Raw genomic sequence first — 57671 nt, forward strand, 5'->3', positions numbered from 1 at the left:
TCCTTGAAGGCATTGCCTTAAAGCCCGCCCTACCAACAGCCCACTGGGTGCGCCGGTCTTTAGCCGGCTTGGACAGTCGTGCGCACCACCCTACAGCTGCCCCCCCTGCGTCTTTCCCTCCGCGGCGCAGCCGCCTTGGAGTGCGTGCAGCCCTGCTGCCGCTTTAGAGCAGGCAGCCTTGCTGCCGTGAAGGACCAAGCGGTCCGCGGATTCATCTGCGTGTGCGGCGCCGTGAAACGCTGAGCCTCGTTTCTCGGCACGCGTGTGGTTGAAAGGAGCCTTGGGATCGCTGCACCCTATCACGGTAGGTGAAGAGGTAATCTCTCGGTGCTTCACGGCAACAGGGTTGCCCGCCGGAAAGCGGCAGCAGGGCTGCACGCACTCCAAGGCGGCTGCGCCCCCGCCGAATCAAAATCTCCCCATCGCCCATTCTTTCCGTAACACTTCCGGGGAAACCGCTAAGGGCACCCTGTGACCAACTCCACTTCCAGCTCCTGCCCCGAGTGCGGCAAGCCCCTGCCTGAGGGGAAATCCCTCTGCCCCGCCTGCCTGCTGGCCCAAGCGATCGCCTCCCGCACGATCAGCGACCAAGCCCCGGCCAACTCTCCCTCCACGCCGCTCACCCCGGAGGAAATCGCCGACAAGTTCCCGGCCTTCGAGATCCTCGAGTGCCTCGGACGCGGCGGCATGGGAGCGGTCTACAAGGCCCGCCAGAAATCCCTCAACCGCCTGGTCGCGATCAAGATCCTCGCGCCGGAACGCGAAAGGGATGCCCGCTTTGCCAGCCGCTTCGCCCGCGAGGCCGAGCTGCTCGCGAAACTGAGCCACCCGCACATCGTCACCATCCACGATTTCGGCGAGACCGGCGGCCTCTACTACCTGGTCATGGAGTTCATCAATGGGGTGAACCTCCGCGACCTCCTGCGCGAGGGCAAGATGCCGCCGGAGCAAGCGCTCGCCATCGTCCCGCCCGTCTGCGAGGCGCTGCAATACGCCCACGAGCAGGGCATCGTCCACCGCGACATCAAGCCGGAGAATATCCTCCTGGATCGCGATGGCCGCGTGAAGATCGCCGACTTCGGCATCGCCAGCCTCGCCGGGGATGCCGGCGATCCCTCCGGCACGCCTGCCTACATGGCCCCGGAGCAGCAGAGCGTCGTCCGCATCGTCGATCACCGCGCGGACATCTATGCCCTTGGCGTCGTCCTATACGAAATGCTCACCGGCGAACGACCTACGGCACTTCCCGTAGCTCCTTCGCGCCGCATCCAGATCGATGTCCGCCTGGATGAAGTGGTGCTCCGCGCCTTGGCCCAGCAGCCCGAGCTGCGCTTCCAGACCGCCGGCGAATTCCGCACCGTGGTCGAGACCCTCGCGCATTCTCAGCAAGCGCCCGCGGAGTTCTCCTGGCAGCAGATGCGCCTCCATGGCGTGGACTACCGCTCGCGCCGCAAGTTCCTCGGCCTGCCGCTGGTCCACATCTGCTCCGGCATCGATCCCGGAACAGGCAAGCGCCGCATCGCCCGCGGCTGGATCGCGGTCGGCGATACCGCGATCGGCGGCTTCGCCATGGGTGGCCTGGCCTTCGGCGGCATTGCGATCGGTGGCGTGGCCGGCGGTGTCCTCAGCTTTGGCGGACTCGCGCTTGGCATCCTGGCCTTCGGCGGGCTTTCACTCGGCCTTCTTATGGCCGTCGGCGGGCTGGCCGTGGGCGGCATCGCCATCGGCGGCATGGCCATCGGCTACTATGCGAATGGCGGCGGCGCGATGGGTGTCCACACCATGTCCGCCGCTGCCCGGGATCCCCAGGCCTACCGCTTCTTCCATCCCTGGGCCCTGAACTTGTTCAAGGGCATGGGCCTCTGGATGGCCACCGGGATGATCCTCATCTCCTCGATCAACTTCTTCGCCTTCTGGTGGGCCGGCCAGCAGATGCAGAAGCTCCAGCAGAAGCGCAATGACAAGGACGACGATCCGCCGTCCGGCCCATCCGGCGGGGCAGGGGATAGCGGGCGCTTTCCCTTCCACCGCACGCTGCTGCACATGCTGCCGGTGCTCATCCTCTCGATCGTCTGGCTGACATCCGGCCTGGAGAAGGGCGCGGTGCTGATCCTCGGCGTCGTCCTCACGGCCTCCACCATCCTGCAGATGCTCGGCCCGCGGAAGGTCCGCATGAAGCGGCTCATCCCCTTGCTGATCGCTCTCACCTTGCTTGGCCTGGCCCCGCTCCTCTTCATCAAGCGCGACAAGTCAGGCTCCATCAACCGTCCCGCAGCTGACCGCGACGAAGCGATCAACCATGGCAGGCGGGCCGCCGCCGCCTTGATGGAATTCGACAGCACCTACGGCAAGTTCCCCGACGCCAGCACCGCCGCCGCCGTCAAGGAAGCTACCGGCACGAATCTCAAGCTCGGCAGCGGCAGTTCGAATCAGCTCTTCCGCCAACTTCTCGTCCACGGTGCCAGTGAGGAAACTTTCTGGGCCAAGGGTTCACATTCCCCGAAGCGGCCTGACAATATCTGCTCCAGCGACGACACCGCGCTTGCTGCCGGCGAGTGCGGCTTCGTCTACATTGCCGGCCTCGATTCCAGGTGTGAACCAGGCACCCCTGTCCTCATCGCCCCGTGCGCCAAGGGCAAGCACGCCTTCGATCCCAAGGCCTACGGTGGCAAGGCCGTCGTAATCCTCTTCGGCGGCAGTAACCAAGTCTCAGAAATCGACGAGAATGGCCACATCAAGGCCAACGGCATGGATATCTTCGATCCCAAGCAACCTTTCTGGGGAGGTAAAGCGCCGGACGTGAAGTGGCCGGAGTAGATCTCCGCCTTCGCCGTTCCGGCGGGGCGATACATGTCCTTCCTGTTACCCACCAGTCAGCGAAATCTGCTCTTAGCGCCGGGAGGCGCGTCGCAAATCGGTCGCAATCGGAGGGGCCTATGGAGTGCGGTGGCACGACACCGCTTTGGCTGCGGGGGAACTTGGTCTCTTTCAGGTCGTGGCCGTTTCCCGTAGCGTCAACGAAGCGCTCATCGGAAAGCTAGCTTTTCCACCGGTAGATAGCTGCACTCGCTCCTCCCATCTGGCCAGAGCTTCAGGATCGCATAACCCATCGGAGTCCGCTTGTAGCCGCAGTCCTTTCGGTCGCCCGGTTCCCACCAGTAGCCGCTGAGCGAGCCATTGCAGTGAAAGCGGATATTCCACAGCTCCTCGCTGCTGCGCAGGTGGATGTGACCGCTCAGCGCCACCACCGGAGCCTCCCGCGCCGCCAGCTTGTCGATCACCGCCTTCGCCCCGCTCATGTTCCCGCCGTCATAATCACCGGCCAGCGAGAACAATGGCAAGTGACCCGCGACTAACAGCGGCGCCTTCGCCGGCAGCGCATCGAGCTGTTGGAAGAGCCAGTCCTGCTGCCCCTTGCCCAGCGAGCCGCTGGAGTTCTCCAGCGTGAGGATCTCCCAGCCGCCCTGGCTCGTGCGTGTATAGGGCTCCGCGATGCCCAGGCGTTTGCAGACGTAAGGGACGCCGCGCATCGGATCGCCCTCCGGCCCCGCCCACCACGTGTCGTGATTGCCCACCGTGTGCAGCATCGGCAGGCCCTTGAGCTCGGGCATCACCACCTCATCCCAGAGCTTCCACTGCTCCTCCACGCGCTCGCGGGTGATGTTCTTGTAGTCCGCCGCGTAGATGCTGTCGCCGGTATTGATCACCAGCCCGATGTCGCGGTGCCTCTGGCGGATCGCGCGGAGAATCTTCCCGCAGCGCGCCGGTGCATCGTATTCCGGGCGCAGGTGAATGTCCGTGATGTGCAGCACGGTTAGAAGCTTGGCACTGCTGGTGGCAGCCGGTGCTGCCAGCGCGCCCATCGGCAAGGCGGCGGCGCTCGCGGCACCCAGGCCCAGGAAGTTGCGGCGCTTGAGCGGAGAAGGGTTTGGAGCTGTCATCGACATCGCGATTGGATTGCAGATGAAACCGCGGATCGCGGGGGAATATTGCTGTCAAAATCGCCGGGGATGGTGGCGATTTGGCAAGGCGGATGCTGCAGGGGCAGGGGTGGGGTTTGATGGTTTGCCGCGGTGACGAGGCGTCCGTGGGAAGCACCTTGTTAGGGGAGGCTCTCCCGAGGAAGCCGATATCAATGTTCCTAAACCTCATTTTGTCGGCCCTAAAGAATCTCCTGTTCCCCTCGTGATTAATATGCTCAGCTGAAAATTCCTCCAAAGCGTAGCGTCCGAATGCCACCCACCCGCCGCCAAGTCCTTCACACCCTTGCCGCCACTTCCGTCTTCCCGCTGCCCTTGGGCGCGGCGGCGGAGGGCAATGCGCAGGCCTCGTCTAACAAACTCCGCATCGGCCTGATCACGGACATCCACAAGGATATCATCCACGATGCGGATGCGCGGCTCACCGCCTTCATCGACGCGATGCTGGCGGAGAAGGAGAAGGTGGATGCCATCATGCAGTTGGGCGACTTCTGCATCCCCAAGCCCGTGAACCGCGACTTCCTCGCGATCTTCAACCGCTTCCCCGGGCCGAAGTATCACGTGCTCGGCAATCACGACATGGATGGCGGCTTCAAGCGCGAGCAGGCCGTCGCCTTCCTCGGCATGCCCGCGCGCTACTACTCCTTCGATCTCGGCGGCTGCCACTTCATCGTGCTCGATGGCAACGACATGCCACCGGATTGGAAGGGCGGCTATCCCGCCTACCTCGCGGCGGACCAAGTGGCCTGGCTGGAGAAGGACCTCGCCGCCACGCAGCTCAATACCTTCATCATCTCCCACCAGAGCCTCGAGCATCCCTCCTGCATCGCGAACCAGGCCGAGGTCCGCAAACTCATCGCCGCGGCGCGCACCGCGGAGGGCAAGCCGAAGGTCGCCGCCTGCTTCAATGGCCACTGGCACATTGATCATGCCCGGCGCATCGATGGCATCCCCTATGTGCATCTCAACTCCGCTTCCTACTTCTGGATGGGCAGCGAGTATCGCAGCGAGCGCCTGGAGCCGGAGCTGGCGAAGAAATTCCCGCACGTCTCCTCCACCGCGCCCTATGCCAAGCCGCTCTTCACCGTGCTGGAGATCGATCCCGCTGCCGGGAAGTTCTCCCTCCGCGCCGCACCCGGCGAATGGCTCAAGCCCGACCCTGCCGAACTGCACTATAGCAATCCGGTCATCGAGCCGGACTGGATCCGCCCCGAGATCCGCGCGGTGGATTCGGCGAGGGTGTAAGGCTTGGCTCCCAGCCTCCCACGCATCCCCACTCGCACTTTTTTAACCCCTCACTAAACTTTCCGGGACCAGCGGCAGTTACTGCCGGTCCGCAATGACCCTCGGCCGCGACAATATCGATGAATTTGTGCAGGAACTGACTCACCACCAGGTGGATCTGTTCTACTTCATCCGTGCGCTCGTGGGCGATGCCCATGCCGCCTACGATATCCGCCAGCTGGTCAATATGGTCCTCTGGAAGAAGCGGGAGAGGTTCACCCCGGGTACCAGCTTCAAGAACTGGGCCTTCCAGATCGCCCAGCTGGAGGTGAAAAGCTACCTCCGCAAGCAGCGCCGCTCGCGGGTGGTCTCCTTCGACCACAAGCTCCTGGACATGTTCGCCACCGAGTTCTCGGAGTTCTCCGATGAGCTGGCGGAACGCCGCCGCGCGCTGGCGAATTGCCTGCGCAAGGTCACCGCCAAGGACGAGGAGCTGCTCCGCCACCGCTACTGGACCGGCGGCTCGCTGGAGTCCTTTGCCGTCGCCACCGAGCGCAGCGTCGGCACCCTCAAAGCCCGCCTTCACCAGCTCCGCGCCTCCCTGCGCCGCTGCATCGAGAGCCAGCTCCAACCTGAACCGGAGCCCGATAGCCCATGAACGCTTTCCCGCCCTCCCCGGAATCCGCTGACGAAAAGGACACCAACAAGCTGCTCCACGAGCTGCTGGATGGCACCATCGCCAAGGACGAGTTCGATCGCCTGGAGCAGACGCTTTTGGATGACCCGCAGGTGCGCCGCGATTACTTCGCGCTGATGAGCACCGACCAGATGCTCGCGGACAACTACGAGATCCCGGACCACCTGGCCATGCACGCCCAGCTCATCGCCGGGGCGGATGCGGATGCCGGCGAGCGCCGCCGCCGCAATTGGTGGATCTGGGGCAGCTCGGCCGCTGCCGCTCTGGTCCTTCTGAGCGCCACCTGGTTCACCTTCTTCCGCGGTCCTGCGGATCCCGCCCGCGTGGCCGGTTCGGCAGACAGCTATTTCCTGATCGATGGCGCGGCTGTCGATGAAGGCTCATGGGGTCACGGCCAGCGCCTGGAAGTCAGCGATGGCGTGGTCGTCGCCCGCTTGAACAAGTTCACCGAGGCCTGCATCGATGGCCCCGCGCTGGTTTACATGGGCGAGAATGGCCGCGATCTCGATCTGCGCCGCGGTCGGGTTTACTTCCGCGTCGCTCCCGGCGCGCCGAAGTTCAAGATCTCCGCGGCCGGTGCCAGCATCCGCCACATCGGCACCGAGTTCGGCGTGCGCGTGATGGAAGGCGGCTCCTGCGAGGTCCACGTGGTGAATGGCGCGGTCGAGATCGATCGCGGCATCCAGAAGGGCAAGTGGACCCTCAAGGCCGGCGACTCCGCCTCATGGCTGAACCGCGGCAATACCAGCCTCGATCCCGTGGCCGCCACCGATTTCCGCAAGGCCCTGCCCGGCGAGGTGGTCGTCTTCCAGGATGACTTCAGCGAGCCCGGCGGCACCACCCTGAAGGGCAAGCAGCCGGATGTCGGCCAGCCATGGGATGTCCTGCTGGAGCGCAATCTCACCACCACCGGCGGCGGCCTGCTGGATACCTCCGGCAGCGCGCGCAATCTGCGCGGCCGCTTCACCCAGGAGACCCAGCCGAATCACCGCCAGGTGGTGCTCATGTCCTTCAGCACCCGCCAGCCGAGCGCGATCCTGGACAAGCAGACACGCATGGGCGGCATCGAGAAGATCGTGCTGCAGGCCGCCGATGGCACCGTGATCTGCTCCGTGCAGGCCCGGGCGAAGGACGGCCACCGCTGGCGCCTGCGCGATGAGGCCTCCAGCGAGGGCGGCACGGAGAGCGAGCTCACGAATATCTCCGCGCTCCAGGAGAATGAACTCACGCTGCGTTACGATGCGTTGGCCGGGAAAATCACCCTGCACAGCGGCACCTCCACCCAGGCCAAGCTGATCGCGGAGATCCCCGCCAGCAGCCGCGCCATCCCCACCTCCGTGACCATCTGGAATGACGATGGCGGCGACCTCGCCCTCAAGCGCCTCTCCGTGAAGGTGGTGGACTACCCCTGATCCGGCGCGATCCGGCACGCTTCCTTTCCCAAACCCGAACCCGCTCCCACTCCCGCTTCCTTTTCCTTCCCTTCCCGTTGACCGCAACCGCCCGGCGCAGGACTGAGCTCCCGCGTTCCTGGTCGGCCGGTTGACCTGCCTCCCCGCGCCACTGCGGGGATCCGCTCCGCCGGAGACCGCTCTCCGGAAGCCTCCTTCGCAGGCCCGCAAGGCCTGTATCACGGGAGGACTACGTACCCGCATTCCGACCTCGAAATCCGTATTCCCAAGCTGAATTACTACGCTTGCCGTAGTTGATCCATTGATTCCCCGGCCGCCGCTCCCGTTTGCGGTGGCAAAGCCCGCCGGATTCTTGCGTCCGGCATCCCTCCTTCGCAGGTCCGTCAAGCCTGCGGCACGCAAGAACTACGTACACGAACCAGACCCGAACGACCTCACGACGATGCAAACCCGTATCACGCACCCATCCGCCACTTCCCGCCGCTCGGCCTTGCTGCTGGCAGCCCTCGCTTCCGTCTGCTGCTGCGGCACCGCCGCCGCGGTGGATGCCACCTACCAGTACTACCGCTTCACGCCGATCAAGCTGCGCAATGACGGCACCGCGAATAGCATCCAGCTTGCCGAGTTCGCCTTTCTGAAGAGCGGCGCGGCAGTGCCCTTCACCGGTGCGACCGTCACGAATCCCGGCGGCAATCGCACCGCCGCGGAGATCCCGGCCAACCTGATCGATGGCCTTACCACCACCAAGTGGCTCGACTTCTACCGTAACCCCATCGTCTTCGCCTTCACCGCGCCGGTCACCATCGATGGCTACCGCTTCTCCACCGCGAATGACGCCAGCGAGCGCGATCCCGTGCGCTGGATCCTGGAAGGCAGCGCCGATCAAACGACATGGGTGCTGCTCGATCACACCGCGGCGGACTTCGCCACCCCCACCGCGCGCCAGACTACTTCCGGCGATATCCTGCTCGGTGCGACTCCCGTCGCCTATGCCAAGACCTGGAATGGCGGCGATCCCGCGAACTGGGACAGCACCACTCAGAATTGGGACAAGGGCGGTCCGGTCGCTTGGGACAATGCCAGCACGGATGTCGCGAGCTTCTCCGCCGGCACGCCTGCCAGCGTGAGCCTCGCCGCGCCGATCTCCGCGCGCATGCTCGACTTCACCGCGCCCGTCACCCTGCTGCAGAGGAATACGCTGACCCTCACCAATGTCACCCGCATCAGTCCGGGTGCGGACATGGAGATCTCCTCGGTGCTCGCCGGCAGCGTCGGCGTGATCAAGACCGGGTCTAACAAACTCACGCTCTCCGGCGCGAATACCTACACCGGTCCCTTGCAGATCCGCGCTGGCAGCGCCGTGGTCAGCGGCACGAATGCCGCCACCGCCGCGACCCAGGTCTCTGGCGGCGCCACCCTGACCTTCACCGGTGCCGCCGCCAAGGGCACCGGCGTGCTGGAAGTCGGCAATGCCGCGGGCAATGGCACCGTGATCTTCGAGCAGACCGGCACGCTCACCTTCAATGCCACACCGGTGGTCGGCACCGGCGCCATCGCCAGTGCAGGCGCCATCCGCCAGACCGCGGGCACCGTCACCTTCGCGCAGGACGGGCAATACATCACCCTCGGCAATACCACCGGCAGCTACGGCAGCTTCGAGCTCAGCGGCGGCACCGCCACCACCCCGACCGGCGCTGGCGTCCGCGTCGGCTTCAATGGCACCGGCGTGCTGACCCAGACCGGCGGCACGCTCACCTCGAATCGTTGGTTCGCCATCGCCAATGCCAATGGCCGCGGCGTCTATACCATCACCGGCGGCACCGCGGGGATCAATAGCGCCTCCTACCGCCTGATCGGTGGCGACTCCACCAATGGCATCGCGACGATCAATATCGGCACCGCGCTCGGCGGCACCGGCAGCTTCAGCGCGATCCGCAATGCCGCCACCGCCAATGACGGCGCGGTCGTGCTCGGCGCGGCCGCTGGCACCTCCGGCACGCTCAACCTGAACAGCGGCGTGCTGAAGATCTCCAGCCGCATCTTCCGCCAGAGCACGGTGACCAGCACCGGCATCGTGAACTTCAATGGCGGCACCCTCACCGCCGGCGCGAACAACATCGAACTGGCGACCAATTCGCTCACCGCAGTGCGGATGCTGCGCGGTGGCGCGACCATCAATACCGATGGCAATGCCTCGACCTTTGCGGCGCCGATCGTCGGCATGGGCGGCAATGGTCTCGCCTTCACCGGCCTGCCCGCGACTGTGGGCACCGGTGGCAGTGGCTACCTCGGCGCACCGGCCGTGACTGTGACCACCAGCGGCACCGGCACCGGCGTCACGGCGATCGCGAATGTCAGCAATGGCGCGGTCACCGGCATCACCATTACCAGCCCGGGCGATGGCTACGCGGTGGGTGATACCGTGACCTTCGACTTCGTGGCCGTGCCCGGAGCCACCGCCGCCACTGCGATCGCGCACACGCTGCTCGCGGAGGATCTCGCGCCGAACAACACCGGCACGCTCACCAAGAGCGGGGGAGGGGCCCTCACCCTGACCCAGCCCGCCACCTTCGTCGGCAATACGGCCGTGAGCGGCGGCAGCCTGGTGGTGAATACCTCCTTGAGCTCGGCCCAGGTGAATGTCGCCGCAGGCACGACCCTGACCGGCAGCATGAATCTGAGCGGCACCGCGAATGTCGATGGCATCCTCGCTCCCGGCGTGGCCGTGGGCACTGCCACCGGCGCAGGCGCGCTGAACCTCAACGGCGGCTCAACCCTCGCCCTGCAGCTCACGGATTGGACCGGCGTCGCGGGCACCGGCTTCGATACCGTGGACTTCGGCAGCATCGCCACCACCGCCACCGCGCTGAACAAGCTGACCATTCAGGTGGATACCACCGGCCTGGTGAACTTCGCTGAAGGCACGCACAGCTTCGTCATCGGCACCGCGGATGCACCGCCCACCGGCTTCACCGCGGACAACTGGCAGGTGGCGGTCGCCGGCGGCTTCACCGGCACCAGCCCCTGGTCGCTCGGCGTGGCCGGCAACAACCTGGTGCTCACCTACGCGCCCGTGACTTCCGGCTATGCTTCCTGGATCGGCAGCTTCCCCGGCCTCTCCGACACCAGCAGCGATGGTGACCCGGATGGCGATGGCGTGCCGAACGTGTTGGAATACGTGCTGAACTCGAACCCCGGCACCGGCTCCGGCAGCGGCCTGCAACTCCCGGTCGCCGCGGCCACCGAGACGGATGTCACCTTCACCTTCGTCCGCCGCGCCGAGTCGAAGTCTGACACCACCCAGACCTTCCTCTACGGCCCGGCCTTCCCCGGCACCGAGGTCCCGGTTCCGGCCAGCAGCTCCGGCATCTTCACCATCACCCCGGACAGCCCGGCCGTCGGTCTGGAGACCGTCGTCGTCACCGTCCCGCGCACCGATCCCCAGATCTTCGGCCGCCTGAAGGCGACCAAGCCCTGATCCGGCCTGAAGTACGAGATCCACCGTAGTGGAGTGGATCGCAGGAAAAAATTTCCGTGCAGACCGGGGTCTGGCTGCACGGGGGTTCACGGGAGCAGCCCGCATGGCGTTAGGAGCGTCGTGCGGGCTGCGATGTTTTCCGCCAGTCACAAATGCCTCTCCCCGCGGCGCAGCCGCCTTGGACTGCGCGCAGCCTGCTGCCGCTTTCCGGCAGGCAACCCTGTTGCCGTGCAGCACCGCCAAGCTCACCCTATGACCCTCCGTGAGCGGCCACGAAGTCACCGCCAAACTCTCATCCCAACCGTCAGCCCCCCGGCACACACCAAACCCATCCGCCATCACCTCGGATCGGAGCCCTACCACCCATCAAAATCACCGCCGGTTCTTCACCACCGCCCAGCATCCCACTCCAACAATCCCCACTGCCCCCACAACCCAAATCCAATACGCAGACCCCGAAGCAACCGACCCCGCCCCCCGCTCACCGGACGCCTCTAACACCTCCGCCTTCCCTCCACCTCCATCCGAGGCTCCACCACGCGTCGGCCTGGGCTTTCTCCCCGCGCTGTCCGGAAGCGATGTCGCCACGATCTCCCGGGTGATCCCACTGAAAAGGTTCACCGCGATCTCGGGCGAGGCGTCCTCTGCCTGCTCCGGCCCGAATCTCTGATAGTAGTCCTCACCGCCTTTGATCGGCATCAGTTCCGTGCCTTCATCCAGTCCCGCCATCACCGCCACTTGGATCTCCAGTTGGGGATCGGCAAGGCGGACCACCGAGATGAGAGCTGTCCTGTTCCCCGGTTCCGTCATCACCTTCAGGGTGGACGGTCTTTTCATCTCCTGAAGGTAGATTCCGCCTGCACTCGCCCCGTCGAACTTCATTGGACCGAGAGGACCTCTGCCGCCTTTGCTGATCGGTTTCGCGGGTGCTTCGGCTATCTTGCCCAGGATGCCACTCACCTTTTCCGTTAGAAGCGCCCCTTCGTCCGCCACGTAAACGATGATGGTATTGAAGGTCCGCGGATCCCTCCCACCGATCCGGTAGGCGGCGCGCAGCTTCTGCGGGGGAGGGGACTCCATGACCCCCGATCTCCGCTCCTTCCCGTTTGGAGTCGCCCAGAGCTCGCGCTCCGCGGCAGTCACATCCTCAACCACCAGCTCACCGGCCGGATAGCCGAGGATGGAAGCCAGTGCCTCGCTCGATGGCGCGGCGTGTGCGGGATTCGCCCAAGCAATCCCAAGCCAGACGATCAGGCCAAGCCCTGTGCGTTTCAACCAAGTCACCTCCGCCGAATCGCACACTCCCATCCATCCACCCAGACCGGAATGCAGGCTTCACGGAGAATTCGCAGAGCGCTCATGCGCAGTGGAGAAGCTTCAAGGCAAGCTCACCCCTTCGCCACCATCCGATCCACAAAGCTATGCCAGTAGAGCCACTCCGGATCGTGCGAATGCTTGATCTCGATCGGAAACCGCGGCTTCCCCGCAAGCAGCTCGTTCAGCTGCGCCATGAACCCCTCATAGGAGCGCGCAAGTGCACCCACTCCTTGGAACCCAGGCCGGTGATCACCAGCGGCAAGCGGGCCATGCCCTCGTCCAGCAATGGGTCCAGCGCCTCTTCCAGCCCGTCCATCTCGGCGCGCAACTCATCCTCCGGCAGCTCCTTGCCGGGATACTTCCACACGATCGAGATCTCCTCCGGGAAGTCCTGCCAGTCATCGTCCTTGGGGTGGATGAAGCGGAAGATGGTCCTCCGCCCATCGCTGTTCTTGGCCTCGGCGATGAATCCTTCGCGTTTTCCCATCACAGGTGCATAACCCGCGCGTCCGTGGCGAGGCAAGCCTACGCCTTCGCACCCCCATGCTCCAGATCCACGAAGTGCCTCCGCGAGGACAGCAGGTGCTTCCGCATCGCATCCGCCGCGCGTTCCGGCACGCCGGCTTCGATCGCTTCCAGGATCGCGCGGTGACCATCGATCACCGGCGTCGACCAATCGCCATCGCCGCGGTTTGCCTGGGCATAGGCGATGCAGCGCTTCTCCAGCGCGCCTAACAAAATCGAGTAGATGCTGTTCCCGGAGCCGCGGGCGATCGCCAGGTGGAAGGCGATGTCCGCCTTGCTGAACTTGTCCTTGGCCGCGCCCATCTTCTCCATGGACTCGAGGATCCGCTTCAGCTCGCGGATCACCTGCTCGCCGGCATGCGTGGCGGCCAGGCGCGCGCACTCGGTCTCGATCAGGATCCGGAAGTCGATCAGCTCCAGGAAATCGCTCTCCTCCGCCAGCACCGAGTAGCTCTCCACCGCCTGCCCCAGCGATTCCAGGCTGGGGTCGGCAATGTAGGTGCCGGAGCCCTTCAGGGTCCGCAGCAAGCCGCGGCCGCGGAGCTGCTGGATCGCCTCGCGGATCACCGTCCGGCTCACCTTGAAGCGCTCGCAGAGCTTCTCCTCCGATGGCAGGCGGTCGCCCGGCGGCAGCTTGCCCCCCAGGATTTCCTGTTCCAGTTCACCGGCGATTTGAGCGCTGCGTCGTTGCACATCTGCACGTTAGACCGCCTGTTTCAATTATCGCCAGTGGAAAGCTCGCTCACCCTTACAAGGTTGTAATACAAGACGGCAGCGGAGCGCGGAGGCAGGCGAATCGCCGCTTGCCTGCCATGAAGGGGAAAAAACCGCGAACGGACGCCAATGGACGCGAATTTGGAAGAAGAGCTGAGGGGGATTTTCGGCGCTGCTACCCACTCGGGTTATCCATCTCCCGGCTGTTTCATTCGCGGTGCAAAAACTCCCCTTCCTCGAATGGGACCAAGATGGATGGGATGAATAGGATGGGATTGGAATACAGGGGAAGCCGGAGCCGGGATCTCAAATATCCCATTCATCCCGGTCCTGCTTCGATTCGTTAGATTCGTCCGATTCGTGGTGCCTCCCATCCCCCTGCCTTTCTCAGCGTTGTGTCATCCCATTTCCGATTTTCTGCGTTTCTGTCCGAATTCCCCGGTGACGCCCGCCGCCCGGTATGCATCATCCCGGCATGCTCCAGTCCGGCATCCTGAACCCACAGGTCCTTCATCTCCTCGCCCGCATCCGCCACACGAATACCCTAGTCATCGCCGACTGGGCCTTTCCCTACTGGCCCGGGATCGAGACCGTGGACATCTCGCTGACCGCCGGCATCCCCACCGTCCTGCAGGTGCTGGACCTGATCACGCCGAACTTCAAGATCGGCCGGATCTGGCAGGCGGAGGAATTCCTCACCGTGAACCCGCAGGAGAAGGTCAACGAATTCGCCAAGTCTTTCGGCAAGATCCCGCTCACCCGCGAGCCGCATCTCCAATTCAAGACCCGCGTGCCCCACGCCATCGGCCTGATCCGCACCGGCGACCCTACCCCTTACGGGAATATCATCCTCGAGTCCGAGTGAGTTAGAAAAGGCCAAGGCAACCACGAATGAACACGGATCAACACGAATGAAGACCCGCTTCCAGCAGTCTTCCCTGCCTTTCATCCGTGTAAATCCGTGCCATCCGTGGTTCCTCCTGCCTTTGAATTGAGTTGAGATGCCGATGAAAACCGCCGTTACCCTCTGCCGCGTGCCCGAGATGGCCGCCGGCCCCTTCGTCTTCCACGATGAGCTCGACGTCGTCTTCGCCAAGGCCGCGGCCTGCGGCTACGATGCCGTCGAGCTCTTCTTCGGCGGGCCGGATGAAGTGCCGGCCGAAACCATCCGCTCGCTGTGTGAGAAGTTCGGCCTCAGCGTCGCCGCCATCGGCAGCGGCGCGGGCATGGTCAAGCACGGCCTTTCGCTCACCGATTGCTCACAGGACAAGCGCCGCGAGGCGCAGGACTTCATCCTGCGCATGATCGACTTCGGCGGCCAGCTCGGCGCGCCCGTCATCCTCGGCTCCATGCAGGGCAAGTGGGGAGGGGAAGTCTCCCGCGAGCGCGCGCTGGAACTCCTGTCCGGCGCCTTCACCACCATCGACAAGGCCGCGGCCGATGCCGGTGTGCCCTTCATCTACGAGCCCCTGAACCGCTACGAGACGAACCTCTTCAACCGCCTGCTCCCCGCCGCCGAATTCCTCTGTGGCCATGGCTTCGCGCATATCGTCCTGCTCGCCGACCTCTTCCACATGAACATCGAGGAAGCGGACATCGCGCAGGCCATCCGCGATGCCGGCTCCAAGATCGGCCACGTCCACTGGGCCGACTCGAACCGCCTGGCGATGGGCAGCGGCCACACCGATTCAGCAGCAATCGCCGCGGCACTACGGGACATCTCGTACCAAGGCTACATCTCCGCCGAGATCTTCACTAACGGCGACCCCGAAGCAGCCGCCCGCCAGACCCTCGCGTCCATCCGCAAGGTAGGCTTGTAGCTTTATGAGCACGGCCCGACTTCAGTGGTATGTAGTCCCGCCTTTAGGCGGACGAAGCACGGGAAGAGCGCGCCCACCCGAGGGCCCCCGGGAGAATGCGGCACTTCCGGGGCCATTCAGCCGGGGGTGAGTCTCGCTCCTCTCTTCTTTCCTCCATCTTCTCTCTTATCTCATGCAGGCCATCCAATTCACCCGCCCCGAAGAGATCAACCTCATCGATCTCCCTGAGCCCTCTCTACCCGGTCCCGGCGAAGCCCTCGTCCGCACCCACCGCATGGGCATCTGCGGAACCGATCTCTCCGGCTACCTCGGCAAGATGCCCTTCTTCTCCTACCCGCGCATCCCCGGCCACGAGCTTGGCCTCGAGGTCCTCGCGGTTGGCGATGGCGTCTCTAACATCCGCCCCGGCGACAAGGCCTCGCTCGAACCCTACGTCAACGATCCCGCCAGTCCCACCAGCCTCAAGGGCTCGTCGAACTGCTGCCCCGGCGTGCAGGTGTTAGGCGTTCATACCGATGGCGGCCTGCGCGATTCCTGGATCGTGCCTGCCCGCAAGCTCCATCCCGGCAATCACCTTTCCTACGACCAGCTCGCCCTGGTCGAGACCCTCGCGATCGGCTACCACGCCGTGCAACGCGGCAATCCCCAGCCGGGCGAGACCGTGCTGGTCATCGGTGCTGGCCCCATCGGCCTCGCCTGCCTGGAATTCCTCAAGCTGATGGATGTCCGCGTGGTCATCATGGACATGGTCCAGGGCCGCCTCGACTTCGTGCGCGAGAAGCTCGGCCTCTCGAACGGCATCCTCGTCCGCGGCGATGGCAGCGGCTCGGAGCTGGCCGAACTCGAAGCCCTCACCGGCGGCCAACTGGCAGACGTCATCATCGATGCCACCGGCTCCGCGGCCTCCATGTCCACCTGCTTTCAATACGCCGCCTTCACCGGCCGCGTCGTCTATGTGGGCATCACCACCCAGGAACTGAAGTTCCCGCACGCCCCCGTCTTCCACCGTCGTGAACTCACCCTCCTCGCCTCCCGCAATGCCCTGCCCAAGGACTTCGGCGAGATCATCAAGCTCATCGGCGAAGGCAAGATCGACACCGACGCCTGGATCACCCATCGCCTGCCCTTCGCCGAAGTCCCCACCGGCTTCGCCAAGTTCACCGACCCCAAGCTCGGCGCCATCAAGGTGATCATCGACCTCTAACAGGACACCCTGTGGAGTGCGGTGGCACGACACCGCTTTGGCTGGGTGTGAAGCCGCTTCACTCCAACCCGTGGCCGTTGACCATCGCATGAACTTCCAATGCCCCCAAAGGGCAAACGCAAATAGCCCGGCCTCCAATGCCCCAAAAGGGCAAACGTCGAAAGCCCGGCCTCCAATGCCCCAAAGGGGCAAACGTCGAAAGCCCGGCCTCCAATGCCCCAAAGGGGCAAACGTCGATAGCCCAGGGTAAGCAAGCGAAGCGCAGCGCAACCCTGGGTCAGCGCGGCCGAACTGGAATGCCCCCTGAAGGGGGGCACGTGGGCCACGCATGCGGACACGCGGTGTATTGCCGCACTACGTGTGCCCCTTCAGGGCACGTTCTCCTTCGGTCAGGAACCCAGGGTTGCGCTCCGCTTACCCTGGGCTATCAACCTGCGCCCCTTTGGGGCTGGAGAGTCGCTCTCACCACACGCCCCTTCGGGGGTTGAGAGACACCTCACCTCACCACCGGCAGCTCCCCAGGCCACGCCACTTCCTTCACCTTCAGCGGCCGGCGCTTGCCGCCATCCGCCTGGGGATTCCGCAGGATGATCGTCGGCTGGCTGCCACCGCCGAGCAGGAAGTCCGTGTCGCGATCACCGTCGATGTCCAGGCCAGCGGCAAACCACTGTCCTGTTAGATCGATGAAGTGGTTGGTGAAGTCATACGCCTCGGAGAGCAGCGGGCCGCTGCGGGTCGGCTTGAGATAGCCCGAGGGGCTGAGCCATTCGCCGATGCCCTTCTTCAAGTTCACCGCCTTCAGGTCACCATCAAAATCCCCGAAGGCGACACCCGGCGCGACCTTCCCGGGCTGCAAGGCATGCGTGACCCACGCGCTCATATCACGCGCCGCGCGGCGGCCGGGATTGCTCAGCCAGCGCTCGGTGATGATGGGATTGCCCAGCCCATCGCTGCTGCCGGACTCGCGGACCCACAGATCCAGGCGCTTGTCGGCATTCAGGTCTGCCAGCACCGCGGTGCCAGCCACCGTCGGATTCCCCAGGAAGTCATAGCGGGCGATTTGGATTGGCAGTTCCGCGGTTTCCTCGATGCCGCCGCGGCCGTCGTTGAAGGCGACCAGCATCGTCTTCGGCGGCTCGCTGCCCACGCCCGCACCATAGACCAGCGAGATGATGTCCGGCGCGCGGTCACCATCCAGATCACCCACGATCGTGCCACCGATGGTGGCCGGATTGCCGAGGAAATCCTCCATGCTTCCCAGGCCGACCAAGGTCCGCTGGCCCGGCGGGAAGCTGCCCTTCACATTCTCGAACCACTGGCCCCAGGCGATCAGGTCGAGATCGCCATCACGATCCCAGTCGATGAAATCGTTGCTGCTGCCCGGGCCCACCCCGCTGTCGAAGGCCAGGCCGGGAGTATAGACCAGGCCTCCAGCCGGGATCACCGGCGGGATGAAAGAGCCATCCTTGCGCCCGCGCACCACCACCAGCGCGCTCTTGGGATTGGCCGGATCCGCGGGCAGGGGAGTGTAGCGGCAGACCAGATCGGGATACTTGTCCTTGTCGATCGGGACCGCGCCCAGGATCCGCAGCGTGGTGCCGGGGATCTGCAGCCCATTGATCACCACACCCTCATCCGGGCCGGCGGCACCGCGATTGAAGTGAATGCGGTAGTCGCCGCTGGCATACGGCCCGCTGACCAGGTCCGGGCAGTGGTCCTGATTGAAGTCCGCGCTGAAGACCTGATACGCCGCGCCCGGGCCTTCCCACACCGTCTGCCCCGCCAGGAAGCCGGACGGCGAACCCCAGGCGATCGAGATAGTACGAGATCCACCGTAGAAGGAGCCGGCAGCGGAGCTGGAATACACCAGGTCCTGCTGGCCGTCGCCATCCACATCGCCCAGATGAAGGAAGACCGTGGAGCCATCGGCGGCTCCTGGCAAGGGCTGGCGGGAGAGCGGCTCGGCGGAATCGAAAGCGATGCTGACCAGCTCATAGCCGCTCTGGTCCTCCGTGGGCACGATCGCATGCAGCAGCGCCGATTGCCCCGCACGCGCGACCACCTTGTGGTAGGTCGGATACTGCAAGTCGACCAGCGCCGCGGGCGTCTCCTGCGGGCTGAAATTCCAGCCGCCGAGGTTCTTCTGCCAGCTGAAATCCGAACTCAGGATATCGGTCCGGCCATCGCCATCCAGATCCAGCCACTGGGTCTTGGCATAGACATCCTGCAGGATCCGCGGCGTGCCGCTATAGGTCTGGTGCGTCAGCCGCTCGTAGAATCGCACCTTGTCATCGCGGGTCTCCACACAGAGGTCGTAATCACCGTCGCCATCGATGTCGTGGGACTCCACATGATTGATCTCCGCCGTATCGAAGTAGGAAGCATTGATCACGAATGCTTCCAGGAAGCGCTGGCCCACGGTGCCGCCATTGCGCTTGTAGATCGACATCGTGGCGGTGCCAGCACCCTCGGCGTCGAAGGCCTGGAAGAGATAAGTCTGCCCGGTGCCTTCGAGATCGACCCGCTGCCACGGCGAGTTCGCGAAGCCCCTGAGCTCAAGCGGCACGACCGGAGCGGCGTTACCATCGTCCAGCAAGTCAGGGGTGAGGGCGAGCGGCAGGTAGAGGCTTTGCTGCGGCGAGTAGCGGCGGCTCACGAAGATCTCCGGCTTCGAATCGCCGGTGAGATTCACCACCGCCGCGGAATCCTCCAGGGTTTGTCCGGCATCGGTGGGAGCGAGATGAACAAGCCGCAGCCTGCCGAATTGGCGGCCGCCTTGATTCTCGATCCAGTAGGCGTGCGGATCCCCCGGCACGGCCGTGCTGTTATTCGGCAGGTGGACCAGGTCCAGATTTCCATCGCCATCCAGATCGGCCACCGTGAAATAGGTGGCATGCGTGGAGAAGTCACTTGAGGGGCTGATGAAATCGATCCGCGGTGGCGTGGTGTAGTCCGTGTCACCACCGGCTGCCCAAGTGGACGCGGGGAATGTCAGGACGAGGAAGGATAGAGGAAGGGCCCGGGGGTAGAGGAGCGGCATGCGTGAGCGAGTTATCTTGTTCTGGCGGTGAGCTTGGGAGGGGAGGGGACTGCGTCAATGCTTTCCGGGCCGTGGAAGGGCGCAGATCTCCCGATTCATCCGGACTTCTTTGCCTTTTCATCCGGAATTCAAAGTTCAGCCTGAAGCGGTTGGGCGAGCTGGCGCGCCTTTCGCGGGAGATGCTACTTGCCGTTTCCTCTTCTCCTCCTGCTGCTCACCTTCCTGCTTTGGCTCGCCGCCCTGGCATGGCGCGCCCGGCGCCTGAGCAAGCTCGAACGAGCTGAGGCCCCAATTCCCCAAAAGGGCAAAACTGTGGAGTGCGGTGGCACGACACTGCTTTGGCTTGGTGTGAAGCCGCTTCACTCCAACCCGTGACCGTTGACCATCGCATGAACTTCCCAATGCCCCAAAAGGTCAAACGCGATAGCCCGGCCTTCAATGCCCCAAAGGGGCAAAACTGTGGAGTGCGGTGGCACGACACCGCTTTGGCTTGGTGTGAAGCCGCTTCACTCCAACCCGTGGCCGTTGACCATCGCATGAACTTCCCAATGCCCAAAAGGGCAAACGCGATGGCCCGGCCTTCAATGCCCCAAAGGGGCAAACGTGAATAGCCCAGGGTGAGCAAGCGAAGCGCAGCGCAACCCTGGGTTACAGGCACCCGATGACCATGCCCCCTGAAGGGGGGCACGTAGGTCGCGCATGCGGACGCGCGGAGTTTACTCCAACCACCTGCACCCCTTTTGATGCCGAAGAACCACCTCACCTCACCACCGGCAGGCTCCCCAGCCACTCCACTGCCTTTGCCTTCACGGGCTTGCGTTTGCCGGCTTCCGCGGAGGGATTGTAGAGGACGACCTCCGGGAAGCCTCCACCGCCGAAAATGAAATCCGTGTCCCGATCCCCATCGATGTCCACGCCGCCATCAAAGCCGGCCTTGGTCAGGTTGAGGAACCCATTCGTGAAATCATAGGGCCCGGAGAAGATTGGTCCAGGTTTGGTGGACTGCAGGTAGCCCCAGGGGCTGAGCCACTCACCGCTGTTCTTCTTCAGGTTCACCGCCTTGCGGTCGCCATCGAAGTCGCCGAAAGCCACGCCGGGCGTTACCTTGTCGCCGCCGGCGGGCAGCTTTGAGGCTACCCAAGTGTTCATCGCTCGCGCCGTGCGGCGGCCGGGATTGCGCAGCCAGCGGTCCTTGGTGACGGGATTGCCAAGGCTGTCCGCGCCAGTGACCTCGCGCACCCATAGGTCCAGGCGTTTGTCGGCGTTCAGGTCCGCGAGAACAGCAGTGCCCGTCATCGTCGGATTGCCCAGAAAATCATAGTTGGCCAATTGGATCGGCAGCTCGATGGTTTCCTCGATGCCGCCGCGGCCATCGTTGAAGGCGACCAGCATGTGATCCGGCGCTTGATTCCCCGTGCCCGTGCCATGCACCAGCGAGATGATGTCGAGTGCGCGATCCCCATCAATATCGCCGGTGATGGTGCCCCCGATGGTGGCGGGGTTGCCTAGGAAATCCGGGATCGTACCCAGCTCCACCAGCAGGCGGTGGCCCGCGGGGAAGCTGCCATTCACATTCTCATGCCACTGGCCCCAGGAGACGAGGTCGAGGTCTCCATCGCGGTCCCAATCGACGAAGTTCTCGTTTTGCATGCCGCCACCGTCCAGCATCTGGCCCGGCGTGAAGACCAGGCCGCCAGCCGGGACGACCGGGGCGATGAAGGAGCCGTCCTTCCGGCCGCGCACGACCACGATGGCTTGCTCCGGGCCATCCTCGTCCACGGGCAGGCGCGTGTAGCTGCACACCAGATCGGGATACTTGTCCTTGTCGATGCGCGCGGAGCCGAGGATGCGGAGCTCGGTGCCGGGGATTTCCAGTCCATTGATCAGCTCGCCGTCTTCCAAGGGACTGTTGCTCACGCCGGCATTGTAGCGAATGCGGTAGCTGCCCAGCGCGTCCGGCCCGCTGACGAGATCCGGGAGCATGTCCCCATTGAAGTCCGCGGCGAAGGTGCGGCTGTAGGGCGAGGGCCCGACATATACCTGCTGCGGCGCGGAGAAGCCGGAGGCAGAACCCCAAGCGGTCACGATGATACGGGAACCGTAGTAGGAAGGATACCCCGCGGAATAGGCATACACCAGGTCCACGTGGCCGTCCCCATCCAGATCGCCATAGTGAAGGGTCGTCGGGAAGCGATTCGGGTCACCCGGCGCGGTCTCGCGGATGAGCGGCGTGGCGGAGTCGAAGGGGACCACGATTCGCTCGTAGGCGGTCTGGTCTTCATTCAGGACGATGGCATGCACCAGGGCCGATTGCCCCGCGCGCGGCACCACTTTCTCAAAAGAGGCGTAGGCCAGCAGCTCATGCGCGGGTGAGGGCTCGTGCAGGGTGAAGTTCCAGTTGCCGAGGTTCTCGTGCCAACTGTAGTCGGGCTGCAGGATGTCGCGGCGGCCGTCGCCATTCACATCGATCCAGGTGGAGTGGGAATCCACACCCGGGAAGAGCCGCGGCTCGAACTGGGAGCTGCCGAGGTATTCGCGCTCGAAGATCCGCATTACGTCGTCGCTGCAAGCCACGCAGAGATCGCCGTCACCGTCGCCATCCACATCGCTGGCATCGAAATCAACCACGTCCTGGGGATCGAAATACCGGGAGGTGACCTCCCATGCCTGCTGGAAGGGATCGCCGACGGATCCCCCATTGCGCTTGTAGGCTCTCACCGTGGTTTGATCTGCCCCGGCGGCACCGTTGATCGAGACGATATAGGGATTCCCCGTGCCATCGAAATCGACCAGATCCCAAGGGATGGACGAGGCACCGGCGACGCGCGTGGGCACGATGGGTGCAGGGGCATCCTCAGTTAGGCCGGGCGAAAGCGCGAACGGCGTGTAGGAGCTGATGGACGGGAGCATGCGGCGGCTTACGAAGATCTCCGGCTTGGAGTCGCCGATCATATCCCACACCACCGCTCCCTCCAGGGTCTGTCCGGAATCGGTGGGCCCGAGATGAATGAGCCGCAGCGGCCCGAACTGGCGATTGCCAAGGTTCTCGATCCAGTAGGCATGCGGATCGCCCTCCTGATCGCTGCCGCCTTGAGGCTGGTGGACCAGGTCCTGGTCACCATCATCATCGAGATCGGCCGCGGTGAATTGGCTGGAAGCAGTCGAGAAGGTCCGCGAAGGGCTGAGCAGATCGATCCGCGGCGGGGTCGTGACGTCGGTATCCGCGGCCGGGGCCAGCCTCGCGTAGGTAAAACTCAGGGCAAAGAGGGATAGGGGAAACGCGCGAGGGTGGGGGAACGGCATCGGGGAGCGTGTTATGTATCTGGAAGAGAGCTGAGGGGAGCGCTGGAGCTCGTCAACGCTATACGGGGCGGGGGAGGTCGGTTAACCGGGCGTTTCTTTGACTTTTCATCCGGTCTTCACAGTTCAGAGTCCGGCCTGAGAATTTCCCCATGAGAATCATCCTCGCCGGCGTCAGCGGCAGCGGCAAAACCACCATCGGCACCTTGCTGGCCGAAGCGCTCCACTGCCCCTTCGCCGATGCCGATGGCTTCCACCCGCCGGAGAATATCGCGAAGATGAGCGCTGGCATCCCGCTCACCGATGAAGACCGCGCCGCCTGGCTCGATGCCCTCGGTGACTATCTCGTCACGCACGATCCGATCATCCTCGCCTGCTCCGCGCTGAAGAAGAAATACCGCGATCAGCTCCGCGCCTTCACCGCCCCCGAGCCCATCCGCTTCATCGTCCTCACCGCCGCGCCCTCCGTCCTCCGTGAGCGCCTCGACGAACGCGCCGCAGAAGGCGAACACTTCATGCCCGCCAGCCTGCTAGACTCGCAACTCGCGACGCTCGAACTCGGCGACGACGTCGAGATCATCGATAACACCGCCACCCCGGAAGACGTGGTGACGCGGATCTTCACCTAGCAGCCTGTTGAAAAACTCGCCATCCGGTTTAGGCGCAGTAGTGTCGGCGATTTTTCTCAGATCGGAGCATGAGGTGCGGGGAGCCGCCTCACCTGGCGGACGGCGACCGGATCGAAGCCGATCCATGTCAATAGCAGGCGCATGGCGCATGCACGGCGGCATATGCCGCCGCCAGCCACTGCTTCGGCGTGCCATGTCCCGTGAGGCGACGCATCAGCAGCGACAGGTTGTAAGCCAGCACCTCGCCGAGCTTGCGGTCAGGTTCTCGCGGCCGCGCAACGTCGCCCGCCTCAAGCTCCCATGGTCGAGCACATGGCAAAAGCTCCGTTCGAGAGCCGCTCTGCGCCTTTCTCTGCAGCTTGTTGGACGAAGTTCTCACGGCGGGCGGACTTTTATCCGCAGGCGGAGGCGCTATCCATGGAGTGACGGCGGATTATCGCAGAAACCGGGCGCTATAGGCCCGAAAGGGATATCAGTAAGGGTCAATCCGCTGCGTCGGAATTTCTTAAGCGAAAGCGGAATTCAGGGGTATCGCAACATGCTGCACAATATCCATTTTGAATATCCAGGAGTTCCTCGGAGCGGTTGGTGTCAATCAAATTGATCCAGTGGGGCGCATTGCGCCGTGCTTCAAGGTAAGTCTCCCGATCTGTAATGACATGCCGCGGATTAAAGTCCGTAAGGAAATCGACATAATTCTCCCTTAGCCATTGGAGATCCCAAGGGTATCCCTCGAACTGAGCCGTGAAATTTGAAAGTGGAGTGAAACCGATGCCTCTTTGGGCCATAGCATCTTCCAGTCTCCTGCCAACCAGCTTTCCCTTACCCTCCTCCAAGGTGGCATAGCTATACCGTGCCAGTCCCGGACAAATAGGAAGTTTTGTGGTGGTGCGGCAGCTCGGGAAGCAAAGGATCGAGACGGCAGCGAGGATCGAGTGGATCTTCATTGACTTTCAGGGTTCGCCCTTAAATGGCTCCTTCAAAGCGTTTGCGTTTGGCCCGGGTTCGCTGATTGGGAGTTGCTCCTCAAACAAGTTGAAGCCGGAGTGCTTCTTGACGACATATCCCGCGAAGCGGATGGTTTCGTCGCCGTCTTGGAACGATAGTTGGGTGTCGGCCTGATCGACCTGGTGCTCTTTGGTGTCGTTTTCGTAGCTTCCTTTAGCACCGAAACCTACTCCGAAGACACTGAATCCTCCCCCGGCAGCCGCCGAAAAGTGCCGTTTGTAGTCATATTCCCATTTCTGACTGTTCTTGAAGCTCGCCGAAAAGCCGCGGATAAGAATCAAGCCAGTTGGATAATACAAAAGTGAACCCTTGGGCCCCAAAAACTGCATGAATTCGCGTTTGTTTTCCAATACTCGTTTGTTGTTGAACAGGTTAGGCTGGAACCACGCAGGATATACTATGGAGACTTTGAATGCGGCCTTCGCTCCTAGCTTGAGTTCCGTCATTGTTCGGAAGTCTTCGGCAATATGAATCTGTTCCTCGGCGCTGCAGTTTGCGGAAACTACAAAGTAGCTAGCGCTGACCGACGTTCCCCAATCTGAGTCCATCTGATTGCTCTTGGAAGTAGTCCGATTGAAGAACACATCGAATCCACCGGCGGGAGTTGTTTTGATCGTGTCAATCGCCATGTTCCAAGTGGTAGTTCGGCGGTCATCAAATAGACCGGTGGAGCCGGCAGGGAGGCGGGCTAAATAATCCAAGGTGAACTTGTCACCGTCGGTGTAAAGAAAGTCCGGGAACATGGGCCAGCGCAAACGCATTTGTTCCATGCGATACGCTCTGTCGGCCTTCACGATCTCTTCGTCTGCTGGATCCGCGTACTTTCTTGCCAAGAGCTTATCGATCTCGAAATTCGCGTCATTTATCTGATTGACCTCTCGGCTGATTTCTTGCTGATAACCGTTGTTGACAGACCATTGAAGGTAGTAGACTTGGTCGCCCGGTTTCACGCTGTAGGCTTCACAATGCTCAAGCCATTCCTTTCTCTCAAGCTTTTGATAATCCTTCATGCGAGTTCTGCATTCTTGAATGATGAGGGTGAAATGAGCCACTTGCGCTTGTTCCTGGTGGTCCAATTCTCGGACGATTGCTAATCTTCTCAATCTGTCCATAAAGGTGCCGTAAACCTCGTTAAGTTTAGTGGATGACATAACGATGGTTCCCGAGACGGGTTCGGGCTCCACCGACAAGTCACTTCGATTGAGGAGGCCGTACATCGAGTAGTACTTGTACCTCGCGGATAGGTCGACAGGGTCCGCGACGAGCTTGAGCTGGACGAATTCATCGGCGTTCAAGCTGCCAACTTTCAATTTTAGGAGATCGTAATAGTTGCTGAGCGTGAACTGTAGGGCTCCGCTAATTGGAATTGGCCTTACTTGAGAGCTTGCGTGAAATCTGGCTTCGGTAGGTTTTTGTTCCAAAGGGGACGCCTCTGGCGCTCCGATCAGAGTAGTAGTCGCAACGGCGAAGGAAAGTAAGTTGGCTATCGACTTCATGTTATAGGGGGCGGTTCCATCGAGAGGAATATAGGATGCTTCCGAGTTACGCAAGGAGTTTTGTGCGATTAAGATTAAGCGGGGTGGTGTAGTTAACTATTTAGTGTCGTGGAAGTTTGTGTGATATGCATTAATGCGGTCGATATTGCCTATTAAGGTCGCTAAGCTAACGCTTGCTCGCGCATGATCGTGGCTTGGCACATCCGGCGCTCCGCTGCGGTTTCCCGGTTTCAAATCCCCGCCACTCCAACCTGATCCGTAAAGCATGATCATTCCAAGCTTTCCAGCAGCTCGCCACCGCTTAGTTTAGCCCGTCAGTGGCCGACCTTTGGGGGTAGCGCATTCGTCATGTTCGGGACGCAATGTTCGAGAATAGGAGCAAGAACCCATGATCTTCTATTGGAACTATTTATTGCTGCGTCGGGGACGTGAGAAAGCGATGAAGCTGACGGCGGCAGATCTTGTCCGCGAGTGTCTCAGCTCGCTTCGTGAGAACGCGGTGAGGTATTGGGGCCTTTTATCAGGCGCACCCCGTTGGACTCAAGGGACAGGAATCCCGCACGCCGCTACCGGGTCATGTTGCGTGCGCAATAGGGATTGCAATCGGAGCTAACAGCCTCTCGAAATACCCGGAAGGCAGCCGCCAAGGATGGCATTCACGGCTGACTCGGGCGAAGACGCAGATCCAAAACCGCGAGGAATCAAACTTTCGGAAATCAGGAACCTCGTTCGCAGCGTCCAAATATGCCGTGGATGTGGGTCATCCCGGTATTTCAACAGGCTGCTAGGATTCACCCAAGCGGCATCGACAACTTTGGATCGAGCCGCTTATCTCCGCCCTATGACCCGCAGGTCTGCTCCTCTCCTGCCATGAAACTCCTCGCCCCCGGGCTCAGCATTGTGGTCGGTCTCACCGCCGGTGCCCTGGTGAGTCGTGCGCTGCATCCGCCTGCCACCCTCACGGCCACACTCGCACCAGCGAAAGTCGCGGAGCGCCCGCAGATCGCCGCGCCCGCCTTGCTTCCTAGCAGCGATACGGTCGAAACTCTCAAGGACCCCGATCTCCCGGATCGCCCCGCGCGTCTCGCCATCTGGCTGCCGCACGCCACCTTGCCGGAGATCGAGGCCCTCTGGGAGCAGCTCCTCGCGAATCAGCCAATTCCGCAGCCCTTGGCCACCCTTGTCATCGCGCGCTGGGTGGTGCTCGACCCGCAAGGCGCCATGGCCGGGAACCTCAAGCTCGGCGGCACTCTTGGCGCATGGGAGGCTTGGGCCGCCGTGGACCCGCGCGCCGCGGAAGCCGCCGCCCGTGCCAGCAATGAAAGGGGCGCGCTCTACATGGTCCTCCAGGGCATCGCCGGCCGCGATCCCGATTATGTCGCAAAGCTGATCGAGCAGGATCTCGGCCTCGCCCAACTCGGGTCCAATGTGGTCGATGGCTTCATCGCCCAGCGCCGCTTCGACAAGGCCTTGGACTTCACCTTGCGCCTTGGCAGTTCGACCAACTCCCGCGCCAAGGACAAGCTTCTCCGCGAGTGGAGCAAGGATGACCCCGAGCAGTTGCTGCTATGGGGCGCGCGCAGCCCGCGGCTCCTCACCAGCGTCGGCGAGGAACTCACCAGCGCGATCGCCCGCGAGCAGATCGACAAGATGCCCGGCATCCTCGCCAAGATGCCCACCGGCGAGGTCAAGGGACGGCTGCGCCAGGCCTACGCCACCGCCCTTGCCGAGAAGGATCCCGCCGCTGCCATCCGCTTCGCGGAGAGCGAGGAAGCACCGCTGGCCGCCGCGGCCCTGTTAGGGAATCTGGGGCGCAAGTTCACCACCACCCAGCCCGCCATGGCCGTGGAGGTCCTGGGCAAGATTCTGGAGAGCGGCCGTGCGCTCGATGAGTATCCCGTGGCCGTGTTCTTCCTGGAGGGTCAGCGCGAGGGCTGGCACAGCACGGATACACCTTTCCCCGGCTTTGCGGAAGACCTCATCAAGAACATGCCGGAGCTGGCCATGGATGCCGTCATGGCCTCCGATGACAAGCCTGCCTATCAGGCCGCCGCCCGCCAACTGGCCAATGACTGGATGGAGAAAGACGAGTGGGACTTCGGCGTCTGGCTCAAGCGCCAGCCTGCCGGTGCCCTGCGGGATGATCTCGCGCTCAAGTATTCCAGCCAGCTCGCGAATGGCGACAAGCCCGCGTATGATCAGGCGCTCAGCTGGACCGGCAGCGTCGCGGATGCCAAGCAGCGCGACAGCCAGATCGATCAGCTTTTGCTGCAGTGGCAGGGCAGGGACCCCGCCGCCCTCCGCAGCTACCTTTCCGCCTCCGGCACCCCGGAGATCATCCGCAGCCGCGCCAAGCAAATGGACGAACGATGAAGCGCCCGCTCCAGATCCTGCTCTGCTTCGTGCCTGCCTTCGCCGTCGGGTGGATGCTGGTGTCTTCCGCAAGTACGAAGGATTCCGTACCAGTGAAGACACCCGTGCCCTCGGCGCCGAATCCCACGGATGAGGCGATGGCCCCGCTGCGTGCCACGAAGGACCGCTGGACTGCCATCCATGCCGCCATCCAGCTCGCCCGCGGCATCCCGCCCCGTGAGCGCCAGGCATGGCTCGATGGCACGCGCTTCCGCCACGCCGATCCGCTGGTGGTCCAGATGTTCACCGTGGAGCTGGAGGAGCTGCTCTTCCAGGAAGACCCCTATGCCCTCGTCACCGCGCAGATCGCTGGCGACAAGCGCGGCTCCGCTTCCAGGAACTTGGCCCGTCTTGCCAAGCTCGATCCCGAAAAGCTGATCGCCTTCGGCAAGACCGCCGCGAATCCCGATCATGGCCGCCGCATGATCTTCGCGGCCATGGAGGAACTCGTCGGCCGCGATCCCGCCACCGTCTTGAAATTGGCGCTGGAATTCCCGCCGCCCGCCGATGGCCAGGCGCTGTCGAAGGACATGGTCCGCCTCCTCGCCAAGGGCGCGGTCAACGATCCGGAGAAGCTCCTCGACCTGGCGGATGCCCGCGGGGATCGCTGGCGCGCCCTGCTGCGTGCCGCCGCCGCGCAGGCGGTCGTGGCCAAGGACTTCACCAGTGGCGTGAAATGGCTGGCTGCACAGCCGGATGGCGGTGCCCTCTACCAGGCCATCTTCGGGATCGGCGGCGTGTCGATGGAAGAGAGCAAGGTCAATGCCCGCAAGATCGCGGAAAACCTCAGCTTGTTCACCCCGGACTTCGTCGCCTCCCTGCAGCGCTCGTCCTTTGCGAACTCTTGGCCGATGACCTATGACATGATCGGCTCGGAGGAGCTGTGGCTCTCCGCCGACCTCGGGCGTCTCGGCTTCAGCTCGCAGGAACAAGGCAAGCTCCGCTTCGAGGCAATCGAGGCGATCTCCCGCCGTGATGCGGCTGCGGCCATCAAGTATCTCACGGATCCGGCGATGGGGATCACAGCGGAGCTGCGCCGCGCCCTCCTGCTGGGCATGCGCTCCACCCAACTGAGCATGGGCAAGGAGATCCCGCCCGAGATGCTTGCCATCCTCACCGAGGCCGAGCTGACGGCACTCAAGAGCCAGGAGGCCAAGTTCCAACAGAACCAAGCCACGCCCAAGAAGCCCCTCAGCATCCCCGAGCAGTTCGCCGAGGTCTTCAATGAACCCAACTCCGACTCGATGCTGATGCGCTCGGAGAATTGGGGCCCCGATCAAATCCAGGAAGCGCTCACCTTTGTCCGCAATGCCAAGCCCGAGGTGCTGGCGGATATGGTCAAGCGCATGCAACACACCGGCGCGCCGCTGCTCGATCTCTCCGCGGAGATCTATCGCCTCGCCTTGGTGAACAACCTCGCCACCAAGAAGGTCCGCGAGGAACTCATCGAGACTGCCATCCACTGGGGTTCCCGCGAGCCCGACAAGGCCTCCGCCTGGGTCCTCACCCTCCCCGCCGGTCCCGAGCGCCTCTGCTCGATCCAAAACATCGCCGCCCAATGGAGCTCCGGTGATCCCAACGGCGCCGCCAAGTGGATCGCCACCCTCAAGGATCCCGCCGAAGCCGCCGCCGCCAAGGAAGCCATCCGCCTCTACAACGAGAAGACCAAGCAGCAGAAGCGGGAGGGGGAGTAGGGGAGCTATCCCGCGTGCTACCCGATAACCGCGGCGCAGCCGCCTTGGACTGCGTGCAGCCCGCTGCCGCTTTCGGCCGGCAACCCTGTTGCCGTGAAGCACCGGGAGACTTCGGCTTCACAAGTGATCCTCCCCGAGCCCACCCCAGCGGCGCCTATTACCTGAAGCCCTCTTCCTGGGAGCGCGGAGGCACCCGCCCCGCAGAACGGTCCCCGGCAGCTGTCCACTTCTCGCGCCCTCCACCAAAAGCGCCGCCGCTCCTCTGCCTGCTCCCCGGCGAAGCCCTTGGACTGCGTGCAGCCTGCTGCCGCTTTCTGCAGGCAACCCTGTTGCCGTGAAGCACCGGGCGATCTCCACCTCACCGGAGATCCTCCCCAAGCCCACCCCGGCGGCACCTATCACCAGAAGGCCTCTTCACCGGGTGCGCGGAGCCTCCGCCTCGCAGCATGGTCCCTTACAGCTGTCCACTTCTCGCGCCCTCCACCAAAATCGCCGCCGCTCCTCTGCCTGCTCCCCGGCGAAGCCCTTGGACTGCGTGCAGCCTGCTGCCGCTTTCGGCAGGCAACCCTGTTGCCGTGAAGCACCGGGCGATCTCCACCTCACCGGAGATCCTCCCCAAGCCCACCCCGGCGGCGTCTATTACCTGAAGCCCTCTTCCTGGGAGCGCGGAGGCACCCGCCCCGCAGAACGGTCCCCGGCAGCTTTCTGCTTCTCGCGCTCTCCATCAGAAACGCCGTCACGATTCTGCCATCCTATCCTCGCAGCCGAACGCAGCTTCATCCTTCACGTCGCTACAAAGCCTCCTCCGCAACCTACGAGACCTCCAGTAGATCAGCCCCACCCAAACCCCCACCACCCCCAGCAACACACACCAATACGGGACAAACAGCAGCCACTCGCCAGGGTAGATATCCTCCGGCGCCGCATAGTAGTAGCGGATCACCGCATCCGGCCTGCGGCCGTCCAGCATCCCGGTGTAGGCGAGCTGCCGCCTGGTCTCCAGATCCAGATAGCCGCCGAAATCCGGCTGGCCGAAGCGCAGGCTGTCCAGCTCGCCGAATCTCGGGTCCATACGGCCAATGATGACCTCATTGCGCCTGACCAGCGCTGGGAGCAGGGCGGGCCTCGCGGGATGAAAGATCGAAATACCGCAACTCTTGCTGGTGATGGAAAGCGGGCCCCCTCCCACCGTGCTCCAGTTCCGCGCCGAATCCTGCCAAGCCCACAACGTGAAAACGACGGCCAGCACCCCACCCCAGAAGGTCAGCGAACGGATCAGCGAAGGGCGGGGGAGCGTGGTCATGCGGATGCCACGGACTCTCGCACACCCCGATTGATGATTGGAAGATTGGTGATTGGTGATTTGCTTCCCCCCACATGACCATCCTCATCACCGGTGCCAACGGCGGCCTCGGCCTCGGCATCGCCCGCTACTTCCTGGAAAAAGAGCCGGAGGCCAGACTCTGGCTCGGCGTCCGCGCGAACCGCTCGAATGCTGAATCTCTCGTAGGGGAATTCCCCGACCGCGCCCGCCTCGTCGACCTCGACGTGACCTCCCGGGAAAGCTGGGACGCCGCCGTGGCCACCATCACCACCGCCGATGGCCGCCTGGACGTGCTGGTCAACAACGCCGGGATGCACCGCGATGGCCTGCTCGCCACCATGGAGGATGAGGCCTGGTCCTCGGTGATCTCCGCGAACTTGGATTCCGTCTTCCTCGGCTGCCGCGCGGTCATTAGGCCTATGATGACCAATCGCTTCGGACGAATCATCAATATCGCCTCGCTCAGCGCCATCCTCCCGCCACTGGGCCAGACGAACTACGCCGCCGCCAAGGCCGGGGTCGTCGCCCTGACCCAGACCCTCGCCAAGGAGGTCGCCCGCGCCGGAATCACCGTAAATGCGATCCTCCCGGGCTACATCCAGACCGAGGCCCTGGCCCACATGGACGAGGAAGCGGCCAAGAAGGCCAAGGCCGGCATCCCGATGCGCCGTTTCGGCACCCCGGCGGAGGTGGCGGCTGCGGTGCGGTTTCTCGCTTGCCACGATGCCGCTTACGTCACAGGGTCCGCCCTGAAGATCGACGGCGGAATCTTCTAACAAGTTCACAATCATGGCACAAGGCGAGGAACTGCGGCGCAAAATCAAAGAGGTGATGGTCGACGAGCTGATGCTCGATTTCGATGCGGCAGAGATTGCCGATCAGACCGCCATCTTCGGCGCCGGTGGCCTCGGCCTCGATTCCGTGGATGCGCTCCAGCTCGTCGTCGCCATCGAGAAGCACTTCGGCCTGAAAATCGCCGATGCCGAGAAGGCCAAGGGCGTGCTCCAGAGCGTCGAGACGATTGCCCAGGCGATCGAGACGAAGGGCTGATTCATCGGTGGATGAAAAAGTGGCTGCTCTTCCTGCTCAAGCTGGGCCTGACCATCGGCTGCCTCTACTGGGTGCTGAACCAGGATGAGCTGCGGCAGAAGATCAATCAGTCCACCTCCCTCTGGCCCGCGCACCCGCAATGGGAGTGGGTCGCCATCGGCATTCTCTTCGGCGGGGGCACGATCTTCATCTCGGCGCTGCGCTGGTGGATCCTGCTGCGCGCGCAGGATGTGCAGGTCAGCCTGCGCCGCATCGTCGAGCTCACCCTGATCGGGAATCTCTTCAACTTCGCCACCGTCGTCGGCGGGGATGCGGCGAAGATCTTCCTGCTGATCCGCGACCACAAGGACAAGAAGCTCACGATCACCATGTCCGTCATGGTCGATCACCTCGCCGGCCTGGTCTCCATGGCGGTTACCTTCCTGGTGCTCACCGCCGGCCGCTTCAAGATGCTGGAGGAGCACACCGCGCTGGAGCACAAAGCGTTGACCTTCGCGTGGTTCTACTTCGTCGGCGGCCTCGTCTTCGTTGGCCTGCTCTTCCTGATGGCCAGCCCCTGGGTCCACGGCCGGATCCACAAGCCGGGCAAGAAGATGCGCTTCGAAATCCTGCGCCGCGTCCCGGAGATCTACGATATCTACCGTAAGAAGTGGCCGCAGGGACTGGTCGCGCTGGCCGTCAGCTTCCTGATGCTCCCGGTCTACTACGCCACCTTCTGGTGCGGCGTGAGGTTCGGCGGAGAAGCGGCCAGCTTCATGCAGGTCTTCACCGTCATGCCGGTGGTGGATGCGATCAGCGGCATGCCCTTCTCCATCCAGGGCATCGGCGTGCGGGAACTCTTCTTCGCGGAGCTCATGCGCGGCCTCTACGGCACCGCCACGGAGGTCTCCGTCCTCGGCTCCCTGATCGGCTTCGCCTGCAGTCTTGTCTGGGCCGCCGTCGGTGGCATACTCTTCCTGCGTCCTTCCGACCGCACCACGGTGAAGGAAATCGAGGACGTCACCCACGCCGATGAGCCGTCTATCAACTGAGACCGGACAAGATCCGGGACTGGCCGTCTGCCTGTCCTCATCCTTCTTCGGCTACTACGCCCACCTCGGCCTGCTGGCGGGCATGGAGGAACTGGGATTGCGCCCCGGGCGCATCTCCGGGGCCTCCGCCGGTGCCATGGCCGGTGGCCTCTGGGCCGCGGGCCTCCGCGGCGAACCCCTGGAGAAGCTCATCTACGACTTCCACTTTCTGCGCTCATTCTTTGATCTCGGCGCCTTTTACCGCTGGCCCTTCATCCTCACCGGCTGCGCAGGCACCGGCCTGCTCTCCGGCGTCCGCCTGCGCCGCTACCTCTCGCTCCGCATCGGCAGCGAACGCCGCATCGAGGACCTGAGCCCGCGTCTCGAAATCGCCGTCGCCAATCTCACCACCCAGCGCGGCGAGATCCGCGCCAGCGGCCCGCTGATCGATTTCATCATCGCCAGCTGCTCCATGCCGGTGCTCTTCAAGCCCCAGCGCATCGATGGCGAGGAGTTCCTCGATGGCGGCGTCTCGAATGAAACGCCCTTCGACCATTGGCTGGAGGATCCCTCCATTCACACCATCGTCGTCCACCGCATCCGCCACAGCTCCCGCATGGGCGGCCCGCAGTGGAAGACCCCCAATGGCATCCTCGGCGAATGCCACACCATCGCCGCGAATGAACTCTGCCGCCGCCGCCGCGTGCAGGCGCAGGAGATGGGCAAGAAGGTGATCTACCTCGAGACCCACCACGATCACCCCGGCCTGCTCCACGGGAAGAAATCCCGCGGCTTCTTCCAGGCCGGCATGGACACCGCCTTCGCCCAGTGGCGCACGCAGAAGCAGCCTCAGGCGGCCGCCGAGCGCTAGACGCCCTGAACCCAGGCCCGCTTGGGAGGGCGAAGGCTCCTGCCTCGCTTGGATGGTCGGGCGAACTTACCTTCGAGGCGCGCCATCAAGGGCACGTAGTCCCGTCCTTTAGGCGGACGAACGGTCCCTGACTGCCCGCTTCACCAAGTGCCCTCGGGTGGATGCTGAATCCAGAAGCCGTTCACGCGGCCCAAAGTCACCCGTGCGACCGCATCTCCCAGAGTTCTCTGGTGTGGATCAGCCACAAGAACTGCTTCGTCCGCCTAAAGGACGGGACTACGTACCCTTGATGGCGGCACCGGAGAAAAGCTCCGAGCTACATTACCCCGCCTCCGCATCCATCACCCGCTTCATCCGCAAGCGCGTCCGCCACTTCCACACCGCTCTCGCCAGCGCGGTGATCGCCACTAGCACCAAAGCCAAGCCATACCACACCGTCGGCGGAATCGGCATGCTTGCGCGGAAGCTCGTGACCAGCGGCTTCTTCATCGCTTCCCCCAGCGTTGCCTCCCATTTCAGCGTCTTGCCGTCATCCTCCGTCGTCATCGCGTTGGACTCCTTCGCCGGCTTCGGGAGGTGCAGGATGTAGATCAGTTTGCGCTTCTCGCGATCATCCTTGCTCACTCCGAACGATGCCAGGCCCAGCGCCTCCCTCACCTTGACCGTCCGCGCGAAGTCGACATCCAGCCCGATCAGGCGCACATCGAAATTTCCCGCCAGGTCCATCGCGGCCCCCGGTAATTCCCGCCCGCCCGCATTCTTCTTCAGGTCGAGCAGCGCCAGCAGCGAGTCCGTGGAAATCCGCGCCGCCACCCGCACCCCCGACTCCGTCTCCTTCACCTCCAGCGCATCCAGCCGTAGCTTCGGCTGCGTCGCCATCATGTCGCGGATCTTCTTCTCCAGGCCTTCCGTCCCGCCTGCCACAAGTAGCGCCGAGGCCGGGATCACATAGGTCAGCTCCGCCTTCCCCGAGCCATCGCTGTGGACCCACAGCTCCTCCTTGATGTCGAAGCAGCCCGCCAGCAGCAGGCAGGCAAGCAGGCCGGAGAAAACACGAAGGAAAAGGCGGAGCATTCAGGAAAGAGGGGCAGAAGGATTTCAACCGCGAAGAGACGCGGATGGACGCGAATTTAGAAGAAGAGAATGGGACAACCAGAGCACACAGATCGGGGTCTTCATGCTTTTATTTGCGTCCATTCGCGGTTGAAAAGTCCAAGCATCGATACCCCCGCCACGCGGAGGGAAGCCAAGGCAAGTGCACCCCAGCCCACTCTAAATCCGTGTCCATCTGTGTTCATCCGTGGTTCAAGACCCTTCCCATCCAAGCGTCTCCGCCGGATGGAATTTCCTGCCTATTTTCCATGTTGGCCGGGGCTTGCACATGAGAAAGCCGGATACCAGCATCTAACCGCGATGCAGCGCCTTGTAGAGCCCGAAATCATCGACCAACTCCCACCCGATCATCCGGATGTGGTCCGCAGCCGCAGGGACCTGAAGATGATCAACTTCCTCATGGGCAACGAACGCTGGATTGCCCGCAAGATCCGCGCCTTTCCCGCTGCCCTTGGCCGCGGCGTCATCGAGATTGGTGCAGGGGAGGGGACCTTGCTCGCGAGCCTTGCCCGCAAGCATCCCGGGATTTCCCTGCGCGGCTGCGACCTCGCCCCGCGCCCCGCCGGCCTCCCCGCCGCCATCGCCTGGGACCAGCGCGATGTCTTCGAGGTCCTCTCCGAAGTGAGCGGCGGCGGAGTCCTTGCAGGGAATCTCTTCCTCCACCATTTCGAGGATCACGAGCTGCCGCGCTTCACCCCGCTGCTGCAGAAGTTCGAGGTTCTCGCCTTCAATGAGCCCTTCCGCACCCAGCAGACCATCCGGGACGCCACCATGATGCTTCCCTTGGTCGGCCGCGCCACCAAGCACGACATGCTGGTCAGCATCCGCGCCGGCTTCACCCACGGCGAATTGCCACGCCTGCTAGGCCTCGATCCCGCACAATGGCGGATCAGCGAGGAAACCACATGGCGCGGCGGCATCCGCATGCTAGCTTCCCGGACTTGAAAGACACGGTGACCATCGCGGGCGGCGGATTGGCGGGGCTGTCCCTGGCCAGTGGCCTGCGCCTGCGTGGCGTGCCCGTCACCGTGCATGAAGCCGGCAGCTACCCGCGCCACCGGGTCTGCGGCGAATTCATCTCCGGCGTCTCAGCGGACAGCCTCGATGCCCTCGGTATCCGCGACGTCTTCCACGATGCCCGCTTGCTGGAGTCCGTCGCTTGGTTCTCCCGGGGCCGCAAGATCCACAGCGACAGCCTGCCCGAGCCTGCCTATGGCATCTCCCGCTATCGACTCGATGAACGCCTGCGCGATCTCGCCCTCGAGCACGGAGCCGTCGTCCACGAGAAATCCCGCCTGCCGCGTGAGCCGGTCCCCGGCCAAGTCTGGGCCACCGGCCGGCGCCCGGATCCGCTCTTCCCAAAGTTCCGGGTCTGGATGGGCCTGAAGTGCCACTTCCAAGGACTGCCCTTGGAGGCCGATCTCGAAATGCACCTCGGCCGCGATGGCTACATCGGCCTCGCCCGCATCGAGGACGGCCGCGTGAATGTCTGCGGCCTCTTCCTCAAGGGTCATGGCGGACGCCTGAGCAAGATCGAGCTGCTCCTCGACTACATCTCTCGTACTGGCAATGAGGCCTTGGTGAAACGCCTGCGCGCGGCCGAGCCGGACCTAGGCTCCTTCCTCGGCGTCGCCGACTTCAAGCTCGGCGAGCGCAGCGCCTCCGATGATGACCTCGGCCTCTGCGAAATCGGCGATGCCGACCGCATGATCCCGCCCTTCACCGGCAATGGCATGTCCATGGCCTTCCAAGGCGCAGAACTCGCGCTCGATCCCCTCGAACGCTGGAGCAGCGGCCGCATCTCCTGGGACGAATGCCGCAGCGCTCTCCGCTCCGCGCTCGATGGCAAGTTCCACCGCCGCATGCAGACCGCCTCGCTCATCCACCCCTTGCTGCTCCGCTCCGCCTACCGCCGCCTCATCGAGTCCCTCGGTATCAGCGGCCTCCTGCCCTTCCGTCCGCTCCTTTCCCTCGTCCGCTGATCGACGCTTACCTCCTTCCGCTTACCGCCTGCCGATGTTCCTCGAAGCGCTCCATACCGCCGTCCCGCCGCACCGCTACACCCAGCAGCAGTGCCTGGCCGCATTGCGGGAAACGCCTGCCTACGCCGCGCTCAAGCCGCGCTCGCAGGGGCTGATGGAGAAGATCCTCGGCAATGGCGTCTCCGGCATCGCCACTCGCAGCTTCTGCCTGCCGGAGATCGGCCCCGGCGTCGCACGCGATGCCCAGGAGCTGAATGAAACCTTCGAGCGTGAAGCCCCGCGCCTCGCCATCGCCGCCCTGCAGCCTGCGCTGGAAAAGGCTGGCATCGCCGCCGTGGATCTCGATGCCCTCTTCATCTGCACCTGCACCGGCTACCTCTGCCCCGGCGTGACCAGCCATGTCGCGGAGCTGCTGGAGCTACGGGACACGGCGTACTTGCAGGACCTCGTTGGCCTCGGCTGCGGTGCCGCCATCCCCATGTTGCGCTCCGCAGAGGGCTTCCTCGCTGCTCACCCGGGCGCAAAGGTCGCCACCGTCGCCGTGGAAGTCTGCTCCGCCGCCTTCTTCGCCGATGACGATCCGGGCGTGCTCATCTCCCTCTGCCTCTTCGGCGATGGCGCCGCCGCCGCCGTCTGGTCCGATGCCGCTGAGCCTAACAAATGGCAGGTCGGCCGCTTCACCACCGTCCACAAGCCGCAGCAGCGCGAGAAGATCCGTTTCGTCAATGCCGGCGGCAAGCTCCGCAACCAGCTCGACAAGGCCGTCCCCGGCCTCGCCGCCGAAGCCGTCGCCGAGCTCTACGCCCAGCGCAGCGCCGACCCCGACCGCATCCTCAGCCACTCCGGCGGCCGCGACGTCATCGATGCCCTCGAAGCCGTCCTCCCGCAGACCCTCGACGACACCCGCGAAGTCCTGCGCCACCACGGCAACATGAGCAGCCCCTCCGTCCTCTTCGCCCTCGACCGCGCCCTCGCCACCGCCAATGGCGACCGCCACTGGTGGCTCACCGCCTTCGGCGCCGGCTTCGCCGCGCATGCTTGTGAGATGTGGAAGTAGCGCAACTTTGAAAGTTGCGGATGGGGGAGTGCACCCGGAAACCGAAAGTTCGCAGCACGGGGATCATTCACCCCTCCACAACTCGCAAGGTTGTGCTACTTGGCTCACGGCACAATCCGGATCCGGAAGAACTTCTTCCATGCGTCCACCGGCATCGGACGCGTCATTGACCCGCCCGTCCCGACGAATTCCTCCAGCGCCGTCCAGTTCGACAAATCGGCCGAGCCTTCCACGCGGTATTTCACCCCGGTGATCGTCTCGATGGACAGATCCACGCGATTTCCGCTGGAACTTTGCGAGAAGCCGCTCAGCGCCAATTTCCCATTCGCGCCACCCGGCAAGATCGCCACCACCCGGGTCACCATCGGATCGCTGCCATCGGGATCAGCTGAGGTCCCCTTGAAGGTTCCGCCGGTGGCCAAAGCCCCTCGCTGATTGCCCGCTTGGAATCGTATCGTCACCGTTGCATTGCCACCTGCGGGCATGTCCGACAATGGCACTGTTAGAGTCTGCTGATTCAGCGTTCCTGCCGGAGTCGAGCCCAATAAGTTCGCGCCCGCCGGCACGATCCCCTCGAAGATCGCGCCCGTCACCGCGGCCGGGCCTGCATTGCCCAGCGTGTAAGTCAGCGCGATCTCCTCGCCGAAGCCCACTGCCACCGGTCCCGCCACGCCCAGCGTGCGGTCACTCGCACCCGGATCCGCCACGACCGTGAAGCCGAAGTCATTGCCCGTCGCCTGGCCATCGCCATTCGCCTGATAGGTCACCTGCAGCGCTAGCGCCCCGCCGGGCAGAGGAATGAGTGCGCCCTCCGGCAGATCCTGGAAGGTCCCGGAGATCGGGCCCGCACCATTCAAAAGCACCAGATAGCTCTGCCCCAGCGCGAAGCCCGAGGCAGCGGAAACATCGAAATGGCTGCCAGGCGCGATCGAGATCCCTGCGTCCACCTTCACCTGCGGATGCTGCGATCCTGCGAGCGGCCCTTGGCCATTCCATTTGAGATTTGCACCGAGCGTCAGCGCCCCCGTGATCTGCAAGGTGCCACCGGTGGTCGGCTTCAGGATTCCCGCTGGCAGAGTGACGGAACCCTCGATCAGGCCGTGGCCCTCAGTCAGTTCCGGTGCCCGGATGCTGCCGGTGATCGTGCCATCTACTTTCAGCGCGCCGGTTCCGAGGATTCCCAGATCCTCCACCGATCCGCTTACATCGAGCTGACTCCCCGCGGCCACCGTCAGGCTCTGGATTGCCGTCAGCGTGCTGCCCGGCCCATCCAGGAAGAGCCACTTGCCTTGCTCGAGCGACATTATCGCAAAGCGCTCGCTTGTGAAGCGGGTCGTGCCCGCGCCCTTCTGGATCACCGTGATCGCACCACTGTTCTCGGCCGCGAGCTCCAGCGCGCCGGCACCGTTGATCTCCAGCGTCGCGGACTTCAATGGATCGGTGACTGTCAGGTTGCCTGCGAGCTTCGCATCGATCGCGGCAGGTCCATCGTTCACGAAGAGTTTGCAAAGCTGGCTCGCCGCGGCCGCGCCATTGTGAAGCTCCAGCCCGTTTGCCAGCGTCAGCGTGTGCGTGCCACTGGAGCTGCCGAGATAAAGCCCGCCCACTGTGCCGGACTTGTTCAAGAAGGCCGGCGCTGCCTGCCCCCAGGTCAAGGCCGTGCCCGCTCCTCCTACGCTTACCGTACGATCCGCACCGTAGGCCGCCCAGCCGCCGCCGATGTCGCTGGCGATCTCGAATTGCCCCGCGCCCGTGCCCAGTGAGCGGGTGAAGTCAGCATTCCCCAGTTCCAGCACCGCCCCGCGGTCGAAGCCTAGTTTCCCAGCTGGCAAGCTCGCGCTGCCGCGCAAGGCGAGGCGATGCCCCGTGCCATGGTCCGCCACCTGCACGCTGGTGGTGGATGCAAAGTTCGTAGGGAAGCCCAGCAAAAGGCTGCCCGTGCCGCTGGTGCTACCTGTCACGATGGTCGCGCCGGTGCCGAAGCAAGCACTCGCGCCACTGCCCCAGTCCAAGCTGCCGCTGAAAGTCGTTCCGTCCACTGCGTCGCTGCGGATCGCCCCGCCATTCACCGTGAAAGCCACGTTGCGCGCCAGAGCCAGCGGCGTGGTCGTGAGCAAGCAGCCGCCATCGATCGACAGCGGTAGGTTGCCGTCGCCCAGCGAGCTGGGATCCGCGATCTCCAGGAAGCCGCGCTTGATCACGGTCGCGCCGCTGTAGCTGTTGCCCGCCGCAAGCTTCAGCCTGCCATCGCCGGTCTTCTGCAGGGCGAAAGTACTGGCTCCATCGTTGATCGTGCCACTGAGGGCCAGTGTCGCCGTGCGGGTCTTGCTGGTGGTCCCGTTGGTCACCTCCACCGCCAGCGTCTTCTGCAGGGTGATGCCGCCGCTGAGTTCCAGCGTCGAGAAGACCGGACCCGAATAGCTCAGCCCGGAAGTCCCCGCGCCGCCGATCGTGATATTGTTGGGGACCGGGCTGCTGGGGAAGTTGCTGTTGAAGTCGATCCCCGCCGCAACTCCGGCTGCATTCGCCAGCACCACCGGGCCGTTGCCCAGGCAATTTCCACCGCCCGCTGCGCGGACAATGCCCTCGTTGATCTGAATCCCGCCCGCAAAGCTGTTTGCCGGATTCGTCAGGTAGAGCCGCCTCGGCCCGGTCTTGATGATGCTGCCGTTGATGATCTTTGTCTCGATCGACGCGTCGCAGCGGTCGACATTGCCGTCGGTCACCGTGGTCGCCACCCGGATGGTCCGCGCCGCGCCGCCGAGGTCCAAAGTGCCATCGCTCGTGCTGAAGCCCGTGATCGTACCGGAGCCGGTGATTACGACTCTTCGTTCATTGAACAACTGGGGTGAGCTGAAGTTGTTGTTGAGGGAGATATTGCCATTCATCACCAAGATGCCGTTTGCCCCGGTCCGGACGATCGCCCCGCTGGAGGATTGGCTGCTGTGCGCTTGGGTGATCGTGAGATTGCCGATGGTTTCGGTGAAACCAGCCAGGTCCACGGTGGCTTGAAAGGTCGAGTCCACAGTCACCGCCGCACTATCGTGGATCTGCTGCGAGCCAACCGAGACGACGAAGCCGGTTTGCGGCGAGCCGATGTTGGGGCGCAGGGTCAGGCCACCGCTGCCGATCGCGTCGCCGCTGGTCTTGGCCAGTTGGAGCCCGCCTTGGCTCACCGTTACGAGGCCGGGCTCGGTGTTGCTGGTATTCCCGGTGAGCCGCAGGGTTCCGGCACCGGTCTTGATCAGCGAGCATCCCGCGCTGCCGGAGATCGTCCCGTCGATCGTCAGTCCGTAGGGCAGGATGTTGTGGGTGCCTACCGAGACATTATGCGCCACGCCGCCCAGATCCAGCTTGCCGCTGAACAGTCCGGCTGCCGTCCCGCCTGCATTTTTCCAGGAAATGTCGTTCGCCAAGGTCAGCATACCGCTGGCACCCATCGACAGCTTCGGGCCGAGAACGGATTCCGCGCCGCCGAACTCCAAATAATTCGCCGCGTGGTTCAGGCCGCTCATGTCCAGAGTCCCGTCGCGCACGGCAATCCCGTCCTTGAAGCCGTTGAGCGTGGGGCCAAGCTGCACCGTGCCGGCGCCGGTCTTGAAAAGGGCTGAGCCTGAGCTTCCGACCATTGATGGAATCTCGATATCGCCGCTGCCTCCGAAGCTCAGCGATGAGGTGGCCCCCACGGCAGCGAGTTCCAGTGGGACAGTGTTGTTGTTATTGAAGGTTCCGCCCCCTGTCAGTTGGACTTGGTTCACCCGCAATCCGTAACCGTGGTCACCGGTTACATTGAGGGTGCCATCTCTCCCCGTGACCTTGGCGATCTCGTGGATGCCTCCGCTTCCCGAGCCGCCGGGGGCCCGATCCACATGGACTGTGCCCCAACCGCCGGACTCGATGGTGGTGCCAAAGTTCGTGGCGGCATCAGCGGCGAGATCAAGGCAGGCCGTCGTGGTCGAAGTGCCGTATAATTGCACCGGTCCGGTGGCACTCAGGTTCTGGGGCGACTGAAGCCGCACGGTACCGCTGTAGAGGTAAGTCGGCGCGGAACCGCGGCCACTGTTATCCACCCCGGGCGCGATGCTCAGGGTGCCATTGCCCGTTTTCCACAAGCGTTCCGCGCCGGCGAGGGGAGACAGGAGCGATAGTTCCTTGCCTGCTGCCACATCGATCTGGGTGTTTCCCCCGCTCAGTGTGATCTTCCGGGCGCTGGCGAAGCTGCCGTCGATTCCCAAACGTGCTCCCTGGAGCAAGGTCACGCCGTTGGCCGGGTTTCCCAGCATCGCATCGGAGGCGATGCCCAAGCGGCTGCCATTGTCGATTAGCACACTCGCCGGGCCACCGCTGCCGAAGCTGTTGCTCGCGTTTGTCAGGACGACTTGGCCCTCACCGGCCGTGTGCAAGGTGCCCGGTCCTGAAATCACGCCCGTGATCGTGGTGATGGCGTTCGTGGCGGTGCTTCTGAAGATGAGATCGTCCTCCAGGCTGATATTGCCATTCCAAATCAGGCTACCCTGTGAGAGCTCTATCGCGATATCGTTCCCCCCGCCATTCTTCGTGACCAGTGGATTCGCAATCGTGAGGCCGGGCGAGAAGCTGGCGGCGGTCGTCCCCCCCTCGTTGGTCGAATACAAGGTCAGCGGTCCGCTGCCGAGGCCGCCAGAGTGGGTCACGGATAGCAGCCCCTTCATCACATCGGTGCCGCCACTGTAGCTATTCGCGCCGTCCAGCGTGAGCAGGTAGCCCTTCTTGATCACCTTCCGCGGCTGCCCGTCTTCCGTGACCGCATGCAGCTTCAGGCCGCTCAAGTCGAAGGTGATGTCGCCCGCCAGGCTGACGCTGTCGAACTGCGGCACCGCGTTGCCGCTAGACTGGTTGACGCTAGCAGTCAGCGTCGAGTTCCCCGCGACATGGAGCGACGGGAAGCTGAACAAGGCGCTGAAGTTCGGATGGCCATTGTCCACGCCGAGGTCGAAACTGCCATTCAAGGTGAGTGCCCCGACGGGCACCGTGACATTCGCGCTGCTGTCGACGCTCAGTCTGCCGCCACTGGCCGTCAGTGGCAGGCCCGCCAAGGCGTTGAGGTCGCGGACCACCAGATAGCCGCCTTGCACGCTCAGGCCGCCGGGGATGGTCGTGCCTTGGTTCACCGTCAAGGTCCCGCCCGTGAGCAATACCGGACCGCTGCCAAGTGCGGCGGGAGCATTCAAGACCACCCTGCTGCCGCTGATCGTTGTGCCGCCGCCGTAGCTGCTGCTGCCATTGATGGACAGACCCAGCGTGCTCACGCTGCCCTCGGTGATGCTGAGCTTGCTGGTCGGTCCACCGCTCACCCCGCCGTTCAGGATCAATCCGCCGGTGCTATAAATGTCCGCGTTGCCACTCAGGGTCGCATCGCCTTGCAGCAGCAGCGGGTTGGGCAGCCGGAAGCCATAGCCGCTCGAGTTACCCCCTGCCACGTGCATCGTGGCACCCGGCGCGAGCGTTACGCTCGGAAGCTCGAGGGTCTTGTTCGCTTCATTGACGCCATTGGGATCGGCGGCGAGACCGGCATTACCCGCCAGACTGATCGCGTTCGGCACGATGAAGGTCTGCGCCGCGCTGGTGCCAGAGCCGCTCGTACGAAAGCGCAGCGTGCTGTCCGTCATCGTGATCGTGCTGCTTCCGAGCGGATGCTGGACTGCGCTCACCGTGACCGTGGATGCCGCTCCCAGATTCGGGAAGATCAGGCTGACATCCCCTCCGCCGCTGGCCGCGAAGCTGGATCCCGCCGCCAGCGAGGTCGCCGCAGCGGAAAATGTTAGATTGCCGCTGCCGGTCTTCGTGATGCTGCGGGGCGAGGCACCGCCCGCGAGCGCGCCCAGCGTCAGCGTGGCCTGCGGGCCTAAGGACTGATTGCCTACCGCGAACACCGGATTGCCTGTCAGCGTGACGGGCCCGAACTTAACATTGGAGTAAGACCCGTTCGGCGGCGGATACGGATGCACGTGTAGCGTGTGGAAGCCTATCGACACCTCGCCGAATTGCGGATCGATGCTCATGTAGTTGGCACCACCATCAGCGATGATCTCGCTAGCGTCGCCAGCGAGGATCAGATGGTTTCCCGGGCCGGTGGTAAAGTTGCCGGTGCTGCTGCTACCCCGCGTGATCAGCGTGGCGTCATGGAGCGTGAGGCTGGCACCGGTCGCCGTTCCCAAGCACTGGGCGCGTTCCACTTCCAGATGCGCGCCCCCGCTCACATACCACGAGCCGGCATAAGTGGTGGGGAATGGGATCCGCACCTTGCCCGCGCCACCGATCTCGATCTGCGTGGTCGTGGAGCCGCCGCTCAGATCGCCGAGGCCATTGCCCAAGGTGAAGACCTCACCCGCGGAAATCGAATCGATATTTACCAGCGCGGCGGCGGGATCGATTGTCACGTTCTCGGTGGTGGCCACGTTGCCGATACCCGCCAGCGTGCCTCCGTTCAGAAGTTGCAGCGGTCGCTGCAGCGTAATGCCCTCCAGCTCGAGGCGGCCCGACACCGCGCTCGTGCCCGTGCTGCCGAGCGCGCCGGGATGAGTCAGCCGCAAGCTGCTGCTAGCGCCGACACTTGCCCCCGGAATCGTGTTGCTGCCCTGAAGGACCAGCGAGCCACCGCCCAACAACATCAGCACGGAGGGACTGCTGAGCGTGCTGCCGATGCTGACGCTGCGCCCTCCCTGGATTACGACGTTGCTAGCACTGAGATTGAGGCTGCCACCTCTCAAGGTGTAGTCGCCCGCCACTTGCAAGCTGCGTGCGGATTCAGCGGCCGCCAGCGTGATCGTGCCTCCCGGGCTCGCGAGCAGGAAGGCATCCGTGTTGGCATCCGGCTCCCCCCCGTTCCAGTTCGCGGGTGTGGACCACAGGCTGTCAGCGCTTGAGTTATTCCAAGTCGTCGCGCTCCACGCGGGACTGACCGCCGCCGCGAGCATCAGGGACACTCTCGTAACATCGCAAACCGGGAAAAATCGATACCTCATTGGAGGCCCCGGAGCTATCAGCAGCTAGGGAGGGGGAGAAGTCGTAACTTCCCGTATCCCCCGGGCCATCGTGAAGGCCCCGTGAATTTTCCGAGGAGTGATGTCTTCGCGCCGGCACTGCTGCGATCTTCATGTGACAGATCCCTCAGAGTCGTAGTGCCAGTCGCTACTCTTCCTTCAATCCCGCCTCTTGCTTCTGCCGCGCGATCTCTGCGGTCACCTCGCTCGAGCTGCGGCCTCTCAAAATCAGTATCTTCACATACGCCGCCTCGATCGCGGCCTCCCCGGCGTTCTTGCCCGTGCGTGCGTGGTAGCGATAGATCGTGGAGACCGCGCGGCGATGGGTCGCCTCGGCATCATCCAGCCGGCCTTGCTTCGCCAGCAACTCGGCCAAGCGCGAATACTGGAGCGCCACGAAGGCCTCCCTGTCCGCCATCGCCGGATCATCGCGGATCTGCTTCTCCGCGATCGAAATCGAGCGCCGCAGCGCGATCTCCGCCTCGGTCGACTTGCCCTCCGCGCTCAGCAAGACCGCCAGCGCGTCCAGACTGGCGATCAGCGAGGGATCTTCGCGCCCCACCGTGCTCTCCAGCACCAGCACGATCCGCTGCCGGACCTGCTCCGCCAGTGCCAGATCACTGCGCGTCTCCAGCGCCTTCGCCACGGTCGCCAGATTCACCGACTCCAGCATGGCCACCTCCTTGCTCACCGGCATCGGCGCATCCACCGCCTGCTGGATCACCGGAATCGCGCCTTCGTAATCCCGCATCGCCATCCGCTCCATCGCCGCGGTGGCATAATCTTTCCCAATCTCGGCCCCCGGCTGATTGCGATAAGCACGCACTCCCGCCCACACCAAAAGCCCGGCCACGGGGAGAATCAACCACTGCAACTGCAAGCGCTTCTTTGCCATTGAACTGACCCAAGCCAAACACGAACCCGCCCATCCGGCGAGCGAGAATGGCGTATCGATTCACGCCCATGCGGTTTCCCTGTTAGCGCGCTTCTATCGCCTGCCGGATCTCCTCCATCTGGCTTTCCGTGAGATTCCAGGAGGGCGTGCCGTTCTTCACCGCCTCGAAGGCCTTGGGCCCATGCAGTCCCTTCAGGATGCCGATGCGCTGCTCCATCGGCAGATCCGATATCAGTGAAGCGATCCCGAATTGTCCGTTGCCCCGTTCCACTCCGAGTTGCAGGGTCTCCCGCATCCATGCTGAGGATTCTTCCGGCGTGGCTCCCTCGCGGAGGAGGTCGCGGAGGCCCGGCATATTCACCGCGCCCGCAGCGAGGATGAAGTTCCCTCGCTCGCCTTCTTCCAGGCCACGCAGCACACCGAGAGTCCATTCCTCGGTCGCCGCTCTTCCCTTCTCTTGCGAGATCGCGCCTCTCATCTCGCTCCACGCGTCACGGATATCCTCCGCCGTCTTCGCGCGATTGATGACGTAGTCGAGCGCGGCCTCCGGGTCCGTCTTGGTCCAAGCGGCGATGACCCCGGTAGGATTGATCGGCCGCGCCATGCTGCTTCCCAACTCCCGGTCCATTGCTTGTTGCAGTGCAAGGAAGTCGGTGCCGGGTCCGGGGTCCGCCTGGACGCCCATGAACGAATTCACGGAATCCTTCGCAAGCGGGAACCTCTTCCAGAACTCCACGAACTTCTCGGGACTCTGCGAGAGACTCTCCTTGGATAGATTCTGCACTAGGGTCATCAGTCTCCCGTCCCTGATCGCCCAGCCAAACTCACCGTTGGATACCAGGCAATCGTAGGCACGATGCGGGTCGCTTTCCGCCAGTGATCCGGCGATTGCCGTGATGATGAACTGGCGTGTCGCCGGCTGCTGGATGCTGTTTGCCCAGCTCCATGCGGAATCGAAATCCTCGGCCACCCAGGCATCGATCAGCGCCCATGCCTTGTTCACCGTCGCACTATCGAGACCGCCGATTCCATAGGAATCAAACCACGCTTCGATCGATGGCCCCAGATCCTTGCGTGGGATCTCATGAGCCATCGCTCCCATGTCTGAGAAGGGGCGATCATCCAGCTTCGTGCCCCAGTTCTTCCTGCCGGCGTTCCGTTCGGGTGGTGCTGGCGGATTCGTCGCGCCCGCACCCGTGGAGGACGATGCTTGCACGGGATGAGACATGGACGCCCTCCCGGAAAACCATCCAGTGGCCAAGGCTCCCAATACGACAAGACTCCACCAACGCGACTTCATCCATGGGATGCCTAGCCTAACTCTGGATGCGTCCCCAACCCTATTCTTCGGGGAACTGCGATCATGTCCTTTCCGAGTCGTGGCATGGAAGGCGGCCTGCTTCGGGGGATCTGGTGGCATTCATACCCCTCACGGCAGCACCGGCGCCACCACCCTCCGCAGCTCCTGTAGCAGCGCCGCATCCGCACCTTTCTTCTTTAACTCCGCCATCATCCCGGGATCCACCAGGCCCGAGTAACCGCGCTTCCTCAGCTCCGCCACGATCTCCACCGCTGCCACCTTCGCGTCCAGATCCTGCTCGATCTCCTCGCGCGTCATCGGCTTCACCGTCACCGCCACTGGCCTCGGCCTCGCGCTTTCTTCTTTCTTGAGCATGGCCAGTGCCGACACCGAACTCGGATCGCCCAAATCGGCTCCCGTCTGCAGCCAAAACTCCGCCGCATTCAAATCCACCGGCACACCCTTGCCATCCCGGTAAGCCAGGCCCAGCGCGTGCAGCGAGGGACCATAGCCTTGGTTCGCGGCCTTGCGATACCACGCCACCGATTCCTCCGCGTTTGGAGTCGTTCCGCGCCCCTCGCTGGCCAATGCCCAGCCCAGATTGTGCTGCGCCATCGCCACGCCTTGCTCGGCGGCCTTCCGCCACCAGCTCACCGCTTCGTGCAGCTCCTTCTTCACGCCATGGCCGCCGTAGTAGAAGAGACCCATGTAGGCTTCCGCCATTGGATTGCCCTGCGCCACCGACTTGCGGGTGAGATCCAGCGCTTTGACCAGATCCACCGGCCCCCCTTGGCCATTGTAGTAGATCATCGCCAGCTCCACCTGCGCCTGCGCATCACCGCGGGCCGCGGATTGCTCCAGCCTCGCGACCGGATAGCGTTGCTGCAGGGCCTTCAATTCCAGCTTCTTTGCTTGGGCCTGCTGGTTCCCGTTTGCCGCCGCCTTCGCATACCACACTGCGGCTTCGGCGGGATCCGTCTTCTCTAACAAATTGGCATAGTAGATCCCCGCCTTCGGATGATCTTGCTCCGCCGCCCGGCGCAACCACTGCGCCGCTTCAACAGGCTTCTCCCCGCCATCGCTGCCGGTAAGCAAGTCGTAGCCGAGACAGAATTGCGCCTCTGCGTTCCCACTCGTGGCCGCCCTTTCCAGGATCTCCCTGCGGCTCAGCCGCCGGTATTGCCGTGCCTCCACTTCCTCCGCTGCCGCCACGCTACCCAGATCCGCCGCCTCGACCATGCTGTCCCGCGCCTCCCACGGCTGCTTCGTCGTGCCGAAGCCAAACTCGCGGCTGATCGCGAGATTGTAGAGCCCCTCCGCGTTCCTCAGCGCTGCCGCCGCGGCGAAGAGCTTGGCAGCCTGCGCCGGCTCCTGCTCCACCCCGCTGCCGCGCGCGTAGCAGACCCCCAGATCGACCATTGCCTCCGCATCCTTTTGCAGGGCGGCGGCCTCCAGCCACGGGATCGCTGCCGCCGCATCCTTCTCCACCCCGTAGCCCTGCAGCCACATCATCCCGTAGCGGTGCTGCGCCGCCGGCTCTCCGGCCTCCGCCTCATTCTTGATGCGCCGCACCAGGGCAGGGGATTTTCCATCCTTCAGCCGCCAATCCGCCCGCGCCCCCGGCGAGTCCACGAGCTTATCCGCCGCCCGCTGCTCATCCGCAGTGAGCGCCCGCAGTGGCGGCACCAACAGCACCGCAAACACGAGCGTCACCAACGAGGACACCACGCGCGCCGGGGCGCGCCCACACGTATGAGAACAAGAACACAGAGATTTCATCACCGGGGGATGATTGGAGTTCCGGCGTCCCGAAATGGGGAATGGGGGACGAGACGCCAATTGACTTAAACCACTCGATTCGCCTCTCCGCAATGTCCATTTGCAGGGCCACTGATGCGCCCAACAACGGACCGCCCCGCTTGGACAGACGGGTGAGCCAAGCATCACTGCCCGCCACATGCCTGCCCGCCGGGGGCGCGGAGGCTCTGCCTCGCAGAACGGCCGCTCCAAGCGCTCAGCATGAAAGGCCCCCAACCGCGCCACGGCTCTATCGATTCATCGCGTGAACTGATGTCTGCCGTTGCGGTCGCTTCTGCGGGCCGGGTGGCTCCGCGCTCCCAGGAAAAGCATCCCCGGATACAAGCGCTCCTGCCTTTCATCCGTGCCCATCCGTGTAAATCCGTGGTTCAAATCTTCAATTCACCCCGGCCGTCTCCAGCTCCTGCTTCGGCCCGAAGAACTCGAAGTGCACCTGCGATCCCGGAATCCCCCAGGCCAGCAGCTGCCGGTAGATCGATGCCATGAAGGGCTTCGGCCCGCAGAAGTAGTAGTCGCAGTCCCGCTGCGGCACCAAGCGCTCGATCAACTCCGCATCGATGAAGCCCTCGCTGTCATACCAGAGCTCATCGCGGCCCCAGTCCGCCTGCTCCGCCTCGCTGTAGCGCACATGCACCTTCAGCTTCGGCTGTCCTGCTGCGAGTTCCTTCAGCTTGTCCCGGAAGGCATGGGTCCGCCCGTTCAGCGCACCATGGATGAAGATCACCTCGCGCTCCGGCTGCTCCTTCAGCACGGCCTCCAGCATCGCCAGCACCGGCGTGATTCCCACACCCGCGGAGAGCAGGACCAGCGGCCGCTGGTGATGTTCCGTTAGATCCAGGAAGAAGTCTCCGCATGGCGGCCCCACCTGCAGCTCCGCACCTTCCGGCAGCCCGTGCAGATAGCCGGATACCGCCCCCTGCGGCTCCGCCTTCACGCTGATCCGGAAGTGCTCCGCATGCGGCGCGCTGGAGAGGCTGTAGTTGCGCATCGTCGTGCTGTTAGAGTCGAAGGGCACCTGCACCGTCAGATACTGCCCCGGCTTGTAGGCCGGCACCTTGCTGCCATCCACCGGTTGCAGATACAGCGAGGTGATCACCTCGCTCTCCACCACCTTGCGCGCGATCCGGAAGGGCTTGAAGCCATTCCAGCCGTGCTCCGCCTTCGCCTGACCCTGATAGATCTGCCCCTCGCGGCCGATCAGGATATTCGCGAGGAAGCCATAGGCCTCCGCCCACGCATCGATGATCTCATCCGTCGCCGCCGCACCCAGCACCTCGCGGATCGAGGCCAGCAGGTTCGCGCCCACGATCGGATAATGTTCCGGCAGGATCCGCAGGCCGGCATGCTTCTGCGCGATCGTCTCCACCGCCGCACCCAGCACCTCGAGCTGATCCACATTCGCGGCAAAGGCACAGATCGCTCCCGCCAGCGCTCGCTGCTGCGTGCCCGCGTGCTGGTTCGAGCGGTTGAACAAGGGCGCCACCTCCGGATTCTCGCGGAACATCCGATTGTAGAAGTGGCGGGTCAGGAGTTCGCCGTTCTGCTCCAGTACCGGGGCGGTGCTCTTCACCACCGCGATTGTCTTGTCACTCAGTCCGAAGTTTTCTGTGCTCATCAGTGTGCGGATAGCCAAGGGCGGCTCCTTTCCATGGACAACCCCGCGGCCACCGCGAATTTGACCTGCGTCAAATCTCCTCCACATCCGCCATGACCGACGTCGATACGATCCGCACCGCAGCCCTCGCCCAAGAGCTCCAAGCCTGCTCGATCTTCTCCGGCTTGGGCACCAGCGAGCTCAGCCAGATTGCCGGCTACTGCGAGCGCATCCCCCTCGTGAAGGATGAGATCCTCTTCCGCGAGGGCGACCCCGTGATCGGCTTCTACATCGTGCTCAAGGGCTGCATCAAAGCCTACCGCATCGGCGAAGGTGGCAAGGAGCAGGTCATCCACCTCATCCACCCGAATGGCTCCTTCGCCGAGCCCGCCGTGGCCGGGCTGCCCGGCTACCCCGCGCATACGAAGGCTCTCGAAGCCAGCGAAGTCGTGCTGGTGAAGTCGGCGCCCTTCCTCGAGCACCTGCGCGTCAATTCCGAGCTCGCGCTGCGCATCCTCGCCTCACTCAGCCGCCACCTCCACGAGCTGGTCAGCACCATCGATAGCTACCGTCTCCGCAATGCCGAGACGCGCCTGCTCCACTGGCTGCTCCAGCGCGCTGGCAATGCCACCTCGGGAATCTCCTTCGAGCTCAGCATTCCAAAATCCGTCCTCGCCTCCGAACTCGGCACCCGCCAGGAAACGCTCTCGCGGCTCTTCGCCACCTTGCGACGCAAGAACATCGTCAAGGTCAAGGGCAAGACCATCACCATCAGCGACCCGGCGGCACTGAAGGCTCTCTTCGACGATAATCTGCGTAAGAGCGGCCCGGAATAGCGGGCAGGGGAGTGATCGCCGCAGCTTGCAGCCGCGAGTGGATCACATTCGCCATGTCCGCCGCCACCCGCTTGATGTGCTCCGCATTCTCGCCCGCGAAGTCCGCGTCCACCGCCTGCTTGAAGAGCAGCAGCCAGCCATCGAACATCGCGCGATCCATCGTGGCATCGCGGGTCAGCGCGAAGTGCGCCGCCAGCGGGTTGCCCTTGTAGCCACCCGTGCGGAACAACACCGTTTCCCAGAAATCGCATAGCTTGGGAATGTGCTCATCCCAATTCACCCGCGCGATCACATCGAAGACCGGTCCCAGCACCGCATCCTGCCGCACCATCGCATAGAAACGATCCACCAGGATCTCGATCTCCGGTCGGCCCAGGATGTCGCCCTTCAAGTTCACGCAAGCTTGCGTTTCCATGGCCGGATACTCGCGCCCGCTCCGCCCCGCCGCCAGCCATCCCTTCCCGGGAATTGACCCAAGTCAAAACGCCGGGCTCTTCGGCTCACTCCCGGCACCCGCAGAGATCCGCCCGCTATCCCACCTCCGCCACCATGGTACCCTTCCAACCATGAATTCAAATTGGCGCAACGATGGCAGCACCCGCAGAGACCTCCGACCCATCAACGACCCCGCAACCGCCGCCGGCCTGCGCAATGTCCACCGAGGCATGCGCGGCAACGTGATCGGCGGCTACACTGCCGAGGGGCAGCCGCTCGGCACCAAGCGTAGAAGCAATGCATTCGTATCACCTGCGGCATCAACAACGACTCCAGCCGCGCCCGCCCAGCCCCAGCCACCGACATCAGCGCCCGGTCCTGCATCCAACACGAAGACCACGTCTGCCAATCCGTCGTGGACACCTGCTTTCGTCGGTCCACCGGACCCGAAGCAACAGGCCGAGATGATCGCGAGGCGCGATGCGGAAGCGAAGCAGGCGAAGCAAAGGACAGAGGAGCGGCAGGCCGCTGGCCGCCCCAGCGAACAGGCCATCACGGCAGCCCGCAACAAGGGCATCAATCCCCTGACCGGCATGCGCTTCGGAGTTGGTCCTGGTGACGATGGCTACGATGCGGCTTGGTATGATCGCTACAAGAAGACCGGCTACGGCCTGGATGAACCGACCTCAAAGGAAGGTTTCGACAAGTTCCGCCACGCGGCCGGAGAGCTTGCCTCGAAGGCCATGCAAACGGTTGGCAATGCGGCAGGCACAGTCGCTCGCGGCGCCCTCCGGGGCTTCGGTGCTTTTGCTCCCGCCCTATCCGCTGTGGTCAAAGGCATTCAGGCCAATCCGCCGGTGGATCCCAAGAAAACCAAAACGCCGCGTTCTTGATAGAGATCGCCCCCGGGCTCCCCGGGACCTCGAGGGCTCCTGCCTCGCTTCACCGTTCGGGGAGCCCGGAATCTAGCAGCGTCCTTCAGGCGGCTTGGCGCGGGCACGTCGCCCAAACAAAAAAGCCGGCCCCGAGAAACGGAAGCCGGCTTTCTTGAAAAGGGTCACGCAACTTTGAATCACGCCCCCGGCAGCTCGATGAAACCCTCGAGCTTCCGGATACGGGTGGGGTGGCGCATCTTGCGGAGGGCCTTGGCCTCGATCTGGCGGATACGCTCGCGGGTCACCTGGAACTGGCGGCCCACTTCTTCCAGCGTGCGGCTGTAGCCGTCCTTCAGGCCGAAGCGTTGCTCCAGCACCTCGCGCTCGCGCTCGGTCAGGGTATCCAGGACGTCCTTGATCTTGTCCTTCAGCATCGAGAAGCCCGCTTCTTCCATCGGGTTGTCCGCGGACTTGTCCTCGATGAAGTCACCGAAGGAGGTGTCATCCGAGTCACCGACGGGAGCCTGCAGCGAGATCGGCTGCTGCGCCATCTTGAGCACCGCGCGGACACGCTCGACGGGAAGGTGAATTTCCTCGGCGATTTCTTCCGGGGAAGGCTCGCGGCCGTATTCCTGCACCAGCTGCTTCTGCACCCGCATCAGCTTGTTGATCGTTTCGATCATGTGCACCGGGATACGGATCGTCCGTGCCTGGTCCGCGATCGAGCGGGTGATCGCCTGGCGGATCCACCAGGTGGCGTAGGTCGAGAACTTGTAGCCGCGGCGGTATTCGAATTTCTCCACCGCCTTCATCAGGCCCATGTTGCCTTCCTGGATCAGGTCGAGGAAGGAGAGGCCGCGGTTGGTGTACTTCTTCGCGATCGAGATCACCAGGCGGAGGTTGGCCTCCACCATCTCGGTCTTCGCCTTGAGAGCTTCCTTCAGCCAGTGGCGCAGCTGCTTGTTGGTATCGTCGAAGGTCTCGACTTCATGCCAGCAGCGCTGTTGCACCTCGCGCAGCTTGGTCACGAACTCCTTGTCCTCCGGATCGGACTGCACCTTGCGGCCGTACTTCCAGAACTTCTGCTGGTAGTCCTCCACCTGCTCGCAGAAGTCCTCCACGACCTTCTGCTTGAAGTAGAACTTCGTGTAGATCCGGTGCAGGCTCTGCAGGTTCTTGGCAAAGGTCTCTTCGAGCTTCTTCTTGCCGCGCGGATTCTTCGCCGTCATCTGGCGGAAGAGATCATCGTTCTCCTCGTGCAGGTTCTTGAGCTGCTCGCACTGCTTCGGCAAGATCTTCATGTAGCGCTCGCGGCTCTCGATCTTCTTGTCGAGGATCACGCGGTCGAAGCGCTCCTTGCCCTTCAGCAGCTTGTCGGCGAGGTCGAGATAGCACTCGGCGGTGAAGCCGAAGAGGTGCAGCTGCTTCGCCACCTCGATCTCAGCGTCCTCGATCCGCTTGGAAATTTCCACTTCCTGCTCGCGCGTCAGCAGCGGCACCTGGCCCATCTGCTTGAGATACATCCGGACCGGGTCGTCCAGGATGTCGAGCTTCTGGTCCTTCGTGTCGTCAACATCGTCGTCCGCGTCGTCGCGCTTCTTGTCCTTGTAGCGGTCGACCTCGGAGGCATCGATGATGTCGAACTCCATGTTGCGGAGGCGCTCCATGATCGCCTCCACATCCGCCGGCTCGACCAGGTCGTTCGGCAGGATTTCGTTGATGTCGTCGTAGGTGAGATACTCCTGCTCCTTCGCCAGCTTGATCAGCTCGCGGATCTTCTCCTGGATCTCCGGGGTATCGATCCGTGGCTTGTCGCCATCGGCGGCGGGGCGCGGGGTTTCCGCGGTCAGGGCCTCGAGCTTGCTCTTCTCCGGGGCGGCCGACTTCTTGGAAGCTTCAGCGCCCTTCTTCGGGGCCTCAGCCTTGGCGGCCGGGGCAGGGGACTTGTCAGCCTTCGCCGGGGCGGCTGCCTTCTTCTCCGGGGCCTTCGCCGGAGCGGGGGCCGGCTTCTTCGCAGGTGCCGGGGCGGCGGCCTTCGGAGCGGGCTTCTTGCTCACCGCGGCAGCGGGCTTCGCAGCCGGCTTGGGCGCAGGCTTCGCCGCTTTCGCGGGTTTCGCCGGCACCGGTTTCTTCGCAGCGGGCTTACCCGCTTTGGGCGCTGGTTTTGAACCCTTCGACTTGGCGGCGGCGGCTTTCTTGTTGGACATTGGACAGCTTAAAGATGGAGGTCGAATTCAGGCAAAATTCTCCCATTATAGCGCAAACGGACGCAGGTCCGCAGCGGGCGGGAATATTCGGGTCACTTTCGCTACCGTCAAGGATTGTTTTGTGGCCTTGATCCTGAGTCGCTTCTGCGGAAAAATGGCTTCTTCACGATCTTCTTTTCCGGGGCGTGGCGATCGTTCCACATGAATCGTACCTTTAGGCCCGAGAGCAGCTCGCCGACCTTCTTCACCTCCGCCAATAAACGGAGCTTTTCCGCGAAGTCCACATCGGGTCGCTCCAGCTGGGATCTCAGGTGTGCGTCCTTGCGCAGCAACGCCTTCGCACTGACCCCGGCCACGGCCTCCTCCGTCGCCTTCATCCAGTCCTCCGGCGGGTCATGGTGGAAGGTCGGGTCCGCATACAGCGCCAGTTGCTGGGCCTCATTCAGGCCGGCGACAAAGGCATTCACGGAGGCCGGTTGCTCCGGGTCCGGCCGCGCGGAAAGGATCATCTCCAGCAGCGGCACACCCTCGATGTACTCGGCCGCCTCGTGGAGCACCTCATACTGCTCGCCCAGCCACTCCTGCGCCGGTGCGCAGTGCAGCGCCAGCGCGCACAGATAACCCACGCCCGGGTCCAGCGCCATCGGCTCCATTTTCACCGGCGCCTGCTCGGCCTCGCCATCCCGCGTCCGCTCGGCACGCCCCGCCGGCTTGTTCTTCGCGAAGCGGATCTCACGCGCCACCGCATTGTGCAGATCCAGTGTGTTGACGGCCAGGCGCGTGGCCACGCGTTGGATCATGTCCTCGCGGAGCATGGCATCTGGCACCAGCGCGAGCAGGCCCGCGCACTTCTTCGCGCAAGCATTCCGCGATTGCAGATCGGTCAGGCCCTTCTCCGCGGTCTCGCGCTCGATCAGGAAATCGAAGAAGTCCACCGCCTTGCCCAAGCTTTCGCGGAAGGCATCCGGCCCGTGCTTGCGCATGTAGGAGTCCGGGTCCTCGCCCTCCGGCATCTTCACCACCCGCACCGGCAGGCCTTCGGGTGCCAGCACCCGGAAGCCCTTCTCCGTGGCATCCATGCCCGGCCCGTCGGCATCGTAGCACATCACCGCACTCTTTGCGTAGCGCCGCAGTAGCTTCGCATGCTGCTCGGTCAGCGCTGTGCCCAGTGATGCCACCGCATGACTGATGCCCTGCTCATGGCAGCAGATCACATCGAGCTGGCCCTCGCAGACCAGCACCGAGTTCTGCTTCATGATCTCCTTGCGCGCCTTCTCCAGCGCGAAGAGCACATTCGATTTCTTGAACACCACCGTCTCCGGCGAGTTGATGTATTTCCCGCCGCTCTGGCCTTCCCGGATATGTCTTCCGGAGAAGCCGATCACATCGCCGTGATCATTGCGGATTGGGAACATCAGCCGGTCCATGAAGCGCACATAGATCCCACCGCGCTCCTTCTGCACGAAGAAGCCTGCGTCCACCATCTCGCGCCCGGTGAATTTCTTCTCCCGCACCCAGTCCTTGAAGATGTCCTCGCGGTCAGGCATCCAGCCCACCATCCAGCGCTCCGCCATCTCTTTCCCGAAGCCGCGCGACTTCATGTATTCCCGCGCCGGCGTCGCCGCCTTGGTGAAAAGCATCTTGTGCAGGAAGCCCGCGATCTCCCGGTGGATGTCGAGCTGCCGCCCGCGCTGCCGCCGGGCCCGGTCCTCCTTCGGATCGAAGGCCTCCTCCTCCACCGTGATTCCGGCCCGCGATGCCAGCTTCTTGACCGCGTCGGAGAAGGTCAGGTTCTCGTAATCCCGTACGAAGGTGATCGCATCACCCCCTTTTTGGCAGCCGAAGCACTTGAAGGTCTGCCGCTGCGGATTGACCTGGAAGGAGGCCGTCTTCTCGTTGTGGAAGGGGCACAGCGCCTTGTAAACCGCGCCCGCCCGCTTGAGATTCAGGTACGACTCGATCACCGACACGATATCCGTGGCGGCTAGGATCTTCTCAGTGGTCTCCCGCGAAATCTGGGGCACGCGGGTAGCCTAGATCACCCGCGCCGCGCACCAAGTGCCAACCGGAGAAATCCGAAAATCTCCCCATGTTTCCCTCCTATTTCGGCGCAGGCGCAGGCGCTAGCGCTTGGCGATATCGGCTCAGCGTAGCCTGCAGTCCTGCCTTGCTGCTGGGTTCAGGCCCCAAGGTCGCGATAAGCAGCGCTTCGAAGCCATCGTCGCGTTTCAATTCCCGCCGCCAGCGGGTCACCAGGTCCGTCACCGCCTTGCCATCCTCGCTGCCTTCGAGCTGCGCTTGCAGTTTGTCGAGGTAAGCTCCCACTCGGGCA

General features: G+C 63.6%; 40 protein-coding genes (1 of these 40 running past the window's edge). 20 read left to right on the top strand and 20 right to left on the bottom strand.

The features are described from left to right. The first annotated feature begins 471 nt into the window (after positions 1 to 471). Complete coding sequence (locus tag BV071_RS33725; protein WP_052573914.1) at positions 472 to 2817, top strand: serine/threonine-protein kinase; 2346 nt, start codon at positions 472 to 474, stop codon at positions 2815 to 2817. A gap of 209 nt (positions 2818 to 3026) precedes the next feature. Here BV071_RS33725 and BV071_RS26440 read toward each other — a convergent pair whose 3' ends face one another. Continuing rightward, a complete protein-coding gene (locus BV071_RS26440) occupies positions 3027 to 3941 on the bottom strand; it encodes a metallophosphoesterase (RefSeq protein WP_035614193.1) in 915 nt (304 codons plus the stop codon). A gap of 291 nt (positions 3942 to 4232) precedes the next feature. Here BV071_RS26440 and BV071_RS26445 point away from each other — a divergent pair, with 291 nt between their 5' ends. The 4 genes from BV071_RS26445 (at position 4233) to BV071_RS26460 (ending at position 10791) form a co-directional block, all read left to right on the top strand. Continuing rightward, complete coding sequence (locus BV071_RS26445) at positions 4233 to 5225, top strand: metallophosphoesterase (protein WP_052573916.1); 993 nt, start codon at positions 4233 to 4235, stop codon at positions 5223 to 5225. Positions 5226 to 5319: 94 nt separating this feature from the next. Beyond that, positions 5320 to 5862: a sigma-70 family RNA polymerase sigma factor gene (locus BV071_RS26450; protein ID WP_035613802.1), complete on the top strand. Its 543-nt coding sequence runs from the start codon at positions 5320 to 5322 to the stop codon at positions 5860 to 5862. Further along, positions 5859 to 7313 carry a FecR family protein gene (locus BV071_RS26455; protein WP_035613805.1) on the top strand — a complete coding sequence of 485 codons (1455 nt, stop codon included), beginning with the start codon at positions 5859 to 5861 and terminating at the stop codon, positions 7311 to 7313. Before BV071_RS26450 ends, BV071_RS26455 begins: the two co-directional genes overlap by 4 nt. 442 nt (positions 7314 to 7755) lie before the next feature. After that, positions 7756 to 10791: an autotransporter-associated beta strand repeat-containing protein gene (locus tag BV071_RS26460; protein WP_265594930.1), complete on the top strand. Its 3036-nt coding sequence runs from the start codon at positions 7756 to 7758 to the stop codon at positions 10789 to 10791. A 372-nt stretch (positions 10792 to 11163) separates the two neighbouring features. On the opposite strand, the gene BV071_RS26465 is transcribed toward BV071_RS26460, so the two are convergent. The 4 genes from BV071_RS26465 to BV071_RS26475 form a co-directional block, all read right to left on the bottom strand. After that, a complete protein-coding gene (locus tag BV071_RS26465) occupies positions 11164 to 12099 on the bottom strand; it encodes a hypothetical protein (RefSeq protein WP_035613810.1) in 936 nt (311 codons plus the stop codon). 80 nt (positions 12100 to 12179) lie between these two features. Continuing rightward, positions 12180 to 12302, bottom strand: a complete 123-nt coding sequence (locus tag BV071_RS35820; RefSeq protein WP_265594931.1) for a hypothetical protein — start codon at positions 12300 to 12302, stop codon at positions 12180 to 12182. Beyond that, complete coding sequence (locus BV071_RS26470) at positions 12290 to 12595, bottom strand: hypothetical protein (RefSeq protein ID WP_035613812.1); 306 nt, start codon at positions 12593 to 12595, stop codon at positions 12290 to 12292. Before BV071_RS26470 ends, BV071_RS35820 begins: the two co-directional genes overlap by 13 nt. 38 nt (positions 12596 to 12633) lie before the next feature. After that, positions 12634 to 13326: a FadR/GntR family transcriptional regulator gene (locus BV071_RS26475; protein ID WP_035613814.1), complete on the bottom strand. Its 693-nt coding sequence runs from the start codon at positions 13324 to 13326 to the stop codon at positions 12634 to 12636. Positions 13327 to 13822: 496 nt separating this feature from the next. Here BV071_RS26475 and BV071_RS26480 point away from each other — a divergent pair, with 496 nt between their 5' ends. The 3 genes from BV071_RS26480 (at position 13823) to BV071_RS26490 (ending at position 16371) form a co-directional block, all read left to right on the top strand. Next, the gene (locus BV071_RS26480; RefSeq protein WP_035614197.1) at positions 13823 to 14212 is read left to right on the top strand and encodes an RbsD/FucU family protein; all 390 of its coding nucleotides are present in this window, start codon (positions 13823 to 13825) and stop codon (positions 14210 to 14212) included. Between the two features lie 142 nt (positions 14213 to 14354). Continuing rightward, a complete protein-coding gene (locus BV071_RS26485; RefSeq protein ID WP_265594932.1) occupies positions 14355 to 15167 on the top strand; it encodes a sugar phosphate isomerase/epimerase family protein in 813 nt (270 codons plus the stop codon). 172 nt (positions 15168 to 15339) lie between these two features. Then, a complete protein-coding gene (locus BV071_RS26490) occupies positions 15340 to 16371 on the top strand; it encodes a zinc-binding alcohol dehydrogenase family protein (protein WP_035613817.1) in 1032 nt (343 codons plus the stop codon). Positions 16372 to 16867: 496 nt separating this feature from the next. Here BV071_RS26490 and BV071_RS26495 read toward each other — a convergent pair whose 3' ends face one another. After that, the gene (locus BV071_RS26495; RefSeq protein ID WP_035613819.1) at positions 16868 to 19411 is read right to left on the bottom strand and encodes a VCBS repeat-containing protein; all 2544 of its coding nucleotides are present in this window, start codon (positions 19409 to 19411) and stop codon (positions 16868 to 16870) included. A gap of 759 nt (positions 19412 to 20170) precedes the next feature. After that, on the bottom strand, positions 20171 to 22714 hold the full coding sequence (locus BV071_RS26505; RefSeq protein WP_035613823.1) for a VCBS repeat-containing protein: 2544 nt from the start codon (positions 22712 to 22714) through the stop codon (positions 20171 to 20173). Between the two features lie 149 nt (positions 22715 to 22863). On the opposite strand from BV071_RS26505, the gene BV071_RS26510 reads away from it, so the two are divergent. Next, positions 22864 to 23340, top strand: a complete 477-nt coding sequence (locus BV071_RS26510; protein WP_035613826.1) for a gluconokinase — start codon at positions 22864 to 22866, stop codon at positions 23338 to 23340. Between the two features lie 482 nt (positions 23341 to 23822). Here the strand turns inward: BV071_RS26510 and BV071_RS26515 are convergent, their stop codons facing one another. Continuing rightward, positions 23823 to 24287, bottom strand: a complete 465-nt coding sequence (locus tag BV071_RS26515) for a hypothetical protein (RefSeq protein ID WP_035613828.1) — start codon at positions 24285 to 24287, stop codon at positions 23823 to 23825. A 6-nt stretch (positions 24288 to 24293) separates the two neighbouring features. After that, entirely contained in the window at positions 24294 to 25844 is a 1551-nt protein-coding gene (locus BV071_RS26520; RefSeq protein ID WP_035613831.1) for a hypothetical protein, read from the bottom strand. Positions 25845 to 26714: 870 nt separating this feature from the next. Here BV071_RS26520 and BV071_RS26525 point away from each other — a divergent pair. Beyond that, positions 26715 to 28217: a hypothetical protein gene (locus tag BV071_RS26525; protein ID WP_035613834.1), complete on the top strand. Its 1503-nt coding sequence runs from the start codon at positions 26715 to 26717 to the stop codon at positions 28215 to 28217. Then, positions 28214 to 29950 (top strand): hypothetical protein, encoded by a 1737-nt coding sequence (locus BV071_RS26530; RefSeq protein ID WP_035613836.1) that lies wholly within the window; start codon positions 28214 to 28216, stop codon positions 29948 to 29950. Before BV071_RS26525 ends, BV071_RS26530 begins: the two co-directional genes overlap by 4 nt. A 736-nt stretch (positions 29951 to 30686) precedes the next feature. Here BV071_RS26530 and BV071_RS26535 read toward each other — a convergent pair. Further along, the gene (locus tag BV071_RS26535; RefSeq protein ID WP_035613838.1) at positions 30687 to 31253 is read right to left on the bottom strand and encodes a hypothetical protein; all 567 of its coding nucleotides are present in this window, start codon (positions 31251 to 31253) and stop codon (positions 30687 to 30689) included. A gap of 74 nt (positions 31254 to 31327) precedes the next feature. Between BV071_RS26535 and BV071_RS26540 the strand changes: the two genes are divergently transcribed. From BV071_RS26540 to BV071_RS26555, 4 genes are read left to right on the top strand one after another with little or no spacing between them, the layout of a single operon-like run. Further along, complete coding sequence (locus BV071_RS26540; RefSeq protein ID WP_035613840.1) at positions 31328 to 32050, top strand: SDR family NAD(P)-dependent oxidoreductase; 723 nt, start codon at positions 31328 to 31330, stop codon at positions 32048 to 32050. A gap of 13 nt (positions 32051 to 32063) precedes the next feature. After that, a complete protein-coding gene (locus BV071_RS26545) occupies positions 32064 to 32324 on the top strand; it encodes a phosphopantetheine-binding protein (RefSeq protein ID WP_035613842.1) in 261 nt (86 codons plus the stop codon). An 11-nt stretch (positions 32325 to 32335) separates the two neighbouring features. Beyond that, a complete protein-coding gene (locus BV071_RS26550) occupies positions 32336 to 33355 on the top strand; it encodes a lysylphosphatidylglycerol synthase transmembrane domain-containing protein (protein ID WP_035613844.1) in 1020 nt (339 codons plus the stop codon). Beyond that, positions 33336 to 34205 (top strand): patatin-like phospholipase family protein, encoded by an 870-nt coding sequence (locus BV071_RS26555; RefSeq protein ID WP_035613846.1) that lies wholly within the window; start codon positions 33336 to 33338, stop codon positions 34203 to 34205. Before BV071_RS26550 ends, BV071_RS26555 begins: the two co-directional genes overlap by 20 nt. 321 nt (positions 34206 to 34526) lie before the next feature. On the opposite strand, the gene BV071_RS26560 is transcribed toward BV071_RS26555, so the two are convergent. Next, positions 34527 to 35279, bottom strand: coding sequence for a hypothetical protein (locus tag BV071_RS26560; RefSeq protein WP_035613848.1), 753 nt, complete (start codon positions 35277 to 35279; stop codon positions 34527 to 34529). Positions 35280 to 35618: 339 nt separating this feature from the next. Between BV071_RS26560 and BV071_RS26565 the strand changes: the two genes are divergently transcribed. From BV071_RS26565 to BV071_RS26575, 3 genes are read left to right on the top strand one after another with little or no spacing between them, the layout of a single operon-like run. Next, positions 35619 to 36263, top strand: a complete 645-nt coding sequence (locus tag BV071_RS26565) for a hypothetical protein (RefSeq protein ID WP_035613850.1) — start codon at positions 35619 to 35621, stop codon at positions 36261 to 36263. Further along, entirely contained in the window at positions 36260 to 37300 is a 1041-nt protein-coding gene (locus BV071_RS26570) for an FAD-dependent monooxygenase (protein ID WP_265594933.1), read from the top strand. The genes BV071_RS26565 and BV071_RS26570 overlap by 4 nt, the downstream gene beginning before the upstream one ends. 34 nt (positions 37301 to 37334) lie before the next feature. After that, positions 37335 to 38357, top strand: coding sequence for a 3-oxoacyl-[acyl-carrier-protein] synthase III C-terminal domain-containing protein (locus tag BV071_RS26575; RefSeq protein WP_035613855.1), 1023 nt, complete (start codon positions 37335 to 37337; stop codon positions 38355 to 38357). Positions 38358 to 38461: 104 nt separating this feature from the next. Here BV071_RS26575 and BV071_RS26580 read toward each other — a convergent pair whose 3' ends face one another. The 5 genes from BV071_RS26580 to hmpA form a co-directional block, all read right to left on the bottom strand. Further along, a complete protein-coding gene (locus tag BV071_RS26580; protein ID WP_035613856.1) occupies positions 38462 to 45313 on the bottom strand; it encodes an autotransporter-associated beta strand repeat-containing protein in 6852 nt (2283 codons plus the stop codon). Positions 45314 to 45527: 214 nt separating this feature from the next. Further along, positions 45528 to 46274, bottom strand: coding sequence for a hypothetical protein (locus tag BV071_RS33730; RefSeq protein ID WP_052573917.1), 747 nt, complete (start codon positions 46272 to 46274; stop codon positions 45528 to 45530). An 82-nt stretch (positions 46275 to 46356) separates the two neighbouring features. Then, complete coding sequence (locus BV071_RS26595; protein ID WP_035613862.1) at positions 46357 to 47502, bottom strand: hypothetical protein; 1146 nt, start codon at positions 47500 to 47502, stop codon at positions 46357 to 46359. Between the two features lie 201 nt (positions 47503 to 47703). Then, positions 47704 to 49287 (bottom strand): SEL1-like repeat protein, encoded by a 1584-nt coding sequence (locus BV071_RS26600; RefSeq protein ID WP_265594934.1) that lies wholly within the window; start codon positions 49285 to 49287, stop codon positions 47704 to 47706. Between the two features lie 481 nt (positions 49288 to 49768). After that, positions 49769 to 51007: an NO-inducible flavohemoprotein gene (gene hmpA, locus BV071_RS26605; RefSeq protein ID WP_035613868.1), complete on the bottom strand. Its 1239-nt coding sequence runs from the start codon at positions 51005 to 51007 to the stop codon at positions 49769 to 49771. Positions 51008 to 51099: 92 nt separating this feature from the next. Here hmpA and BV071_RS26610 point away from each other — a divergent pair, with 92 nt between their 5' ends. Continuing rightward, the gene (locus BV071_RS26610; RefSeq protein WP_052573918.1) at positions 51100 to 51822 is read left to right on the top strand and encodes a Crp/Fnr family transcriptional regulator; all 723 of its coding nucleotides are present in this window, start codon (positions 51100 to 51102) and stop codon (positions 51820 to 51822) included. Here BV071_RS26610 and BV071_RS26615 read toward each other — a convergent pair. After that, positions 51758 to 52237 (bottom strand): group III truncated hemoglobin, encoded by a 480-nt coding sequence (locus BV071_RS26615; protein ID WP_052573919.1) that lies wholly within the window; start codon positions 52235 to 52237, stop codon positions 51758 to 51760. The two genes, BV071_RS26610 and BV071_RS26615, sit on opposite strands and share 65 nt — an antisense overlap. Positions 52238 to 52388: 151 nt before the next feature. Between BV071_RS26615 and BV071_RS26620 the strand changes: the two genes are divergently transcribed. Further along, entirely contained in the window at positions 52389 to 53150 is a 762-nt protein-coding gene (locus tag BV071_RS26620; protein ID WP_035613870.1) for a hypothetical protein, read from the top strand. Positions 53151 to 53329: 179 nt separating this feature from the next. Here BV071_RS26620 and rpoD read toward each other — a convergent pair whose 3' ends face one another. The 3 genes from rpoD to BV071_RS33740 form a co-directional block, all read right to left on the bottom strand. Next, positions 53330 to 55339 carry an RNA polymerase sigma factor RpoD gene (gene rpoD, locus BV071_RS36095; protein ID WP_075091010.1) on the bottom strand — a complete coding sequence of 670 codons (2010 nt, stop codon included), beginning with the start codon at positions 55337 to 55339 and terminating at the stop codon, positions 53330 to 53332. 107 nt (positions 55340 to 55446) lie between these two features. Beyond that, complete coding sequence (gene dnaG, locus BV071_RS33735) at positions 55447 to 57363, bottom strand: DNA primase (RefSeq protein ID WP_052573920.1); 1917 nt, start codon at positions 57361 to 57363, stop codon at positions 55447 to 55449. 76 nt (positions 57364 to 57439) lie between these two features. Then, positions 57440 to 57671 carry the 3' portion of a hypothetical protein gene (locus BV071_RS33740; protein WP_265594935.1) on the bottom strand. 455 nt of this gene lie beyond the right edge of the window, so only the last 232 of its 687 coding nucleotides appear in the window; its start codon lies beyond the right edge, outside the window; its stop codon occupies positions 57440 to 57442.

This window comes from Haloferula sp. BvORR071, assembly GCF_000739615.1.
Lineage (GTDB): Bacteria > Verrucomicrobiota > Verrucomicrobiia > Verrucomicrobiales > Akkermansiaceae > Haloferula.

Coding starts and splice junctions, on each gene's coding strand:
- BV071_RS26460 (WP_265594930.1), top strand. CDS start 7,756: ATGCAAACCCGTATCACGCACCCATCCGCCACTTCCCGCCGCTCGGCC.
- BV071_RS26560 (WP_035613848.1), bottom strand. CDS start 35,279: ATGCTCCGCCTTTTCCTTCGTGTTTTCTCCGGCCTGCTTGCCTGCCTG.
- BV071_RS26550 (WP_035613844.1), top strand. CDS start 32,336: ATGAAAAAGTGGCTGCTCTTCCTGCTCAAGCTGGGCCTGACCATCGGC.
- BV071_RS26495 (WP_035613819.1), bottom strand. CDS start 19,411: ATGCCGCTCCTCTACCCCCGGGCCCTTCCTCTATCCTTCCTCGTCCTG.
- rpoD (WP_075091010.1), bottom strand. CDS start 55,339: ATGTCCAACAAGAAAGCCGCCGCCGCCAAGTCGAAGGGTTCAAAACCA.
- BV071_RS26610 (WP_052573918.1), top strand. CDS start 51,100: ATGACCGACGTCGATACGATCCGCACCGCAGCCCTCGCCCAAGAGCTC.
- BV071_RS26620 (WP_035613870.1), top strand. CDS start 52,389: ATGAATTCAAATTGGCGCAACGATGGCAGCACCCGCAGAGACCTCCGA.
- BV071_RS26440 (WP_035614193.1), bottom strand. CDS start 3,941: ATGACAGCTCCAAACCCTTCTCCGCTCAAGCGCCGCAACTTCCTGGGC.
- BV071_RS26555 (WP_035613846.1), top strand. CDS start 33,336: ATGAGCCGTCTATCAACTGAGACCGGACAAGATCCGGGACTGGCCGTC.
- hmpA (WP_035613868.1), bottom strand. CDS start 51,007: ATGAGCACAGAAAACTTCGGACTGAGTGACAAGACAATCGCGGTGGTG.
- BV071_RS26450 (WP_035613802.1), top strand. CDS start 5,320: ATGACCCTCGGCCGCGACAATATCGATGAATTTGTGCAGGAACTGACT.
- BV071_RS26505 (WP_035613823.1), bottom strand. CDS start 22,714: ATGCCGTTCCCCCACCCTCGCGCGTTTCCCCTATCCCTCTTTGCCCTG.
- BV071_RS26540 (WP_035613840.1), top strand. CDS start 31,328: ATGACCATCCTCATCACCGGTGCCAACGGCGGCCTCGGCCTCGGCATC.
- BV071_RS26465 (WP_035613810.1), bottom strand. CDS start 12,099: ATGGGAGTGTGCGATTCGGCGGAGGTGACTTGGTTGAAACGCACAGGG.
- BV071_RS26470 (WP_035613812.1), bottom strand. CDS start 12,595: ATGGGAAAACGCGAAGGATTCATCGCCGAGGCCAAGAACAGCGATGGG.
- BV071_RS26580 (WP_035613856.1), bottom strand. CDS start 45,313: ATGCTCGCGGCGGCGGTCAGTCCCGCGTGGAGCGCGACGACTTGGAAT.
- BV071_RS26545 (WP_035613842.1), top strand. CDS start 32,064: ATGGCACAAGGCGAGGAACTGCGGCGCAAAATCAAAGAGGTGATGGTC.
- BV071_RS26525 (WP_035613834.1), top strand. CDS start 26,715: ATGAAACTCCTCGCCCCCGGGCTCAGCATTGTGGTCGGTCTCACCGCC.
- BV071_RS26490 (WP_035613817.1), top strand. CDS start 15,340: ATGCAGGCCATCCAATTCACCCGCCCCGAAGAGATCAACCTCATCGAT.
- BV071_RS26615 (WP_052573919.1), bottom strand. CDS start 52,237: ATGGAAACGCAAGCTTGCGTGAACTTGAAGGGCGACATCCTGGGCCGA.
- BV071_RS26485 (WP_265594932.1), top strand. CDS start 14,355: ATGAAAACCGCCGTTACCCTCTGCCGCGTGCCCGAGATGGCCGCCGGC.
- BV071_RS26510 (WP_035613826.1), top strand. CDS start 22,864: ATGAGAATCATCCTCGCCGGCGTCAGCGGCAGCGGCAAAACCACCATC.
- BV071_RS33730 (WP_052573917.1), bottom strand. CDS start 46,274: ATGGCAAAGAAGCGCTTGCAGTTGCAGTGGTTGATTCTCCCCGTGGCC.
- BV071_RS26480 (WP_035614197.1), top strand. CDS start 13,823: ATGCTCCAGTCCGGCATCCTGAACCCACAGGTCCTTCATCTCCTCGCC.
- BV071_RS26535 (WP_035613838.1), bottom strand. CDS start 31,253: ATGACCACGCTCCCCCGCCCTTCGCTGATCCGTTCGCTGACCTTCTGG.
- BV071_RS26530 (WP_035613836.1), top strand. CDS start 28,214: ATGAAGCGCCCGCTCCAGATCCTGCTCTGCTTCGTGCCTGCCTTCGCC.
- BV071_RS26455 (WP_035613805.1), top strand. CDS start 5,859: ATGAACGCTTTCCCGCCCTCCCCGGAATCCGCTGACGAAAAGGACACC.
- BV071_RS26520 (WP_035613831.1), bottom strand. CDS start 25,844: ATGAAGTCGATAGCCAACTTACTTTCCTTCGCCGTTGCGACTACTACT.
- BV071_RS26565 (WP_035613850.1), top strand. CDS start 35,619: ATGCAGCGCCTTGTAGAGCCCGAAATCATCGACCAACTCCCACCCGAT.
- BV071_RS26515 (WP_035613828.1), bottom strand. CDS start 24,287: ATGAAGATCCACTCGATCCTCGCTGCCGTCTCGATCCTTTGCTTCCCG.
- BV071_RS35820 (WP_265594931.1), bottom strand. CDS start 12,302: ATGGCGCAGCTGAACGAGCTGCTTGCGGGGAAGCCGCGGTTTCCGATC.
- BV071_RS26575 (WP_035613855.1), top strand. CDS start 37,335: ATGTTCCTCGAAGCGCTCCATACCGCCGTCCCGCCGCACCGCTACACC.
- BV071_RS26445 (WP_052573916.1), top strand. CDS start 4,233: ATGCCACCCACCCGCCGCCAAGTCCTTCACACCCTTGCCGCCACTTCC.
- BV071_RS26595 (WP_035613862.1), bottom strand. CDS start 47,502: ATGTCTCATCCCGTGCAAGCATCGTCCTCCACGGGTGCGGGCGCGACG.